The organism is Bradyrhizobium sp. WSM1253, from assembly GCF_000244935.1.
Taxonomy (GTDB): domain Bacteria; phylum Pseudomonadota; class Alphaproteobacteria; order Rhizobiales; family Xanthobacteraceae; genus Bradyrhizobium; species Bradyrhizobium canariense.
In genome coordinates this window covers 8198522-8255126 of sequence record NZ_JH600073.1, presented here as the reverse complement: position 1 = coordinate 8255126, position 56605 = coordinate 8198522, and the positions used below count along the sequence as shown (strand labels likewise).

Genomic DNA, 56605 nt, shown 5'->3' with positions numbered 1-56605 from the left:
GGCGCGGGACGGCCGGACGAGGTCCGCCTCCGCCTTGGCCAATATGATGCGGCGGCCCCCTTTGTCGGCCGAGACGTGGTGGTCGGGATCAGGCCGGAATGCATCGCCGAGGGCAGCCGCGTATTTTCCGCCGATCCGCCCGTCGTCGTCAACGCGCCGGTGGAGATGGTCGAGCCGACGGGAGCCGAAACGATCGTGCTGCTGCGGCTTGGCGGCGAGCCTGCGCTGGCGCGCATCACGCCGGATATCCGCCCCACACCGGGCGCCGCCGCCTCGTTCGCGCTCGACACCCGCCGCATCTGCCTGTTCGACCCCGAGACGGAGCGACTGATCGCATGACAAGAACGAGCTATGCCGGTCTTAGGGATCGCGTGGTGTTGATCACCGGTGGCGCCAGCGGCATCGGTGCCGCCTTCGTGCGGTCGTTCGCGGCGCAAGGGGCTCGTGTCGCGTTCCTGGATCTCGATGAGGCAGCCGGCCGGGCGCTGGTCGCGGATGTAAAGGCCGCGGCTGGGACCGTGCCCTTGTTCGTGCCGTGCGATCTGCTCGACATCGACGCCTTGCGCGACGCTATGGCGCAGGTTCAGGGATCGCTTGGCGATGCCGCGGTTCTCGTCAACAACGCCGCTAACGATCAACGCCAGGTACTGGCCGAGGTAACCTCGGCCGAGTTCGACTGGATGATCGGCGTCAACCTCAAGCACGTCTTCTTTGCAGCGCAAGCGGTGGTGCCGCAGATGCAGGCGCGCGGCGGCGGTTCGATCATCAACATGTCGTCGATTGCCTGGATGCGCGGCGCGCCGGGGCTGCCGGTCTACGCCGCGGCGAAGGCCGCGATTGTCGGCTTCACCAACTCCCTGGCCCGGTCGCTCGGGCCCGACCGCATCCGCGTTAATGCGATAGCGCCGGGGATGGTGATCACGGAGCGTCAGCGCCGGCTGTGGTACCCGGACGACCAGGCGATCGCCGAGCTGCGCACGCGTCAGGCCATTCCCGACGCGGTGACGCCTGAGGACATCGCCAACATGGCGCTGTTCCTCGCCTCCGACGACAGTCAGCGCATCACGCGCCAATGTTTTCAGGTCGACGCTGGTCTCGGCTAGAGCGTGTACTGACACACCCGAGCTCCCTCATAGAGGTCCGCTCCGTATCCGATAGCAGTCGGGTTGGCGTATCTCACCTTGGGTCCGAGTTGGGCCACAGGAAGACTAATGCAAGACAACATGATGGCTTGAGCGGAAATCTGGCCTATACTCGCTAGAGCCGCCGAGTTGGCGACGTCGCGGCGGCCCCGGAAGGCTTTGCGCGTCAGGGATATGGGCCCAGACGAGTGGTGGAAGGCATTGGGGATTACCGCAAAACAGATGGTGGCTCGCCGCCCGCTCGCAAGCGGCGCAGACGTTCTTTTGACATTCGCAGTGGCACTCGCCTATTTTCTCACCGCGCGGCTGAGCCTTGCGTTGCTGGACCCGGCCGATGGTGTTGCCCTATTCTGGCCAGCGGGGGGGGTGGCTTCGGGGATTTTGATCGCGCTTGGTCCTGCGGCACAGCTGCCTGTCGTGCTCGGAGTGGTCGCTGCAACGATTGCGGCTAACCTGCTAGGCGATCGCAACATCTGGAGTTCGTTGTTCTTTGCTGTCACGAACTCCGGTGAAGTCGTCATCATCGCGGGCCTGATCCACCGCTTTTGTGGATCTCCATTCGAGTTGAATGAACTGCGCAGCGTACTTGCGCTATTTGCCGCGACCGGTATTGCAGCGAGCCTTTCCGGCCTTGGTGGTACGGCAGTATTTGCGCTGTTTCACGGGTCGGCTGCGTCCCCGGCGGTGATCTGGCTTCACTGGGTTTCATCTGCCGCAACAGGGACGATTGCGGTGACGCCGCTCGCAATTGGCCTGGCGTCGCTAGCGCGCGCTCCCCCGCCGCGGGGGGAAGTTGCGGAGGGCGTTCTTGCGCTCGGCGTGGTGTCTCTCATATGCGCGCTGCTGGCTTTCTTGCGCAATGAGCCCTGGACTGCGGTGCTGGCGGTCAGCGCACTTTGTCCACTTCTGCTCTGGATCGCGGCTCGCCTTCGTTCAGCGTTCACGGCGATTGCCACGTTCTTATGCTCGACTACGGTCGTCTGGACGACAATCTTCACCATCGGCATTTTCGGGGACGCACGTCTGTCGATCGAAGATCGTGTGCTGACTGCTCAAGCTACCATTCTGGCGATCACATTAGGTGCTCTTGTTCTTGCTGCCCTGTTTAGCGAGCGGAGGCTTCACCATCACGCCATTCTGGAAAGGGAGTCCCGATTGCAGGGCGCTTTAGAAGCGGCAGAATTAGCCGATCGCGCCAAATCGAGCTTTCTTGCTGCGGCAAGCCATGACATGCGCCAGCCATTGCAGACCCTGAAGCTTCTGCAGGCAGCGCTTGAATCGCTCCATTCAAGCGGTGAAGCGCACAATCTTGTCGCTGACATTCGGAAATCGCTGGATACCATGACCAGCATCCTCTCCAGCCTGCTCGATGTGAACAAGCTGGAATCCGGAAAACTGCGTCCATCCGTGAGTGAGTTTTCTCTAGTTGAAATTTTCGAGCCGCTCGCTAGAGACTTCGCCGCGTCTGTGCAGGAAAGAGGACTCCGACTGCGCGTTGCACGTTCCGGGCTCATCGTCCGCAGCGACAGCCGAATGCTTGCGGAGATGATCCGCAACCTCTTATCAAATGCAGTCCGATACACTGACCGGGGACAAATTTTGCTTGGATGCCGACGAGTCGGTGACAAGGTTCGCATCGAAGTGTGGGACAGCGGAATCGGTATCACCGAAGATCAACTTCCGCACATATTCGATGAGTACTACCAGGGGACTGATGGCGCGGAACGGGGCGGATTTGGGCTGGGCCTCGCGATCGTAAGGCGGCTTGGAGAAATGCTGGATCACAAGGTCGAGGTGCGTTCTATCGCAGGGAGGGGCACACGGTTTTTCATCGAGGTTCCGCGCGCTCGATCCGGCGCCAATGCGCCAGAAGCGGCGTCGCTGGTGCCCCCTTGCAGTGGTGCCTTCCTGGGCAGCGTTCTCGCGATAGAGGACGAGGCGTCCCTGCGATCGGCGCTGCAGAGATCGTTGAAGGCAAGAGGGATTGACGCCACCGTTATCGCAACGGCGAGCGAAGCCTTGACCCTGATCAAAGAGCAGGGTCTGCGCCCGGATGTACTGCTGTGTGACTACAACCTTCGTGGCTCATCGGATGGCATCGAGACCATTAAGAGCCTGCGTGTCGCCCTTGGCTTGAACCTACCGGCCGTCGTGATGACGGGCGACATCAGGTCGCAAACGATGAAATTGATCTCCGCGCAAGGTCTCACTGTCCTGATCAAGCCCTTCTCGGCCGACGAACTGCTGGACGCTCTGAGAGGCCAGGAGAAGCTATTAACCACTGCGAGGACATCATCCCATTCAGTTGCTGGGCTACCGCAGCGCCATTGATATTAAGAATTTGGATATCCGCGATGTCCGTTCAGGGGCACGAGTCCTCGACCGGCTGCGCGAGGCAGGTCAGCCCTGGCGCCACAAGGAGACACCGACCTCAATTCTAATGTGGCTTCAAGCTCGGATTAACGCCTCTTTGCCAAATCGGATAGCGAGGGTTTGAATGCTGGAATGGCTGGATCCAAGCGGACTAGGGCCGCTTGTGAGTACACGTCCTAGCTAGCCCGCCTGCCCTTTCGCATCGTCGCCAGCACGATGTCGGCGGCGAGCACGCTCGGCGATTTGTTGCCGGTCGACATGATCGTATCGAGCTGGGCGAACGCTTCCACCTGCTGCCGGCGCAGTGGTGAATCGGTCAGAAGCTCCGAGAGCGCGGGCGCCAGCTTCTCCGGCGTGCAGTCTTCCTGCAGGAACTCCGGGATGACATCCTTGCCGATCACGAGATTGGCGAGGATCACCGAAGAGACGCGGATCGCGCGGCGCAGGATGAAGGCTTCGATCGCACCGACGCGATAGGCCGTCACCATCGGGATGCCCGATAGCGCGAGCTCCAGCGTCACCGTGCCGGATTTTGCCAGGGCCGCGCGCGCGATGCGGAAGGCGGCGCGCTTCTCGTTCTCGCCGACCACGATCTGAGGCTTGACCGGCCAGTTCGCGATGCCTTCGCGAATACTGGCTTCGAGATGCGGCATGGTCGGCAGCATCAGTTCGAACGCGCGGCCGTCCGTCTGCAATCGGCCGAGCGTCGCGCCGAACACGTCGAGATGGTGCCTGATCTCGCTGCGGCGGCTGCCGGGCAATACCAGCAACACCGGCGGCTCGCCGCCGCGACGCGCCTGCTCGTCGGCGTTCGGCCGCAACGAGGGCAATTGCTCGATCAGGGGATGGCCGACATAGCTGCATGGCGGACCGCCGAGCTTGCGATATTCCTCCGGCTCGAACGGCAACAGGCCGAGCACATGGTCGACATAGCCGAGCATGGTCCGCGCCCGCCCCGGCCGCCAGGCCCAGAGCTGCGGCGAGACGTAGTCGACGATCGGGATCGCCGGATTGCGCGCCCGCACGCGGCGGGCGACACGGTGGGTGAAGTCGGGGCTGTCGATGATGACGAGCGCGTCCGGCGCGGCTTCGGTCACGGCCTCCGCGGTCTCGCGGATCAGCCGCAGGATCTTCGGCAGTTGCTGCACGACCGCGGCGAAGCCCACGATCGAGAGCTGCTCGATCGGAAACAGCGTCTCCAGCCCCTGGCGCGCCATGGTGTGGCCGCCGACGCCCACGAACTGCACGCCGTCGCCGAGGCGCTGGCGCAGCACCTTCATCAAGGCGCTGCCGAGCCGGTCGCCGGATTCCTCCGTGGCGATCAGGAAGATCTTGCGCTTGGGATCGCGGCCTTGCATCACGCCGGCAGGCCGATGACGAAGAGATATTTGGCGTCGGCGAGCGCGATCATTGCCTGCGGCTCGGCGGCGATGGTGTTGCCCGCGACGACGGCAATGCCTGCGAGCCCTGCGGCGGCGACACCCTCGAGAGTGCGCGGGCCGATCGTCGGCAGGTCGAAGCGCAGATCCTGCCCGCTCTTTGGGACCTTCACCAGCACGCCCCGCCCGGTGGCGGCGCGGATGCGGCCCTCTTCGCGCAGCCGTGCCACCCGCGCGAGCAGCGCATCGGTGCCCTCGATGTCCTCGACCGCCACCACATGGCCGTCGATCACGACCGCAGCCTGGCCGATGTCGAACGGACCGAGCGCGGTCAGCACCGCGCGTCCGCGCTCGATGTCGGTCTTGCCGGTGTCGCTCGGCCAGGCGCGGCTGATGCAGCCCTCGGGCATCAAGAGCTCGGGCGCGACATCCTTGATGCCGACCATGCGAAAGCCGCCCTGCTCGAGAATGCGTCCGACGCCGGACAACAAATGATCGTCGCCGCCGCGGAAGGCGCGGATGACATTGCCGAGCAGCCGGAGCGTCGTGAAGTCGACCCGGACCTCGGAGAGCGAAGGCCGTACCAGCGTGCCGATGAAGATCAGGTCGCGGCAGCCCTCCTCGCGAAACAGCCGCATGGCACGGCCGAGCTGGCCGACCGAGATCCAGCGATGGCGGAAGTTTTCCACCCGTGCCGGATCACAGGCGCCCCGAAGGGGAAACAACACCGGCGTGATGCCGCGGGCGGCGAGCGATTCGGCAACCGCGAACGGCATCGCGCCGCCGCCAGCGACCACGCCGACCGGCGATGAAATCTCCGAAGCCGCCGATGTCATGCCCGGGGCCATCCCATCATCACTTCGCGATGGCGGGAAGACAGAGCGGGCGCTTGCCCTTGCCGATGAAGTCGAGGATTTCGGCGATCGCCGGATCTTCACCGGCGAGCGGCCGCGCCGCCTCCAGGCGTTCGGCAAAGGTCGCGGGACCATGGAAAAGTTTCTGGTAGAACGCGCGTACGGTCGCAAGCCGCTGCTTGGTGAACTTGCGCCGCTTCATGCCGATCAGGTTGAGGCTCTCAAGCACCGCATATTGGCCGTTGACCAGCCCGTACGGGATGACGTCGTCGCGCACGCCGCAGACACCGCCAACCATCACATAGGGGCCGATGCGGGTGAACTGATGCACTGCGGACAGGCCGCCGATATAGACGGCGTCACCGATCTCGCAATGGCCGCCGAGCGTCGCCGAGGTTGCGAAGATCACGTTGTTGCCGACCATGCAGTCATGCCCGACATGACTGTTGTTCATGAAATAGCAGTCGTTGCCGACGCGCGTCAGGCCACCGCCCTTGATGGTGCCGACATTCATGGTCGCGCCTTCGCGGATGGTGCAGCCCGAGCCGACCTCAAGCTTCGTAGGCTCGCCCTTGTAGCTGAGATCCTGGGGCGCCCCGCCCAGCACCGCGAACGGCGAGATCACGCAGCCATCTCCGATCGAGGTGTGGCCGATGACGGTGACCTGTCCGATCAGCTTGCAGTTACTGCCGATCACGACATGCGCACCGATGATGCAATAGGGTCCGATCTCGGTGCCCTCGCCGATCACGGCGCCGTCCGCGATCCGTGCGGTGGGATCAATCTTACTCATCAAGCAATCTGACTCATCAAGAAGGTCTGATTAGGTGTTGAAGTCGCTCGGTTTTCCGCTGGTTAGCGCGACTATGCCCGATCTGTCCAGTGACGTATGATCTCTCCGTGTTTCAGGTGCCGGATGAGGCAGCCTTCCCGGTTCGTCAACAAGTTCACGCGGAGCTTCAGGTATCGTGGTCAGGGCCCTGGCACTTCTATTCGCACAGCTCGCGGCCGCGCCGATCGTATCCGAGACGATCGAGACCGCCGAACACCGCCTCGTCGATCTCAAGACATACGAATGCCGCGACATTACCCGCAGCACAGTGCTTCAGCGGGTCTGTTACGACCGTGCGCAGCAGGCCCTCATCGTGGCTGTGGATGGCGTTTATGACGGCTATTGCGGCGTGCCGGTCGACACGGTCGAGCGCCTGCTGGGCGCACCGTCCATGGGAAAGTTCTTCAACCAGAACATCAAGCGCGAGGTCAGCGGCGGCCGGTACGCTTGTCCTGCACGCGAGCGTATCCAGAGAAGTTGATCCCGCTCAGTCGGTCAGCATGGCGCCGACGTCGGCCTCCGCAACCACCTGGCCATTGACCTTGGCGTCGCCGTGAAACCACCACATGGCTTTGCGGCGGCCGATCGAGCGCATGTGATATTCGATGGTATCGCCGGGCAGCACCGGCTTGCGGAACTTGCACTTGTCGATGGTCAGGAAATAGACCGCGCGCGGCTTGTCGGTGCCCTCGACCGATTTGATGCCGATCACACCGGCAGTCTGCGCCATCGCTTCGATCATCATGACGCCGGGGTAGACCGGGCGATCGGGAAAATGGCCCTGGAACGGCGGTTCGTTGAAGGTGACGTTCTTGATGCCGATGCCGCTGTAATCGGTGCGGATGTTGATCACGCGATCGATCAGCAGCATCGGAAAACGGTGCGGGAGCGTTTGCAGGATCATGTTGATGTCCACAAGCTCGAACCTGACCGGTGCTTCGTCCGTCACTCCCGTTCCTCCTGCTTCGGATCGGCCTTGCTGTCGCGCGCCAGGCGCTCGACCGCCAAAATTTCCTTGAACCACTGCCGGGTCGGCTTGGCAAAAAACCCGCCCCAGCGTCCGTTGGGAGGAACGTCGTCCTTGACGCCGCTCATGGCAGTCACCTGAGCTCCATCCCCGATCTTGACGTGATTGTTGATGCCCACCTTCGCTCCCAGCGCCACGTTGTCGCCGAGGGTGAGGCTGCCGGCAAGGCCGATCTGGGCTGCCAGCAGGCAGTGCCGGCCAATGGTCACATTGTGGCCGATCTGGACCTGATTGTCGATTTTGGTCCCCTCGCCGATCACGGTGTCGCGCAAGGACCCGCGATCAATGGTGGTGCCGGCGCCGACCTCCACGTTGTTCTGAATCAGCACGCGGCCGGTCTGGGGCACTTTCAGGTGGCCCTCGGGGCCGAAGAAGATGAAGCCGTAGCCGTCCTGGCCGATGGAGCAGCCGGGATGGATCAGCACATCGTTGCCGATCAGCGCGCACTGGATGGCGGTGCGTGCGCCGACATTGCAGTCCCGGCCGATCTTGACGCCCGGGCCGATCACGGCCCCCACACCGATCACCGTGCCACTGCCGATCTCCACGTCAGGACCGATCACGGCCAGGGGATCGACGATCACGCCGTCCTCAAGCCTGGCGGTGGGGTCGATGATGGCCGACGTCGCGATGCCGTCGTTGCCGGTCCAGGATTGCGGCCGGAGCGCGTCGCCGTGCCACTCCCGCGCGATCCTGACGAAGGCGCGGAACGGCTGTGGCGCCCGCAGCACGGCGACGTGCGCGGGCACCCGGGCCTCGAAGCGTGGGCTCACCAGGCAAGCACCGGCCTTGGTCGCCTTGAGCTCATCGGCATATTTGAGATTGTCGAAGAACGTCAGGTGCATCGGGCCGGCTTCGTCGAGCGAAGCAAGACCCCTGATGATTTGGCCGCCCCTGGCGGGATCGACCAGCTCCGCCTTGGTCAGCGTGGCTATGTCGGCCAGCGCTGAGGCGGGCGGCTGTGTGAAGAAGGTCGGCTGCGCCATTCCACCCCGTCGCGGTCCGGCTTCGGCATGAAGCGGCCAAGCCGCATCATGCCTCATCTCCTGGATTGGCACGATCCCTTTCGGAAACGGGATCCCGTGGTCCGGATCGTGCCGTGCTGTTCGAATTAGAAAGAGGTGCCGCCGCCGAACCGGAACTCCTGCGTACGGTCGTACTTGCCCTTGGTCAGCGGCACGGCGTAGTCGAAGCGCAGCGGACCGAACGGCGAGGCCCAGATCAAGCCGACGCCGACCGACGACCGGACCGCATTGCCGTTGTCATACACCAGGCCGGTGCAGGTTCCAGCCGAAGCTGGATTGACGGTCGACGGCGTGCAGCTCGAGTTCTTGGTCGTGGTCATTTCGTTGGTCACCGACCATGTCGTCGGGCCCTGATAGTCGAACAGCCCGCCAGCGTCGGCGTAGACGGCGCCCTTCAGACCCACTTCCTTGGGCAGGAACCAGAACGGCATCTGCAATTCGAGCGAAGCACCCCAATATTTGGTGCCGCCAAGCGCGTCCTGCGTACCGAAGGGGTTCAAATCGCGCGGTCCGATGCCGTTCGGGGCAAAGCCGCGGACGAGGTTCGGGCCCATCTGGAAGTGATCGAGCATGCGCAGATCGCTGCCCATCTTGTTCAGCATGCCGCCCTGGATGCGAGCGAGGCCGACGATATCGGACACCAGCGGAGTGTAGTACTTCGCGTCCACCACAGTCTTCAGGTAGGAGACGTCGCCGCCGACACCGGCGAAGTCCTGCCGGAAATCGACCAGCAGACCGTCGGTGGGGTTCTTGTTGTTGTCGAGCGTGTTGTAGGACAGCGAATAGCCGAGCGCCGAGGTCAGGGTCTTGCCGTTGGCAAGTTCCTTGCGCACCGGCAGCGAGGCTTCACCGTCGCTGTAGCAGCCGAGGCCGTTGGTGGAGCTCAGGTCGATGCCATTTGCATTGGCGAAGGCCGGGCTCGGATTGAAAGCCGCCGAACCCACATTGTTGTTACAGTTCGCCAGGTAGGACGGCAGCGTGATTTCCTGCCGGTAGATCGAGTAGCGCACCTGCAGCGACAGATCTTCACGCAGCGAGAAACCGAGGCGCGGCGAGAAGCCGAGCGTCTTGGTGCCGTACGAGATGTAGCTGTTGGACTTCTGCTCGCGCTGATAGAGGTCGAGACCCAGCGCGACCCGGTAGTCGAGCAAATAGGGCTCGACGAACGACAGCGAGTAGCCGCGGGCATACTGGCCGTAGGTCACCGCCGCCTTGGCGAACAGGCCGCGGCCGAGTAAATTGCGTTCGGACACCGAGACTTCGGCCAGCGCGCCGTCGGTGGTGGAGTAACCACCCGAGACCGAGAAGTCGCCGGTCGATTTCTCTTCCATGTCCACGAGCAGGATCACGCGGTCGCTCGACGAGCCGGGCTCCGTCGTGATCTTCACGCTCTTGAAATAGTCGAGGTTCTTCAAGCGGCGCTCGGCACGGTCGACCAGCGCGCGGTTGTAGGCATCGCCCTCGGAGACGTCGAACTCGCGACGAATCACGTAGTCGCGCGTGCGGGTGTTGCCGCGCAAGTTGATGCGCTCGATATAGGTGCGCGGGCCCTCGTCGATGTTGAACACGACCGACACGGTGTGCGCCTCGAAGTTGCGGTCGCCGCCGGGACGGACCACGGCGAAGGCATAACCGCGCCGCGAGGCTTCGATCTGCATCTCCTCGACCGATTTCTCGACCGATTCGACGTTGTAGAGGGAGCCGACATTGACGCGCGAATAGTTGCGCATCGAGGTGGGATCGAAGTTCGGAATGCTGGAGCGGAAGTCGATCGAGCCGACCCGGTATTGGGAGCCTTCCTCGATCTTGAAGGTAACGTTGAAGCCCTTCTTCTCCGGATCGTATTCGGTGAGCGCGGCCACGACCTGGACGTCGGCGAAACCGTTCTTGAGATAGAAGCGGCGGATCAGGTCGCGGTCGGCCTCGACCCGATCGGGATCGTAGATGTCGCTGCTGGCGAGGAAGCTCAGCAGGTTCGATTCGTGCGTCTTGATGACGTCGCGCAGGCGGTACGACGAGTACGCGTTGTTGCCGACGAACTCGATCGACTTGACGCCGGTCTTGGCGCCCTCCTCGACCGTGAAGACGAGATCGACGCGGTTGTTCGGCTGCTCGATGACTTCAGGCGTGACGCGGACGTCGTAGCGGCCGGAACGGCGATAGATTTCGGCGATTCGCAGCGTGTCGGACTGCACCATGGCGCGGGAGAAGGTGCCGCGCGCCTTGGACTGGACTTCACCAGTGAGCTGCTCGTCCTTGATCTTCTTGTTGCCCTCGAAGGCAATGCGGCCGATCACCGGGTTTTCCACCACGGAGACGACGATCTGGCCACCGGCACCGCGGTTGATCCTGACGTCCTGGAACAGGCCGGTCTCGATCAACGCCTTGAGGCCGTCGTCGATAGCGCCTTGATCGAGGCGACCGCCGGGACCCGGCTTGAAATAGGAGCGGATCGTCTCCACCTCGACCCTGCGATTTCCTTCAACGGAAATCGACTGCACGGTCTGAGCAAGCGCAGACGAAGACACAAAGGCAGCCCCAACCGGGGCAAGCACCGGCGCGCCGAACATGATCAGGGTTGCGAGCAAGCCCCCCCGGAGTCGCAGTCCAAACTTCATTGCGCAACGCGCCCTTATCATTCCGTACCAGACCCAACCCCGGTCTGGAGATTCCCCAAGTTCAAGCCGCTTGTAGACAATTTCACCGACGCCGCAAACGGTCGAGCGCGCCGTAATTTCATTTTCATTCCAAGACGTTGCCCAAGAGCAACGCCCGACAACGCCACAAAAAAGCCCCTATCAGGATGAGGCCATCCGGAGGATGTCGTTATAGGTCGCAAACACCATCAACATCAGCACCAAGCCGAGCCCGATTCGGAACCCCATCTCCTGAGTCCGCTCGGACAGGGGCCGACCACGGGCGACCTCCGCCGCATAGAACATAAGGTGACCGCCATCGAGCAGCGGGATCGGGAACAGATTCAACAGACCGATCGACACCGACAGCACCGCGCAGAGGTTGATCACGAACTGGAACCCGGCGCTGGCCGCCTGCCCCGACATCTTGGCAATGCCGAGCACGCCGCTGACCTCGTTCGGATTGCCGTTCCCCACGAACAACGAGCCCAGGAACTTGAAGGTGCTGGTGATGATGAACCAGACCTGTTCAACCCCGATCTTGAGCGCTTCGCCGACGCCGACCGGCGAAGTCGAGACCTCTCCGGCCTGAGACTTGTGCTCGATGCCGAGCACGCCGAGACGGTGGCTGTTGCCGAAGGGATCCTTGCGCTCGAGCAGCGCCGGCGTCGCGGTCAGCGACACGATGGTGCCGTCCCTCTTGACCTGGAAGGCAAGCGGCGAACCGGCATTCATCGCAACCATGCGCTGCATATCGGCAAAGCTTTCGATCGGCTTGCCATCGATCTGGACGACGACGTCGCCGATCTTGAAGCCGGCTGCCGCCGCAGCACCGTCGGCGACGACACCGTCGACGCGCGCGATCGTGCTCGGCTTGCCGTAATACAGCGCCATGCCGGCGAAGATCAGCGCGCCCAGGATGAAATTGGCGATCGGCCCGGCGGCAACGATGGCGGCGCGCGGGCCGACCTTCTTATGATGGAAGCTGCCGGCGCGCTCCTCGGCCGTCATGGCCGCAAGCTTCTCGGACGACGGCGTCGAAGCCTCGCTCTCGTCGCCGAAGAACTTGACGTAGCCGCCGAGCGGGATCGCCGAGATCTTCCACCGGGTGCCATGACGGTCGTTGAAGCCGACCAGCTCAGGTCCGAAACCGAGCGAAAAAGTTAACACGCGAACGCCTGCCCAGCGCGCGACCAGGAAATGGCCGAGCTCATGGAAGAACACGACGATAGTCAGGACGAACAGGAAGGGAACCGTGTAGCCGAGGAGCCCATGGCTCAACGTATTGAAACTATGGACGAAAAAGTCAATCATCGAATTCCCTCATCCAGCGCCGCAAGGCCCTGGCCCCGAACCATCTAGGATGCCTTTAAGGCAATTTGAGGCAATAGGGCGGCAGCCCTATTTCGCGCAACATGGTCAACAGCGATTGCATCGTCCGCTGACGTCAGCGGGGCCTGGTTCCCGCCACGAACCCAGTCGTCCAGCGTCGCCTCAACCAGCCGGGCAATCGCGCCGAACCGGATCTTGCCCGCGATGAAGGCCGCGACCGCGACCTCGTTGGCGGCGTTGTAGACGGTGGTCGCCCCCTTCCCGGTCCGGAGCGAATCGAAGGCCAGGCGCAGGCCGGGGAAGCGCTCGAAATCCGGCGCCTCGAAGGTCAATTGGCCGATCTTGGCCAGATCGAGCTTGGCGGCGGGACCCTTGATGCGGTCGGGCCAGCCGAGGCAATGCGCGATCGGCGTGCGCATGTCGGGTGCGCCGAGCTGGGCCACGACCGAGCGATCGGAGAACTCGACCATGCCGTGAATGATCGACTGCGGGTGCACGAGGACGTCGATCTCGTCGGGCGAGAGCGCGAACAGATAGGAAGCCTCGATCACCTCGAGCCCCTTGTTCATCATCGAGGCGGAATCGATCGTGATCTTCTGGCCCATGCTCCAGTTCGGATGCTTCAGGGCTTGCTCGAGTGTCGCCTGCTCGATGTCGGCAGGCTTCCAGGTCCGGAACGGGCCGCCGGAGGCCGTGATGATGACACGGACGAGCTCGTCGCGATTGCCCGAGGCGAGCGCCTGGAACAGCGCATTGTGCTCGGAATCCGCAGGCAGGATGCAGGCGCCCGCTTTCGCCGCGCGCTGCATGAAGAAATCGCCGGCGCAGACGAGACATTCCTTGTTCGCAAGCGCGACATGCGCGCCGCGGTCGACCGCCGCCAGTGCCGGCTTCAGCCCGGCCGCGCCACTCACGGCGGCCATCACCCAATCGGCCGGACGCGCGCCGGCCTCGATCACTGCGCTTTCACCGGCGCCGCATTCGGTGCCGGTGCCCGCGAGCGCGGCCTTGAGCTCGGCAAATTTTGAGGTGTCGGCGATCGCGACGAAGCGCGCCGAAAACTCCTTGGCGAGCTTTGCCAGCGCTTCGACATTGCTGTTCGCCGTCAGCGCCTCGACACGGTAGCGCTCGGGAGAGGCGCGCAGCAGATTCATCGTGCTGTCGCCGATCGAGCCGGTGGCGCCGAGAACCGTGACGCTGCGGACGGTCGATGCCGCAGCCTTGTTGTTACGCAATGGAACCGCGCTCATATGTTCACCAAACCATAAGACCGCTTCCGGCGCTATGCACACCATGGCGAAGGAAGCCGATAATCCATGCCACCAGGATGGCAGCGACAAAACCGTCCAGACGGTCCAATAGGCCGCCGTGGCCGGGAATTAAGTGACTGGAATCCTTGACATCGAAGCGCCGCTTGACCGCGGATTCGAACAGATCGCCGCAGGCCGACACGACCGACAGAGCCGCGGCGACGAGCAGCAATGGAGCCATCTTTCCGATCCCGCAAGCGGCAAAGCCGGCCGCGACCAAAAGGCTTGCGGCAAAGCCGCCGAGCGCCCCTGCCCAGGTCTTCTTCGGGCTGACGCGCGGCCACAGCTTCGGTCCGCCAATGCCGCGGCCGGCGAAATAGCCGCCGATATCGGTCGCCCACACCACGAGCAGCACGAACATCAGCGCGGCGAAGCCGTTCACGAGATCCTTCCGCAGCAGGATCGAGGCCAGTAGCGCCGCCGACGCATAGGCGAATCCGGAGGCCGCCCAGACGAACTTGCCCCGCGCGATCACCGTCACGATCGCCCCGCCAATCAAGCCGGTGATGATTGCGGTCTTCAGCGCGCCGAAGGCAACGCACAAGCCCATCGTGGCGATGACGATCGTTCCCGCCCCGGTCAGCGCGGTCGAGCCTGCGCCCACCACCATCAGCCATTCCGCGAACAGTCCGATCGACACCAGGGTGACGAGAAGCGCCCACAGCCAGCCGCCGGCATAAGCGAGCGCAATGGCGAGCGGCGCCAGCACCAGCGCTGCGAGGATTCGCATCACGAGATTGCTCGGGGCAGGCTGAGAGCCGGCCGGTGCGGAGTCGGGTTCGCTCACGAGGCGGTTTTCGCGACCAGGCCGCCGAAACGGCGCTCGCGCCTGGCGAATTCGGCGATTGCGCCTTCCAGCGCCGCCTTGTCGAAATCGGGCCAGTGAATCGGCACGAAGACGAGCTCGCTATAGGCGGCCTGCCACATCAGGAAATTCGACAGCCGCTGCTCGCCACTGGTGCGGATGATGAGATCGGGGTCGGGAATGTCGGGCGCGTCGAGATGCGCCCCCAATGTCTCGGCATCGATCGTGTCGGGATTGCGCCGGCCCTCGGCGACTTCGCGCGCGAGCTTCTGCGCCGCCTTCGCGATCTCGTGCCGCGAGCCGTAATTGAAGGCGACGACGAGCGTGAGGCGCGTGTTATCGCGCGTCAGCTCCTCCGCCTCGTTGAGAAGCGCGCAGATGTCGCCCTCCAGCCCGTCCCGCTCGCCGATGATACGTACCCTGACGCCGTCGCGATGCAGGCTCGCCAGATCATTGCGGATGAAGCGGCGCAACAGGCCGAACAGATCGCCGATCTCGCTCGCCGGGCGCGACCAGTTTTCCGAGCTGAAGGAGAAGATGGTGAGATAGCGGATGCCAAGCTCATGCGACGCGCGAACCACGCGGCGCAGGGCCTCCACGCCGCGGCGATGGCCTTCCGCCCGTGGCAAGCCGCGCGCGGCCGCCCAACGTCCGTTGCCATCCATGATGATGGCGACATGCGCAGGCGCATCGGACCGATCGGGTCCTTCCGTTGCGGGCGCGGCGGCGTTGGACATGAGGCTGCCTTAAAGCATGATCCGGAAGAGTGCGACGCGGTTTTCCGAAAAGATCATGCGCGAACAATAACCTAAAGCGCGATCCATCGCGTTTAGACGGTGAGGATTTCTTTTTCCTTGGCGGCCAGCAACTGGTCGATCTCGGAGATCGTGCCGTCGGTCGCCTTCTGCACCTCGTCGGCGTGACGCTTCTGATCGTCCTCGGACATCTCGTGATTCTTCTCGAGCTTCTTGAGAACGTCGAGACCGTCGCGGCGGACATGGCGCGCGGCGACTTTGGCGGCTTCCGCATATTTGTGCGCGACCTTGACGAGCTCCTTGCGACGCTCCTCGTTGAGCTCGGGGATGCGCAGGCGCAGCACCTGGCCTTCGGTCGCCGGCGACAGGCCGAGATTGGAATCGACGATCGCCTTTTCCACCGCCTTGACCATCGACTTGTCCCAGACCTGCACTGAGATCAGGCGCGGCTCCGGCACGCTGACGGTGGCGAGCTGGTTCAGCGGCATGTGGCTGCCATAGGCGTCGACCTGCACCGGATCGAGCATCGAGGCGGAGGCGCGACCGGTGCGCAGGCCGCCAAGTTCGTGCTTGAGCGACTGGATCGCCCCCTGCATGCGGCGCTTCACTTCGTTGAGATCGAAATTATCCGTGGCCATCACGTTTCTCCTTCAAAATCCCGGCGACCTCTCCGCACCCCTTCTCTTAGGGTGCAACGACAAGCCGTCAGCCGGCGACAATGGTTCCGTGGCCGCCGCCACGCAGTACAGCGCCGATCGAACCCGGCTCCGCAATCGAGAACACGATGATAGGCAGCGACGTCTCGCGGGCAAGTGCGAAGGCGGTCGCATCCATCACCTTGTAGCCACCCTCGATCGCCTGCGAATGCGTCAGACGGTCGAATCGCGTCGCCGTCGGGTCCTTCTTCGGGTCGGCCGAGTAGACGCCGTCGACATTGGTCGCCTTCAGCACCGCCTGGGCGCCGATCTCGGCCGCACGCAGCACCGCGGTCGTGTCGGTGGTGAAGAACGGATTACCGGTTCCGCCACCCAGCAACACGATCCGGCCCTCGGCGAGGTATTTGTGTGCCGCGGTGCGGGTGAACAGTTCGGAAATCTCGGGCATGACGAAGGCCGACAGCGTGCGCGCAGGCGTGCCCTTGCGCTCGATCGTGGCCTCCAGCGCGAGGCAGTTCATCATCGTCGCGAGCATGCCCATGGTGTCGCCGGTCGGGCGCGACACGCCGCGCGAGGAGACCTCGACGCCGCGAAAGAGATTGCCGCCGCCGATCACGACGGCGACTTCGGTACCGAGATGGCGGGCTGCGATCAGATCGTCGGCGACCCGGTCAATGGTCGGCTGATCGATGCCAAAACCCTGCGATCCGGCGAGATATTCGCCGGACAGCTTGATCACGACGCGACGATAGACCGGATCAGTCATGAGCACTTTCCTTGTCCGGCCGCCGCTTCCGGCGGCACGCCGGGAGGAACGTTCCGGCGCTTACTTCTTGCCGCTGGCCGCCGCGACCTCGGCCGCGAAGTCGCTTTCCTGCTTCTCGATTCCCTCACCGAGAGCATAGCGCACAAAGCCCGCGATCTTCACCGCGCCGCCGACCTTGCCTTCGGCTTCCTTCACCGCCTGCGCCACCGACTTGCCGGTGTCGTGGATGAAGGCCTGCTCGAGCAGGCAGACTTCCTTGTAGTAGGTCTTCAGGCCGGACTCGACGATCTTCTCGATCACGTTCTCGGGCTTGCCCTGCTGGCGATATTTGTCGGCGAGCACGTCCTTCTCGCGCTTGACGACCGCCGGATCAAGACCGGACGGATCGAGCGCCAGCGGGTTGGCGGCCGCGACATGCATCGCGATCTGGCGGCCAAGCGTTGCGAGCTCGTCGGCCTTGCCCGGCGATTCCAGCGCCACGATCACGCCCATCTTGCCGGCGCCCTCGACGACCGCGCCGTGGACGTAGCTCGACACCACGCCCTGGCTGACTTCGAGCGAAGCGGCACGCCGCAGCGTCATGTTCTCGCCGATGGTGGCGATCGCGTCATTGATCGCGGTTTCGATCGTGACGTCGCCGACCTTGGCGGCCTTGATCTTGTCGACATCGGCGCCGACGTTGAACGCGACCTGGGCGATCATCTTGACGAGGCCCTGAAACTGGCCGTTGCGCGCGACGAAATCGGTCTCGGAATTGACCTCGACCACGACGCCCTTGTTGCCCTTGGTGAGCGCGCCGATCAGACCCTCGGCGGCGACGCGGCCCGACTTCTTGGCGGCCTTCGACAGGCCTTTCTTGCGCAGCCAATCCTGCGCCGCTTCCATGTTGCCGTCGTTTTCGGTCAGCGCGGCCTTGCAGTCCATCATGCCTGCGCCGGTCGACTCGCGCAGGTCCTTGACCATCGCAGCTGTGATCGTTGCCATCGTTCAAAATCCTTTTTGCCTGCCGGTTTGCCGCGGCGCGGCCAGATCGCCTCGCCGCGGTCCATCTCAGGAATTCGCGTCAACTGAAATGGTGGCCGGAACTTGTCCGGCCAACCCATCGCTCTTTTTGACTATTCCGCTTCCGCGGTCAGGGCCTTGGCCTTGGCCACCCAGGCGTCCGCGCGGCTCGGCAAGCCGACTTCTTCGCCGATCTTGTGCGCGGTGTCGTGATCGAGCTCGGCCAGCTGCCAGAAGTGGAAGATGCCGAGGTCGTTGAACTTCTTCTCGATCGCGCCCGACACGCCCGGGAGCTTCTTGAGATCGTCGGAGGTGCCACGCGGGCCGGCGAGGCCCTGGAAGCCGCTCGTGGCGGGCAGCTCTTCTGCGACCGGCCGAACCGAAGCACCGACGTCGATGCCGGAATCGCCCTGGGCGCGCGAAATACCGTCAATCGCAGCGCGTGCGATCAGATCGCAATAGAGCGCGATCGCGCGGCCGGCGTCGTCATTTCCCGGCACCACATAGGTGATGCCCTTCGGATCCGAATTGGTGTCGACGATCGCCGCGACCGGGATGTTGAGCCGCTGGGCTTCCTGGATCGCGATGTCTTCCTTGTTGGTGTCGATCACGAAGATCAGGTCGGGCAGACCGCCCATGTCCTTGATGCCGCCGAGCGAGCGATCGAGCTTGTCGCGCTCGCGCTGAAGCGTCAGGCGCTCCTTCTTGGTGTAGGAGGAGGCATCGCCGCCGGCGAGGACGTCGTCGAGATGACGCAGGCGCTTGATCGAGCCCGAGATCGTCTTCCAGTTGGTCAGCGTGCCGCCGAGCCAGCGCGAATTGACGAAATACTGAGCGCAGCGCTTGGCCGCGTCGGCAACGCCGTCCTGCGCCTGGCGCTTGGTGCCGACGAACAGAATGCGGCCGCCCTTGGCGACGGTGTCGCTGACCGCCTGCAAGGCGTTATGCAGCAACGGCACGGTCTGCGCGAGGTCGACGATGTGGATGTTGTTGCGAGCGCCGAAAATGAACGGCGCCATTTTCGGATTCCAGCGGTGAGACTGGTGACCAAAGTGCACGCCGGCTTCGAGGAGCTGACGCATAGTGAAATCGGGTAGTGCCATCGTTCTAATTCTCCGGTTGGTTCCTCCGGAAGCGTGTGAGCAGAACGGAGCGTTGTCGCCCCGGCTGCCACCGGACGGCCTTGTGAGCCATGCTTCCGTGTGAGATGGCGCGGTGTATAGCGCGATTTCGACCAGAAGCAAGGAAATAAGGGCCTTTCGGGGCGGCTTTCGCCCGCGAAAGGCCCTCTTCCGTAAAGATCACGCTGCGCCCGCGGACCCCACTAGCATTTGGGCTGGTTCGGCGGGCACTTCTTTGCCGCCGGCGGCGGAGCCGGAGGACGCGGTGGGGGCGCTGCTGGGCGCGGCGGCGGCGGTGGCGCGACGGCCATCCGAGGCGGCGGAGGTGGCGCCGGCCGGGCGACCGGCGGCGGCGGCGCGGGACGCGCCATTGGCGGCGGCGCCGGCCGAGCGACCGCGGCGGGCGGAGCCACCCGTGGCGGTGGCGGCGGTGCAATACGCGGTGGAGGCGGAGGCGTCGGGCGCGCCACGGCCTGAGGCCGCGGTGGTGGTGGTGCCGGCGGCCGGGCAGCCTGGGCGGGAGCAGCGGTCGGCTGATGCTGCGGCCGGATCGGCTCCCGCACCGCCGAGGGCGGCGGCGTGACCGGTCGTCCAACTGGGCCAGGAGGCGGAGGCGTGCGGGCAGCCGGCGGCGAGCCAGCCGGCTCCCGGGTCGCGGACTTGCCATGGTCCCCAGGCCCGGTCCCGGGCGGGGCCCGGGTAACCGGCGGCTTCGGCAGTTGGCCGGGCACAGCGGCCGGGCTTGTCGCCGTGGGCGCAGTCGCCGGCGCGCCCGTCGGTGCACCGGGATGGGCTGGCGGCGTGGTGCCGGGAGCAGCAGTCGTCGGCGCTCCCGCAGGCACTCCCGCAGGCACTCCCGAATGGGTCGGCAGCGGCGCGCCGGGAGCAGTGGCTGTCGACTGCCCGGGTCTGCCGCCCGGCAGTGGCCCGGCTTCCGCTGACGGTACAGGTGGACCGCCATGGGTGCCGGGAACCGGCAGCGTGTTGGCTTGGGGCAGCTTGGCCGGTGGCGTGGCAGATGGACTGGCAGGCGGAGCGGCAGGTGGCGTACCGGTCGGCGCGGCATTGGCGGGCGTCGCCGGACGCGTTCCTGGCCTCGCCGTCGGCCGCATCGTCGCGCTCGGCGGCATCGGCGCCTTGCCCTGCTGAATCAGGGCGGCACGCTGCAGGACCGCCTGCGGCATGGCTGGACCAGCCGGATTGGTGCGCCCGGCAATGGCCGGTGTGAGATTGCCCGGTCCCGCTCCGGTACCCGCACCCGCACCCGCACCCGCACCCACCGCCGGTGCCGGCGGCTGGTTGATCACTGTGTTGATGACCGTCGTATTATGGATGTTCTGATAGATGATGTTGTTCGGCGGCGGTGCGACATAGACCGGCGGCCTGACGAACACGGGAATCGGCACGAACATCGGCTGCGGCAGCACGAACAGGCCGATCACCGGCATCGGCGGCGACAGCACGACGAAATCCGGCGGCGGCGGCGGCAGATAGTAGACCGGCGGCGGCGGTGGCGGCGCGAAGCCAAAATCCGGATCGCTGAAATACAGTACGGGACGGTCGACATAGACCACCTCCTCCGGCGGCGGTGGCGGCACGTCGTAGTCGATCATCGCGAAGCTCGGCGGCGGCTCGGGCGGCGCGGTGAGAATCGCCAGGCGCCGGCGCGCATCCGCCGCATGCGGACCGCGCGGATAGCGACGCAGATACGACCAATAGGCTTCCGGCGTGTCGGTACGATAGGTCCGCCGCCAGGTGATGGCCTCGCGGCGCGCCGCGACGATCACCAACACGCGCTTCGACAGCGGGTCGCCGGGATAGGCGGAGAGAAACTCTTCGTAAGCTGGAAGCGTGTCGCGCGTGAGCGCGGCGGCATAGGCATCCTGCACGCCGAGATCGCGGATCGGCTTGTTGCGGATCGCAGCGACTTGGTCGGGCGCGGCCTCCGGCGGCGGCGCGTCGGGCCCGCGCTCGAAGAACGAGAATTGCGCCGATATCTTCTGCTCGTTCCAGGGCACCTGCGCGCCCTTGCTGGCCTCATTGACGCGCAGGCGAACGCGGTCGAACACTTCGGGCAGCGGCAGGCCGCCGGTGCGGATCATCTCCGCCAGCGACTGCGCATAGATGCCGTACGGTCCGGGCTCCTCGGGCGCCACCGTGCCGGGCGCGGCGTTGAACGCGATCAGCATGTTGGCGTCGGGCTCGACCAGCGCAAGTCCGCTCGCGATCTGCTGGCCGCCCTCCACGAAGGGCTGCGCCCGCGCGGCGTCGAGCACGACGATGTTGGCCTTGAGCGGAACGGAGGCGAGCTGGCGGAGATAGTCGCCGATGCGCAAGCCTTCGGTCGGAATGTCGGTGTCGCGGGTGATGTTGGAGTCGACCGGGATGAAATAATTCTCACCCGCAAGCTGCACGCCATAGCCGGCGAGATACACCATCGCGACGGTGCCCGGTCCGGAGGCCTGCGCCTTCTGGATGAAATCGCGAAAGCTCTTGCGCAGCGTGTCGCCGTCGAGATCGCGGGCGCCGACGACGTCGAAGCCCGCCGCCTGCAGCGTCTGCGCGATCAGGCCGGCATCGTTTGCCGTCGTCGCCAGCGGCGACTTGGCATAAGCGCCGTTGCCGACCACGAGCGCGATACGCTTTTCCTGCTGCTGCGCACGCGCCGGCTCCGGCGCGCCTGCGGCAAGGACCGCGATCGGCAGGAGAAGGCAAATGAAGGCTCTGAGCGTCCCACGCATGGCTTGCTTGCCCGTTTTGTTGTTGAGGTGCCGCCCCGCATCAGACGCGTGGCCAGCTGAATGGCACTTGAACGAAAGGCTTCCAAATAGCGAAGACTTGGATTGAGGCGGAGGGATGGCCACCCGCGCCGGCGTCAGCTCCGCGTAAGTGACGCGGCGACGCACCGGCGCGAGGCGAAGTCAGCCGGTTCAGCCCTGCGCGATCAGGTCGACCGTTCCCGTCGTGAGCCGATAGATGCCGCCGACGACCTTCAGCTTGCCCTGCTCCACGGCCGCGTTGAGGATCGGCGCTGCCGATTTCAGCTTCGCGATGTTGTCGATGACGTTCTGCCGGATCGCCTTGTCGAGAACGTCCCCGCCCTGCTGCATCGCAGCCTTGGCGGCGGGCGTGATCGCATCGACCAGCGAGGGAATATGGCCCGGCGGCGGCTTGTTGTCCTTGATCGCCTTCAGCGTCGCATCGACCGCGCCGCAAGCGTCATGGCCGAGCACGAGGATCAGCGGCGTATTCAGTACGGCCACCGCGTATTCCATGCTGGCGATGGTTTCGGTGCCGGCAAAATTTCCGGCGACGCGGCAAACGAACAGATCGCCACGGCCGGTGTCGAAGGCATATTCCGGCGCGATGCGCGAATCGGCACAGCTCAGCACGGCGGCAAACGGGTTCTGTCCGCCGACCAACGCCTCGCGCTCGTGCTTGAAATCGTGCCGCCGCGACACCCCGTCGACATAGCGCGCATTGCCTTCCGTCAGGCGCTTCAACGACGCATCGGGTGACAGCACGTTCTGCGGCTTGGGCGGCGCCTTGGTCTCCTTGGCGAAAGCATTGCCGGCGAGGGCAAGGCCGAACGCGGCGGCGCCAAACAGCATTGCGGACCGCCGCGACGGCCCAGCGTTTCCCTGCAGAGCTTCAGAGCATTTGTCGCACATGTCGCGTTTCCTCCCGGCGAGGTGGACGATGGCATCGCCGCGATCATAGCCGCAATGACGTGACGAAACCACAACATCCGCAGGGAGCACGCACGACCTTCAGCGCTGGCCACTCGATCAGAGCTGCTGCACGTCCACCACGCCCGCGACCGCCTTGATGGCGCCGGCGATCTGCGGCGAGACCTTGAAGCGGCCGGGCAGCTTCATCTCGACCTCGGTCTCGAGGTCGAGCATCATGACCAGCGAGACCTCGCCGTCGCCGTTGGAGCGGGGCGCGGTGCCCGGACTGCCGACCTTCGGCGCGGCGCCGTTGGAAGCGGCCATGTCGGGGCCGGCGAGACGCTTGGCGATCGATTCCAGGGGCTTGGTATCGCGCACGAAGATGCGCAGGCCCTTCTGCGTCTTGGCCGCCGCCTCGTCCAGCGGTTCGGCGTGGAGCACGCGCGCGCGGACGTCCTCGCCCTGAAGCTCGGCGCCGAGCTGGAGCAGCACCGCGGCGCCCGGCTCCAGCACGTCGCGATATTGCGCAAGGCCTTCGGAGAACAGCACCGCCTCAAAGTGACCCGTGGGATCAGAGAGCCCCATAATGCCCATCTTGTTGCCGGTCTTGGTGCGCCGCTCCATGCGCGACACCACCGTGGCGGCGACCTTGCCTGCGGTGGCGCCGGTCTTCACCGCGCGCGAGAACTCGGCCCAGGACTGCACACGCAGCCGCTTCAGCACGGTGGCGTAATCGTCGAGCGGATGCCCCGACAGGAAGAAGCCGATCGCATCATATTCGCGGCGCAGCCGCTCGGCCGGCAACCAAGGCTCGATCTGCGGCAGCATGATGGTCGGCGCGTCGGCCGAGCTGCCGAACATGTCGTTCTGGCCGATGGTTGCAGCTTCGTTCGCCCGCTGGCATGCGGCGAGAATCGAGTCGGCGCCGGCGAAGACCCGCGCCCGGTTCGGCTCCAGGGTGTCGAAGGCGCCCGCAGCAGCGAGGCTTTCGATGATGCGCTTGTTGATCGCGCGCGGCGACACTCGCGCGGCGAAGTCGGCGAGCGAGGTGAACAAGCCGTTTTTGGTCCGCTCCGCGATGATCTGCTCGACGGCCGCAATGCCGACGCCCTTCAGCGCCGCGAGCGCGTAGTAGATGGTCTTGTCGCCGACCTCGAAAGTCGCGCCGGAGCGATTGACGTTGGGCGGCTCGACCTTGATGCCGAGGCGCTGCGCCTCGGCGCGGAATTCGGACAGCTTGTCGGTATTGTTGAGATCGAGCGTCATCGACGCCGCGATGAACTCCACCGGGTAATGCGCCTTCATGTAGGCGGTGTGGTAGGACACCAGCGCATAGGCCGCCGCGTGGCTCTTGTTGAAGCCGTAGTCGGCGAATTTCGCCAGCAGCTCGAAGATGGTATCGGCCTGCCCCTTCGGCACGCCGTTCTTCACTGCGCCTGCGACGAAGATCTCGCGCTGCTTCTCCATCTCGGCGCGGATCTTCTTGCCCATGGCGCGGCGCAGCAGGTCGGCGTCGCCGAGCGAATAGCCCGACATCACCTGCGCGATCTGCATCACCTGTTCCTGGTAGATGATGACGCCGAAGGTCTCTTTGAGAATCGGCTCCAGCACGGGGTGGAGATATTCCGGCTCCTCGTCGCCGTGCTTGCGCGCGCAATAGGTCGGGATGTTCGCCATCGGACCCGGTCGATAGAGCGCGACCAGCGCGATGATGTCCTCGAAACGGTCGGGGCGCATGTCGACCAGCGCGCGCCGCATGCCCTGGCTTTCAACCTGGAACACGCCGACCACCTCGCCGCGCGCCAGCATCTGGTAGCTTTCGGCATCGTCGATCGGCAGCGTCGCGAGATCGACATGGATGTCGCGCGGCTTGAGCAGTTTGCACGCCACGTCGAGCACGGTCAGCGTCTTCAGACCGAGAAAGTCGAACTTCACGAGGCCCGCGGGCTCGACCCATTTCATGTTGAACTGGGTTACCGGCATGTCGGATTTGGGATCGCGATACATCGGCACGAGTTCGCTCAAGGGGCGATCGCCGATCACGATGCCGGCCGCATGCGTCGAGGCGTGACGGGTCAGGCCTTCGAGGCGCTGCGCGATGTCGAAGGCGCGCGCCACCACCGGGTCCTCGTCGCGGAACGCCTGGAGCTTCGGCTCGCTCTCGATCGCGGCGGCCAGCGTCACCGGCGCCGCCGGATTCTGCGGCACGAGCTTGGTGAGCTTGTCGACCTGGCCATAGGGCATCTGCAGCACGCGGCCGACGTCGCGCAGCACGCCGCGCGCCTGCAGCGTACCGAAGGTGATGATCTGCGCGACCTGGTCGCGACCGTAGCGCTCCTGGACGTATCTGATCACCTCGCCGCGGCGGTCCTGGCAGAAGTCGATGTCGAAATCCGGCATCGAGACGCGTTCCGGATTGAGGAAGCGCTCGAACAGCAGACCAAACTTGATCGGGTCGAGGTCGGTGATGGTCAGCGCCCACGCAACCAGCGAGCCCGCGCCGGAGCCACGGCCTGGCCCGACCGGAATGCCCTGGCCCTTTGCCCATTTGATGAAGTCGGAGACGATCAGGAAGTAGCCCGCGTACTTCATGCGCATGATGACGTCGAGCTCGAACGCAAGCCGCGCGTCGTAGTCTTCTTCCGTCGTGCCCTGCGACAGCCCGTGCACGCGCAGGCGGTTGGCGAGCCCCTCCTCCGCCTGCCGCTTCAATTCGGCCGCCTCGACCGCGGCGGCATCGGAGCTTGCGGCAGCGCCGACCGTGAAGAACGGCAGGATCGGCTTGCGCGTCATCGGCCGGAACGAGCACCGCTCGGCGATTTCGACCGTCGAGGCCAGCGCCTCCGGAATATCGGCGAACAGCACCGCCATCTCGGCGCGGGTCTTGAAGCGGTGATCGGGCGTAAGCTGCTCGCGCTCGGTCTCCGCGATCAGCCGCCCGCCGGCGATGCAGAGCAGCGCGTCATGGGCTTCGTAATCGTCGGTCGCGGCGAAATACGGCTCGTTGGTCGCGACCAGCGGCAGGCCCTTGGTATAGGCGATGTCGATCAGGCTGCTTTCGACCCGCCGCTCCTTCTCGATGTTGTGGCGCTGCAATTCGACGTAGAGGCGGTCCCCGAACAGGCTGGCCAGACGCTCGCAGCGCGCCGCCGCGAGCTCGCTATAACCGCCGGCAAGCGCCAGCGAGATCGGCCCGTCCGGACCGCCCGTCAGCGCGATCAGGCCTTCGGTCTCGCCTTCGAGCCAGTCGAACTTGATGTGGGGCGCATGAGTGTCGGGCGTCTCCATGAAGGCGCGCGAGTTCAGCCGCATCAGGCTGCGATAGCCGCGCTCCTGCGCGGCCAGCAGCACCACGCGCGAGGGCAGCAGCACGTTACGCGCAGTGGGATCCTGGTCGCCGAACTCGATCGCGATCTCGCAGCCCACGATCGGCTGGATACCGGAGCCCGCCATCTTGTCGGAGAACTCCAGCGCACCGAACATGTTGTCGGTGTCGGTCAACGCCAGCGCCGGCTGATGGTCTTTCTTGGCAAGCTCGGCGAGCTTGGCGATCTTGATCGAGCCCTTGAGCAGCGAATAGGCCGAGTGAACGTGAAGGTGGACAAATCCGGCGCTCGGCATGGTCGCGTGACGGCCTCTTGCAGATGAGATGGAGCGGTCACCGGCACGGGAGGCATCCTGCACTCGCCCGGCCGACTCGCCTCATAATGGTGGGGCGTCACGCTGCCAGAGTCCACGCCAGAGCGGCCAATCGGCCGCGTCGTCCTGCTTTTCCCCAACCTAGCCAGCGCCTAGAGCTGCGGGAGCACCTGGGCCCAGATCGCGATCATCCCGACAAACAGCGCGATCGAGGCTAGCGCGGCGGCTTCTTCGACGAAAATCCTGAACATGGCTTACTCCATGGTGAGAACGTATGAAGAACATTGTTCTCATTTCGTTCTCAGGAGTCAAGCCATCTCGACCGTCTCGAAACGGAATGGTTAACCCGCTGAAGTCCAACAACAAAAAAGCCCCGGCCGATGGCCGGGGCTTTCGCCGACCGCTCGAAGTCGAGCGATCGATATCAGGCATCTACTCAGTAACGGCCGAGGCTCGGGCCGCCGAACTTGTAGTTCAGGCGGACGAGGCCCATGTCGACGTCCTGACGGATGCGATCGGTCGAGGGCACCAGCGCGAAGGTGACGTTCTTGTCCTGCAGGAAGATATGGTTGTACTCGACGCCAACCGACCAGTTCGGGGCGAAACCGTACTCGAGGCCGGCACCGATCGTGCCACCCCAACGGGTCTGATCGTTCGAGGACAGCAGCGCGCCGCCAAGGGTCGAGACTTCATACTTGCTGCCGGCGACAGCCGCGCCGCCCTTGGCGTAAACGAGGACGTTGTTCCAGGCGTAGCCGATCTGACCGGTGATCAGACCGAACGAGTCGATCTTGGAGCGGTTGCGCGTCGCGAACAGCGCGCTGACGTTGTCGCCCGAGAAGTCAGCCCAGTTGCCCTGACCTTCGATGCCGAACACCCACTGGCCCGACTGCATGCGGTAGCCGATCTGGCCGCCGACCGTGCCGCCGGTCGCATCGTGCGAACCCTCGCGGCCACCGCCGACGAGATCCCAGGTCGAATGGGCGGAACCGCCGCCGCCGTTGATACCGATGTAGAAGCCGCTCCAGTCGTAGATCGCGGCAACCATCGCCGGCGCCTTGGTGTAAGGCCGCGCAGCGAGGTCAGCAGCCAGCGCCGGTGCGGTCGCGCCGAGCGCGACAAGGCTCACAGCAGCAAGCAACAGATTCTTGTTCATTTGATTCCCGTTCCAGTTTCGTCGTTAGGCCCCCGGGCCGTGGCGTCGTCATACCAGCGCGCGACGGAATTGCTGTAACCTCGACGCCACAGTCCGCGCCAAAGGATCGCGCTTCATTAATGAAGATTTACCAACGCGCGCTGGAAACCCTTTGAAACAAGTGTTTTCATGAGTTCCATTGTCGATTACACGACATCTGCGGCACGCGCGCGTGACAACGTCGCGCGCACGTTCGCGTGATTGGAGAATTGAATGCGCAGACGAATTGCCCTCCCCATTATCGCCATATTTTCGCTCGCCCTCGCCACATTTGGGCTCACGCTCAGCGCAAGCGTGCCTGCGCGCGCGTTCGGGACCCACCATGCCTTCTGCCTGACCGGCGATGAATGGCCGGGGCTGAGCAATTGCACGTTCGACAGTTACGCGCAGTGCCAGGCGAGTTCGTCGGGCCGCGCCCTCACCTGCATCGCGAACCCTTATTTCGCAGGTCAGAGCGATGACCCCTATGCGTATCAGAACAGGCCGCGCGCGCAGGTGCCGGGTTATTCACCCGGTTACTACGTGCCGCGCTGAGATGCGTCGCACTCGCCTCGCGCTCCTCGCGATCGGCCTGCTCCTCGCGGGCGCGCCTGCGCGCGCGCAGACCTATGATCCGAGCTATCCGGTCTGCATGCAGATCTACGGCCCCGTCGGCTATTTCGATTGCCGCTACACCTCGCTCGAGCAGTGCAGATTTTTAGCAGTCGGTCGGTCGGCGACGTGCGTAGCGAACCCGTATTTTGCGCAGAAGAAGCCCCCTCGCCACTCGCGGCGCGTCAATTAAATCGGGACTCTGATATGCGGCCCGCCTTTTGGATGCGGCCCGAGATCCGGTAGCTTGAGGACACCTCCTTAACCAGCCATCGTCACGATCAACGGTCCGCTTCGCGTGGCGATGACCGTGTGCTCGTATTGAACGGTCGGCGCCTCGGGGCTGCTATAGAGCGTCCACGGATCGTCGCCATCCTCTGCCCATTCCGCGCCAAGGGACAAAAACGGCTCGACGGTGAACACGAGGCCTTCGCTCATCACGCGGCGTTCAGAGCGGTCGGGCCATGTTGCGATCTCCGTCGGCTCTTCGTGGAGCGACAGGCCGACACCGTGACTGGCAAGGTTCCTGACCAGGCTGTAACCGTTCTTCCGCGCAAAGGTCCCGATGGCCTGACCGATTCCGGCGATCGGCTTGCCGGCTCCAACCTGCTGCAGGCCCGTCCACATTGCGCGCCGGCCATCCCTGCAAAGACGTTCGACCACTCGCGTTGCGGGTGGAACGGCGAACGATGCTCCCGTATCCGCAAAGAAGCCGTTCTTCTCGGCTGACACGTCGATGTTCACGAGGTCCCCACGCGCGATCCGCCGATCGCCCGGGATGCCATGAGCGATCTCCTCGTTCACGCTGATGCAGGTTGCGCCCGGAAAGTCGTAGGCCAGCTCCGGAGCCGAACGTGCGCCGGCAGCCTCCAGCAGTACACGCCCGATCCGATCGAGCTCGGAGGTGGTCATGCCCGGCTCGAGCGCCTTCCCCATTGCCTCCAGGATATTGGCGACGATGCGCCCGATTTCTTTCAGGCGCGCGAGGTCGTTGTCATCCGAGATTGTCATGTCATGCTCTTCCGAAAGCCGGGACATAGCCCTTGTGACGGCGGCTTGCAAACGGGAGAGATCGCTTCCAAAGCGCGTTCAGATATCGTCAAGCAAGCTGCGGACTTTGGCAGCCAGGTCTTCGATAGCGAAGGGCTTCGGAAGCAGATGCTTGCCGGCATCGAGCACGCCATTGTGAACGATTGCATCGCGCGTGTAGCCGGTGGTGAACAGCACTTTCAGCGCCGGGAATCGTCTCGACAGCTCGGCCGCCAGCTCGGCGCCGGTCATGTCGGGCATGACGACATCCGTGAACAGCAGATCCGGAACGAAACCATTTTCGATCGTCCTGATCGCCTCTTTGGCGCTGGCTGCCTCGATGACGGTATAGCCAAGTTCGCGCAGGCTTTCCGACGACATGCTGCGGACGCGCTCGTCGTCTTCCACGACGAGAATGGTTTCGTTCTGATGGCTCGCACCGGCGGGTGTCTCTTCCTGCGACAGATCTGAGCTCGCCTCCTCGCCGGCGAAGCGTGGAAGGTAGATCTTCACGGTCGTGCCAACATCGACTTCCGAGTCAATTTTGACATGGCCGCCCGACTGCCGCACGAAACCGTAAACCTGACTGAGGCCGAGGCCGGTGCCCTTGCCCACGACCTTGGTCGTGAAAAACGGATCGAACACCTTGCCGAGCACATCGGCCGGAATTCCCGTGCCGTTGTCCGTCACGGCGACGAGAACGTACTGCCCGGGTGCGAGTGCATACTCGCGAGCATATTTTCGGTCTATCGAGGCGTTGCTGGTTTCTATCGTCAGCCTGCCGCCCTTCGGCATGGCATCGCGCGCATTGACCGCGAGATTGATCACGGCGCTTTCGAGCTGGGCCGGGTCTGCCTTGACCCGCCAGAGGGCATCCGCCAGCACCGTATCGAGGCGGATTAGCTCGCCAAGCGACCGCTCGAGCAGCTCGCTCATCCCGCCGACCATCTTGTTGATGTCAACGACCTCAGGCGCGAGCGGCTGTTGGCGCGAGAACGCGAGCAGCCTCTGCGTCAACGTGGCTGCGCGATTTGCGCCGTCGATGGCGCCCTCGATGAAGCGGTCTATGCTGACCTCTCCCCTGCTGAGCCGCCGCTTGGCAAGGTTCAAGCTGCCGAGAATCACGGCCAGCATATTGTTGAAGTCGTGAGCAATGCCTCCGGTCAATTGCCCGACGGCTTCCATCTTCTGGGATTGCCGCAATTGCTCTTCAGCTTTCATGCGCTCGGCGATTTCGTCGGCAACACGTTGCTCCAATCCCGCATTGAGCGCCTCGAGCCGGGTCAAGAGCTGGGCGTTGTCGATAGCGGTGGCGGCATGGCCCGCAATGCCAAGCAATGCGGATTCATGCTCGGCCTGGAATTTACCCGTCTCTGCGTGACCGAAGAAAAGTCCGCCGAAGACTTCGCCGGTGCGCGAGATCACAGGGACCGCCAGATAGGATCGGACCGGAAGATGGCCCTCGGGCATGCCTTTCCGCGGCGCGTTCTTGCCATAGCGGGGGTCCTGCAGAATGTCGTCGGACCTCACCACGCCGGAGCCCTCGAAAGTCGGGCCAAAGAGGGCGGTGTTGCGCGGCATCGGAAAGTTTTCAAACGCGGATGGCGAGGCACCGGACAGCGAATACAGCATATAGCTGCCGCCATCCGGCGCCAGAACGTTGTAGAAAAAGGCGCCGAATTGAGCACCCGTGAGTCCGACGCCGGCATCCGTGACGATCTGGACGATCTTGTCGAGGTCGCGTTCGCGAGAGACCGAGGCCCCGGTATCATTCAGTATTCTGAGATGACGCTCGGTTTTCTTTTGCGCGGTGATATCCAGAACCGTTCCAATGAACCGAACAGCCTGGCCGTCGGCAAAGATGGCTTGACCGGTCGCGGCGATCCAGCGTTCGACCCCATCCTCGATGCCAATGGTCCGGTATTCCATGTTGTAGTTTGGCGGAGAGTGCGGCGTCAGCGCTGCGGAGACGGCCTCGTGGGCGCGCTGCCGGTCCTCGGGATGAAGGCCCTTCAGGAACGAGCCTTCATAGCTGACTTCGGCGTCGGGCGATAAGCCGAATACCTCCTTGCAGCGGCTATCCCATCGAAGAACGTTGTTGACCGGGTCGTAGTCCCAGGTGCCGATACCAGCCGCCTTGTTTGCAAGCGTCAGTCGTTCGGCAGCCTCCCGCGCCGCCTGTTCCGATCGGACGCGCTCGATGTGGGCCCACGATCGCTCGGTCACTTCGGTGAGCAAGGCGAGTTCGCGCGGCGTCCACTGGTGCGGGCCGCGGTGATGAATCGCCATCAGGGCGGTCAGTCGCCCTTCTTTCACCAAGGGCATGCAAATCGTCGAACCGATCCCGATGTTCTGGAAAGTGGCGGCTTCGTCCGGCGCAATCTCCCTTAGATTGTCATTGATGATGAGCGGCCTGCCCGCACTCAACTCTCGCACCGCCTGCTTGCCAAAATCGGCCAGACTGTAGTGACCGATGATATGCATTGCGCCGGGCGCGGCCCAATCGCCGCGTATGGTGAAGCCGTCCTGGTCCGGATCCATGTCGGCGTAGGCGCAGTTCGAGACGCCGAGATGCTCGCCGACCATTTTGGTCGTGACCGCCATCACGCCGTCGGCATCGCGAGTCCTGGCCGTCTCCTTGTTGAGTGCGTCCAGGAAAAGCAGGCGGGCTTCGTTCTCCCGCACAGCCGTTTCCGCACGGCGGCGCTCCACGGCCGTGCGCGTGCGCTCGGCAACATCGCGAATAAGCTCCAGCTCTTCGGGGCTCCATTCGCGCGGCTTGGCATCGTTCAGATAGAGCAGCGCCACGACCCCGTCGGGCTCCGAGATCGGCATGTTGACGAGCGCGCGCGCAGAGATCGCCTCGAGAGCATTGGCACGATCGCCGACGCGAGGGTCTTTCTCCGCATCGGCACAGACGACGGTCTCGCCCCGCTTGAGGTCTTCGATGTAGCTGCCATAGTCGCGAAACCGCAGCACGCCTGCGAGGCTCAGGATGCCCGGTGCGTTCCAGTCGCGGACAATGGTGATGGTCTCGGCTGAGGTGTCGACCGTGCCGTAACCTGCCCTGCTGACGTTCAGGCTGCGGCCGAGCAGCTCCGCCGCGGCGTAGGCGAGATCGTCGGGATTGCTGATCTCTCGGATGTAGTCGCCGAGTGTGGCTAAGACGGAATTGCGATCGGCCGAGCGGACCCCGGTCGCTGTCGTCATTGGTGTTCCCCTGCCACTTCCCTAGCTCCACGAGGAGCCAGCCGTTTGATCGTCCCGCTGCTGTTCGCTTCGACCACAGGTAGCCCGCCTGACTTTCTGAGTGATGCAGCCGGGTCGCGCAAATTGTCTGCGCGATAACCGCATGATGGCATTTAGGTTCCCGTCGTCACCGTCCCCTGGGAGGCTGCCGTTCTGCCTGCTCCCACCTGGTCGCCAGATTACCAATCCAGACGTGGCGGACGGACCCTGGAAACTGGAAAACGAAGCGCGCCCCTTCGTCCGCAAGTTCGCGATGCTGAAGAAGGAGAACGGCGCTTCGTTCCGGCCTATGGAGAATGGCGTCTGTCTTGCGAAAGCGGAAAGCGCGTGCCGCTGACATTCGCGGGCGAGATCGACGAGACGGCCGTCGGCAAGAGCACCATCCTGGTAACGGCGGACGCCGCTCCGGACAAGACGGCCGGAGGGTCTGCATTGCGGGCCGGAAAATATGAGGTCTGGCGCGGCAGCATCGATCCCGAGATGGTCAAGGCGATACTGGCGTCCCGCTCCCTGCATGTCCGCGAAACCATGCTGCTACCCGACGACGAGGCGGACATCACGAAATTCGACATCGACCTGACGGGCCTGACGTCAGTGTGGCCGCAGCTTGCGACGTCATGCGCGGTGACGACGCCGGCTCCCAAGAGCCCGTGGCCGGCTATTCAGCAGCCGAACGCCAGCGTAACGCCCCCGGCCGCACCGTCGCCATGAGTCAACGTAGCGAAACTCGAACATCGCGCCGAAGGTCAGCTCTGCCAGGGAGTGTTGCGGATGCGAGTGCATGCGTTCGGCTTGTGAAATGTGGGGTCGTGATCTTCGATGTAATCGAAATTAACAGTCCCGAACGTGGTCTGCGGCTTCTTCAAGGCTGAGCAGGTTTGTATCTGAAGGAACTCGTTCTTGAAGTCACCGCGCGGAAATGCGGTGGTCACCTGGTCGCGCTGCTCCGGCGTGTACTCATCATAGCCAATCCCCACGACGTCGACCAAAACGCCCGCATTCGTGAGAGCGATTTCCGGCCGCATGTATTGTGGAATTCCAGGCGTCGTATGTAGCGCGATCGCCTCCCAAACCAGATCGGCCTTTGGCTCGTCAATGCCGTGTCCCCTCAGAAATTCGCGGGCGGCATCGGCGCCATCAACTTCAAATCGCTTGGTCTGTGTATGGTAATGGTCGACAAGCCCGAGATCGTGGAACAGCGCCGCGATGTAGAGCAGCTCGGAATCGAATTTTAGATTTTTCCGATGTCCCTTGATCGCGCCGAACACAAAGACGCGGACCGAGTGGTTGAACAACATGTCGTTTTCGTACTGGCGCACCAGCTCGGCGGCCTCCCGTGCGATCTTACTGTCGGGAATCTTCACGCCGGAAATTGCGATGGTCATATCAAGCTCCTGCCTTGAATCGCCGATTTCTCAGGACATGCCGTCGCAGTCGAAGGCATGTCTGTACCCTCTTGCCGTCTGGCACCGCGGTCAGGCTGCCATCTCCTCCTTCGCGGCCTGTGGCGTATTTCGGAAGCTGATTGCCATGCGATTGTACGCGTTCATCAGGCCGATCGCGATGGTGAGATCGACGAGCTCGCGCTCCTGGAAGACGGCGCGGGCAGCCTCGTAAGCTTGATCCGGGATGCCGGTTTCAGCCACAAGGGTCACCGTTTCAGCCCATGCGAGGGCGGCACGCTCCCGCTCGTCGAAGAGATGACCGCCTTCCGCCCAGGTCTGCACCAGCGCGATCTTTTCGATCTTCTGTCCGCTCTTCAGCAGATCGCGCGTGTGCATGTCGAGGCAGTAGGCGCAGCCGTTGATCTGCGAAATGCGCAGATAGACCAGAGTGACGAGCGTGGCAGGAAGATTGCTCTGCATGACATAGCCGTAGACGCCGCCGAGCGCTTTCATCCCTGCGGGTGCGATGCGGTCGTAATCGAGACGCTTGGCCATTTTCATACTCCATGATCGGTTCTGTTCGGCGGCGGTCGCCGGATACGTTCCTTGTCTGATAAATGTCCTCGCACTGGTCTACAAAAAAGCACCAAGAATGGACAAAAATCGTGTACCACGAAGGCATGGTCAAACCGCTGCGGCTGGAGCTCGATCGATCTGCGAAGACGCCATTGGCGGAACAAATCCGCAGAGGTATCGGAGCTGCCATCGAGAGCGGCGTGCTGGCGCCGGGAGCTCGTCTGCCGTCCTGGCAGGATTTGGCGGCTCAGCTGGGTGTCGCGCGCGGCACCGTGCGTTCGGCTTACGAAAAGCTCTCCTCCGCGCAATTGATCGTCGCGTCGCGCGCGACCGGAACGCATGTTGCGGATCGGCCCGCCTTTACCCCTCGGCAGGAAGCAGCTCCCCACCCCGGCTCGTTCATGGAGATGTACCAGGAGCTCACTGCGGGACCGGCCGTTTTCCAGATGGGTGTGCCCGCTCACGAGACCTTTCCCGCCAAGCTGTTCGCGAGGATGCGCACGCGGGCGGTGCGCGCGGAGACGAGCGCACCGGCCATCTACCGGGATCCCCGCGGCGAGCTGGAATTGAGGCGCGACATCGCTGCGTATCTGGCGCTGGCGAGGGGGATCGAATGTGCACCGTCGCAGATCATCATCACCGGCGGCTTCAGCAGCGGGCTCGGACTGGCACTCCGGGTTCTCTGCCTCGAGCAGAAAAAGGTCTGGATGGAGGACCCGGGCTTCCCCTTCACTAGGCACGGGCTTGAGCTTGCAAGCTTGTCGATCACGCCGATCCCGGTTGACGCGGACGGCATCGACGTCGGTTACGGCCTGAAACACGCTCCCGATGCTGCATTGGTCGTCGTGACCCCGGGACAGCAGGCACCGCTTGGCTCGACATTGTCACTGGCAAGACGTTCGCGTCTTCTCGACTGGGCCGCCCATGAACGGGTCTGGGTGATCGAGGACGACTATCTCAGCGAGCTTCAGCTGAGAGGTCGGGCCACACCGGCGCTCGCTTCTCTCGATCGTTTCGGGCGCGTCATTCACATCGGGTCTTTCAGCAAGACCCTGACTCCTGCCTTGCGGCTGGGCTTCGTCGTTGCACCCGCCTCTCTGGCTTCCCGTTTTGCCGAGGTTGCGGCATGCCTCGCTCCGGCGCCCGGGCCCTCCGTACAACTCGCAACCGCCGAATTCATCCGCGACGGCCACTATCTACGGCATCTTCGACGCACGAAGCGGGCCTATGCCGCGCAAGGCGATGCGCTGCTGAAATATTTGAAGGCAGGCGCCAAGGACGTTGCCAAGGACGTTGCGATCGCCGGATTGGCCGCGGTCCTGAGACTGCCGGACGGAACCTCCGACGTCGCGATCGCGCGGGAAGCGGCATCGTTTGGATTGGCGCCCACGCCGCTGTCGCTATGGCATGCGTCTGCGGTCTCGGCGCGATCCGGCCTGTTGCTGGGCGTCGCCACATCGCCCCACAAGAGGATCGAGGCATCCTGCGATCGGCTGCTTCAGATCATCGACCGTCATACTTGACGAACTCGGGCCCTGTGCTTCCGCAATCTAAACCGGCGTGTAGATCACGAGCTTTAGCGCCGGATCGTCATTGGCCTGAAAGCTGGTGTGCTCGAACCGGAGCACGCCCTTGGTCGGATGGTTCATGGTCTTGAGGCCCGCGGCAGTGCTGCGGATCTCGTGCGCTTCCCACCATTTGACGAATTCCGGACTGCCCTGGCGCAGCCGCGTCAACAAGTCCGTAAAGGCGGGATCGCCGGCCCAGACGTCGTGAGTGGCGCGAAACATCGCGACCATGCTCTTGGCGACGTCGGCCCAGCCGGCACCGTAGAATTTTCGCGTCTGCTTGTTCGTCAGCACCAGCAGCAGCGTGTTGCGATCCTGCTCGGGCAATTGTCCGAACCCGAAGATCTCCTCGGCCGCCGCGTTCCAGGCCAGCACGTCCCAGCGCCGCCCCGTGATGTAGGCCGGCTGCGCCAGGCTCTCGATCATCCGCCGAACGGGCGGCGGCACGATCTCGCGCGTGAACGCGCGCCTATCGCCGTCGCGCGCAAGTGCCTTGAGATGGGCATGCTCGGTCTTGCTGAGGCGTAACGCGCGCGCCAGCGCGTCGACGGTGGTGACCGACGGGCTGACGGTGCGGCCCTGTTCGAGCCGGATGTACCAGTCGACGCCGATGCCGGCGAGCTGCGCGACCTCCTCGCGGCGCAGGCCCGCGGTGCGGCGTCGCCAGCCCGCGGGAAGTCCGACCATCTTCGGCGACAGCTTTTCGCGGCGGGACCTGAGGAAGTCGCCGAATTCGACGCGGCGTGGGTCGGCCATGGTGACGTGCCTCGATGGAGGGCCTGGGGAATACTAGGATAATACCAGGCCTTCCCGACCCTGGAAAGCCGGCGCATATGGGCTTCACCCCACGTTGAGGTGAGATCATGAAGGCTGCCGTATTGAAATCATTTGGATCGCCGCTTGCGATTGAGGAAGCCGCGGACCCTGTGCTCGGCACGGGCGAGATCATCGTGGACGTCATCGCAACGCGGGTGCTGTCCTACATGAACGAGGTCTTCAGCGGGGCGCGCAACTATGCGCTCGACCTTCCAATCATCCCGGGACCAGGCGGCATCGGCCGGGTCCGCGCCATCGGCCCGGACGCGACGAAGCTCAGCGTTGGCGACTGGGTGTTCTGCGACCCGACGGTGCGCTCACGCGACGACGCCGCAGCGCCCGACATTGCCCTGCAAGGACTCACCGCCCCCGGTGCCGGCGCCATGCGCCTGCAACAGCATTTCCGCCACGGCTCGTTCGCCGAGCAGATGCGGGTGCCGACGGAGAACGTGAAACGGCTCGGCACGATCACGCCGGAGGACGCCACGCGATGGTGCGCGCTGGGGACGCTGCTGGTGCCCTATGGCGGTTTCCTTGCCGCCAATCTTCAGGCGGGCGAGACCGTGCTGGTGAGCGGGGCCACCGGCAATTTCGGCAGCGCGGCCGTCTCGGTCGCGCTTGCGATGGGCGCGGCCTGCGTGGTCGCGCCCGGCCGCAACGACAAGATCTTGGCCGACCTCGTCCGCCGCTTCGGCGACCGCGTCAAGCCGGTCAGGCTCTCCGGCAATGAGGACGACGACCGCGAGCGCATGAAGCGCGCGGCACGAGGGCCGATCGACTGCGTGCTCGACATCATGCCGCCCTCGGTGAGCACGAATGTGGTGCGCGCGGCGATCATGACGGTGCGTCCTTACGGCCGTGTCGTGCTGATGGGCGGTGTCGGCATGGCCGGCGGCGCCGGCCTCGAGCTGCCCTACCCCTGGATCATGCGCAATTGCATCAGCATCCACGGCGTCTGGATGTACCCGCCGGATGCGTCAGGCCGCCTGATCGCGCTGGTGCGCGCGGGACTGCTGAGGCTGGAGGAGTACGAGGCCACCGCCTTCGACCTCGACCACGCCAATGAGGCGGTAGCCCATGCCGCCGCCAATGGCGGACCGTTCAAACTGACGGTGATCCGGCCTTGAACGCCCCGGGGAGCGCCATTTTTTTAGTCAGTCCGGCCAAGCACTTGGCTACTGTGCATGGGGTTGTTTTCGCGGTTTTTACTCGAGCTCGACCACCTGGCCGTTCGACAGCGACACGCGGCGGTCCATGCGGCCGGCGAGCTCCATGTTGTGGGTCGCGATCAGCATGGAGACCTTGGTCGCCTTGACGAGCTGCATCAGGGCCTGGAAGACGTGGTCCGCGGTGTGCGGATCGAGATTGCCGGTCGGCTCGTCCGCGAACAGCACCCGCGGAGCATTGGCCACGGCGCGCGCGATCGCAACGCGCTGCTGCTCGCCGCCCGACAGCTCGGACGGACGGTGCGTGATGCGCTCGCCGAGGCCGAGATAGCCCAGGATTTCCTTGGCGCGCTTGACGCTCTCGGACTTCTTGAGGCCGCGGATCATCTGCGGCATCATCACATTTTCGAGCGCCGAGAACTCCGGCAGCAGCCGGTGCGACTGGTAGACGAAGCCGATATCGGTGCGGCGAAGCTGGGTGCGCTCGATGTCGGGCAGTTGCGAGGTCGGCGCGCCATTGACGTAGACCTCGCCGGAATCGGGCGCTTCCAACAGTCCCGCAATGTGCAGCAGCGTCGACTTGCCCGAGCCGGACGGCGCCACCAGCGCGACGGACTGGCCCGCCCACAGCGCGAGCTTGGCGCCGTCGAGGATCGTCAGCGGCACCTCGCCCTGCAAGTACTGTCGCTTTATCTCGTGGAGATAAATGACCGGTACATCTTCCGCCCCCTGGCTCTCCATCAGCCCCTCACTCGTACCGCAGCGCTTCGACGGGATCGAGGCGCGCGGCGCGCCAGGACGGATACAGCGTCGCCAGGAACGATAGCGTCAGCGCCATGATGACGACGGCCGAGGTCTCGCCGATGTCGATCTCGGCGGGCAGCTTCGACAGGAAATACAGCTCTGGCGAAAATAGCTCGGTGCTGGTCAGCCAGGACAGGAATTGCCTGATCGATTCGATGTTCAGGCAGATCACCAGCCCGACGATGAAGCCGACCATCGTACCGACCACGCCGATCGAGGCGCCCGTGATCAGGAAGATGCGCATGATCGAGCCTTGCGAAGCCCCCATCGTGCGCAGGATCGCGATGTCGCTGCCCTTGTCCTTCACCAGCATGATCAGGCCGGAGACGATGTTGAGCGCCGCGACTAGCACGATCATGGTGAGGATCAGGAACATCACGTTGCGCTCGACCTGGAGCGCGTTGAAGAAGGTCGAGTTGCGCTGGCGCCAGTCCACCAGGAACACCGGCCGGCCCGCCGCCTCCGTCACGGCCTGGCGGAACGCGACGATCTGATCCGGATTGGTGGTGAAGACCTCGATCGAGGTGACGTCGTTGCTGCGGTTGAAATAGGCCTGCGCCTCCGCGAGCGGCATGAACACGAAGCCGAGATCATACTCGGACATTCCGATCTCGAACACCGCCGCGATCTTGTACGGTTTTATGCGCGGTGTCGTGCCCATCGGGGTGACCGCGCCCTTCGGCGCCACCAGCGTGATGCTGTCGCCGGCGTGCAGCGACAGCTGGTCGGCGAGGCGCCGGCCGATCGCGACCCCCTGCCCGTCGTCAAAGCCCTCGAGCGAACCCTGCTTGATGTTCTTGGCAATCGAGGTGAGGTTGTTGAGGTCGTCGGAGCGGATGCCGCGCACCAGCACGCCGGAGGCGTTCCACGGCGATGACGCCAGCGCCTGGCCATCCACCACGGGCGCTGCGAGCCGGATGCCCTGGACCTGGCTGAGCCGGTCGGCGACGTCCTTCCAGTCGGTCAGCGGCGACTCCAGCGGCTGGACCAGGATGTGGCCGTTGAGCCCGAGGATCTTGTCGAGCAGCTCCTTGCGGAAGCCGTTCATGACGGCCATGACGATGATCAGCGTCGCCACGCCCAGCATGATGCCGAGGAAGGAGAACCCGGCGATGACCGAGATGAATCCCTCCTTGCGGCGCGCCCGTAAGTAGCGCGCCGACAGCATCCACTCGAATGGCGCAAAAGGCGCGGTTTGAACGGTTTCGGTCATGGTCTCATCCATCGCTCGATAGTCCCATGATTCGGGGTCAAATGTGGCCGGATTGGCGGCCGCAATCTGGGGCGATGAACAATATTCAGCCGACCAGCCTTATCAGCCCACAAGTCTTGCGACCACGTCCGCAGGCGACATGGTCTCGCGGGCGCCGTCACTTCGCCGCTTGAGCTCGACCTTGCCGTCGGCGAGCCCTTTCGGCCCGATCATGATCTGCCAGGGAATGCCGATCAGGTCGGCGGCGGCGAATTTGGCTCCGGCGCGCTGGTCGGTGTCGTCGTAGAGCACGTCGACGCCCTTGGCGGACAGCTCCGCATAGAGCTTCTCGCAGGCCGCATCGACCGCCGCATCGCCCTGCTTGAGGTTGAGAATCGACACGCGGAACGGGGCAACGGCCTCCGGCCATTTGATGCCGGCATCGTCATGGCAGGCCTCGATGATGGCGCCGAGCAGGCGCGAGACGCCGACGCCGTAGGAGCCGCCATGGATCGGCACGTCGACCCCGTCGGGGCCCGCCACCAGCGCCTTCATCGCGTCGGAATATTTCGTGCCGAAATAGAAGATCTGCCCAACCTCGATCCCGCGGGTGTTCACCCGCTTGTCCGCGGGCACTTCCTGCTCGAAGCGCGCCGCGTCGTGAACGTCTTCCGTCGCCGCATAGACCGAGGTCCATTGCTTGATGATCGGCGTCAAATCGCTCTCGTAGTCGACGTCCTCGCCCGGCACCGGCAGGTCCAGCACGTCGCGATTGATGAACACGCCGGATTCGCCGGTCTCGGCGAGCACGATGAACTCGTGGCTGAGATCGCCGCCGATCGGGCCGGTCTCGGCGCGCATCGGGATCGCCTTCAGCCCCATCCGCGCGAAGGTGCGCAAATACGCCACGAACATCTTGTTGTAGGCGACGCGCGCCGCGGCCTCGTTGAGGTCGAACGAATAGGCATCCTTCATCAGGAACTCGCGGCCGCGCATCACGCCAAAGCGGGGACGCTGCTCGTCGCGGAATTTCCACTGAATATGATAGAGATTCAGCGGCAGGCTCTTGTAGGACTTCACATAGGCGCGGAAGATCTCGGTGATCATTTCCTCGTTGGTCGGCCCGTATAGCAGCTCACGCTTGTGCCGGTCGGCGATGCGCAGCATCTCGGGGCCATAGGCATCGTAGCGGCCGCTCTCGCGCCAGAGATCGGCAAGCTGAAGCGTCGGCATCAACAGTTCCAGCGCGCCGGAGCGGTCCTGCTCCTCGCGCACGATCTGCTCGATCTTCTTGAGCACGCGGAAGCCGAGCGGCAGCCAAGCGTAGATGCCGGCGGCCTCCTGCCGGATCATGCCGGCACGCAGCATCAGCCGATGCGAGACGATCTCCGCCTCTTTCGGATTTTCCTTCAGGATGGGCAGAAAGAACCGCGACAACCGCATGGCAATACTCGAGGAATCAGTGATGGCTTGCAGTGAAACCGGATTGGGAGCCAAAACACAAGACCGGGAATGAGGAAAACCCGCTAACACAGCGGAATTCCTGTCATTTTTCCGTCGACTTCAGGTTCGACGTGATGCGCCGAAGAGCCCGATTCAGGGCGCCGCCACCTCGAGCTCGTCCTCCAGCGTGATCTTCTCGAAATCGCTCAAGAGCGCGTCGATCCGCACATGCCAGCGGCCGGCAAAGGGCAGCTCGACCTTGCGCACGTGCCAGTAGCGGTCCGGCCCGCGCGAGGCGTCCCGCTCCATCGGCTCGATGCCGCGTTCGGGCAGGCTCAGCGTCAGCGTCACCTCCTTGGCCTCAAGCACCGCCCCCTCGCCGGTCATGAGCTGCAGCACGAAATCGTCGATACCCGCCTTACCCGGCGAGACCAGGACCTGGAACATCGCCCTGTCGGTGTGGATGTGGATCGCCAGCGGCGTCTCTGGAATGATCGTCCGCGGCGGCGGCGTGAAGCGCCAGCCGGCCACGACGGCGAAGATGCCGAGCGCGATGGCGCATTCGAGCACGATCGAGCGCTTCAGGCTCTGCGCGGCCTTGTGATCCCCCGCCAGAGCCGGAGTCAGGCGAAAGCGGTTGAGCGCGGCAAGCGCCAGCAGCACGAGCACCAGCGCCAGCTTGATCGAGAGGATGAGTCCATACCGAGTCTCGACCAATGCGGACGGCTTCTCAAGCTGGACGATGGCGAGCGCGAGGCCGGTCAATGCCAGAACGCCAACGGCCAGCGCGGCGATGCGGGAGAAGCGGTTCACGACAGGCAATGCCGCGGCCGATGTCTTTGACAACAGGGCGACCAGCGGCGCGAGGGCCCCAATCCAAAAGGCCACACCGAGACCATGGAGAAAGATTGTCGGGCGGGTCAACAGTTCGGGCGGTGCCGTAGCGGCGTGCCCGGTCATGGCCAGCGACAAGCCGACGCCGACGAAGGCAATGATCGCCAGAGCGCGCGCGCACCACGCGTGGCCTAGCGCCAGCAGCGCGAACAGCATTGCAGCGATGGCCACGAGCAAGGCTGGGCCCGCGCTGGTCCCGGATGCGACTTTCCAGGGAGCCATCGTCGCGAGAGCGGACAGCGGTAGGCCGAGGAGATCCAGCCCCAACACGCCAATGGACACCACCGCGCTCGTGAGGCCGATGGCGAGCGCCACGCGCGGAACGGTCATGCCGGTCATCGACCACGCAACCCAGCGAGCAAAGAACACGCCGCCGACGCCGACGAACAGGCCAAGATTGAGACCGACCCGCGCCAGCCAGATCAGCACGTTCAATCCGCCATCGGCGTTTGCGGGAGGTTGCGTCCCCGTCGGCGTGCCGATCGAGAAGATCGCCGATCCCGCGACGGGATGGCCGTCCTGCGAAATGACGCGATAGCTGACGACGGCCGTGCCCTGCGGCAGGTCCGCCGGCATCACGACCGAGATAGTCTCGCCCGATGCGTTGACGCGCACATCATCCCGCGCCCTGCCCGCGCCGTCGATCAGCCGGATCGCGCCCGGCGTCACTGTCTCATTGAAGCGCAACTCCACCGCCTTTGGCGCGCTCGCGAGCATGCTGCCGCTCGCCGGCTCGACCGCGACCAGCGCCGCGTGCGCCGAGACGCCGGTTGCGAAGCCGACGACGAGGAGCAGCGTCGCGAGCGCGGCGAGCAGGCGCATCAGGGTTTTGGCAGGAGTTTTACGCCCGGCGCCGGTGACTTGCCCTCGTGCGAATGCCCGGCCCCCTCCGCGGGGATCTCGATCCAGCGGCTGACGCCGGTCTCGCATTCCTGGATTACGGGAAAGTACAGGATTGTGTTCGGTTTGAGCGTGTCGGTCAGGGCCGTGTGCATGACGAACTCGTCATAGTTCTTGTCCGGCAGCTTGCCGCCGGACCAAGTCACCTCCTTGACGCCGGAGGAGAGCCTGTTGCCGTGATAATCGTATTCGCCGGCGTATTTGCCCTCGACCACGTCAACACTCCAGCCCGCCTTCGGCATCGGTTTCACCGCGATCACGCCTTCCGGGATCTGCACCCGGATTTTCACCGTGGGCGAGCCCGCGCAGCCGTGCGGGACGGCGAAGACGGCCTTGTAGGAAGCACCGACCGTGGCCTGCTTGCCTTCGAGGAAGACGTGCGCGGTCGCTGGCGTTGCCGCAAAGACGCTCAGAAAGATCAGCCAGGTTCGCTTCGACATATTGGGTCTCCCGAAGGTCCAGATCATGCTCGTCACATCTTCATTCCCGAATGATCCGGCATTTTCTTCATCATGTGCCCGCCCTCGCCCGGCGCCTGGGCGCCGACGCCCTGTACGTCGAGGGAGACGGCGACCTTGCCGGCCTTCTCGAACTGAAGCGTCACCGGCACCTTGTCGCCCTGCTTGAAGGGGCCCTTCAGCTCCTGCAGCATCAGGTGGTAGCCGCCGGGGGCGAACTTCACCGTCTTGCCGGGATCGATCACGAGACCCTTGTCGAGCAGACGCATCTTCATCACGCCATTGTCCATCGCCATCTCGTGGACCTCAGCCTTCCCCGCGATCTCGGCGGAGACGCCGACCAGCTTGTCGGCCACTGTGCCCTTGTTCTCGATGGTGAGATAGCCGCCGGCGACCTTAGCGCCGCCCGGTGTCGCCCGGCTCCACGCCTGCGAGATGACGAGATCGCCCGCCTTGACGTCGTCGGCCCGCGCGACGGCACAGCCGGTCAGCAACAGTGAAATTGCAAGGAGAGTTCGTCCGATAGTCTTCATGTTGATTGCCTCTTTCACGATTGATCGGGCCGAGAATGGCCCTGCATTCTTCCGCGACACCCTTCCGCTGCCGTCAGCATCGGCATTCGGAACGCCGGCCTGCCGCGGAGCCGAACATAGACCCAAGTGCCATTTGCCCGTCACCATCGATACCTCATTCCAGCGTACACTGCTCTTCCCGTACCCGGCTCAAACAATGCTGACGTCGCCGTCGCTCGATCGATGATGCTCGCGCTGGCTATGTAGGTCTTGTTGGTGAGATTGCGCCCCTCGATGTAGGCAGACATCGGGCCGCCATTGTCGAACCCGGCTTTCAATCCCAACAAGGCGTAAGGCTCTGTCGTCAGCGTGTTCATGCTGTCCACAAAGTAGGCCTGTGGCACCCATTCGACGTTGGGTCCAACATAGAAACCGGTAGGGTGCTTGTAGAGAAGCTCCGCGCGCAAATAGTGACTTGGGGCTCCCGGCAATCGATTGTTTCCGAAAGTGGGATCTTTGTCGAAGCGGAAGTCGTTGAAGGAATAAGCGACATTCAGCCAGATTTTGTCCGGCGCCGGGCCGTTGACGAAGATGTCACGAAAGATTGCTGCGCCCGCGCCGGCCTCGATGCCTTGATGGATGGTGTGGTCGGCATTGGTCACATTGCAGTTGCCAAAAGCACTATAGAGGCATTGCAGTTCGTCGCGAATGTTGGCCCGGTACGCCGTCAGTTCCCAGGCGTAATCAGGCCGCTTCATGCGAGACCCGATTTCGTACGTGGTCGCAATCTGCGGGCGGATGCTGGTGAACGGAATCGTCGGAATGCCAGGACCAATCGCGCTTTCGCCGAAGCTCGGCACCTCGGCGCTCCGCGAGACATTGGCGAAGGCCTGCCAGGCCGGATCGATTTGCCACAACAGACCGCCTTTCGGCGACCAGACATTAAAGCGCGTTGCCCCCGATTGATCCCCGTCGCTGAGGAAACGATCCTGCCGATTGCGGGTCGCGTACAGAAATTGCGTGCCGCCGATCACCGCAAGATTTGGAATGACGTAGAAGCTGTCTTCGACATAGGCGGAGGTATTCTCCGACCGATCGATCGAGGAAGAAAGCAGTGCACCCTTCTGCCCGCCAATGTTGGCGAACTGCTGGTTGTCGATGCTGCCGTTCAGCACATAGACGCCCGCGACCAACCTGTTGCGGAAGCCGCCAATGGTGCGGTCATCCGTGATCTTCGCGAATCCTCCATAGTCCTTGTAACGGTAGTCCAGCCACTGGAAAATCGGATGCATCAAATGGCGATCGACACCAAAGGCGCCGAATTCGACTTTGGTGTCATCGAAACGAACGGTGGTTTTGTTGGCGAGCCTGACAGTATCGATATTGCGCTGCTGATCCATCGCAACATTCGCGGGTGCAGCAGCTTCCGGATCGGTCAAAGCGGATGTCTTGGTCACGGTACCCGGGATTCGCTGCCGGACTTCGTTGGCATTGAGGTAGAACCGGGTCTCGACATCCGGTGAGAACTGATACCCAATATTGCCGCTCAAACGGTTGCTCGAGCCAAAACTGTGATCGCGAAAACCGTCCGCGGCCTGCGCGGAAGCGGTCACGAAACCGTCCCACCGCCCGTTGACGCCTCCTGCGTTCGCCTGAAGGCGTTTGTAGCCGAATCCTCCGACATCGAAGGACACACCATTCGGAAACGAGTCGCGGCCGGTCGGAGTCACGAAGTTGATCGCGCCTCCGAGCGAATTGGCGCCAAACTGAAGCGCGTTGCCGCCCTTGAAGACTTCGACATATTTGTAGGCGCTCGGATCGATCTCCTGGAAATCGCCATAACCATCCGCGGTGTTGATCGGAATGCCGTCCATATAGAGCTGCACGCCGCGCAGATGAAAATTGCGCGACAGGCCGGACCCGCGAATCGAAAGGCGGGTGTCGTCGCCCCATTTGGGCTGGGCGTACACGCCGGGCACGTAATCAAGAACATCCTTGATCGTGTTGGACGGCGTCGAGTTCCTGTACGCATCGGCCGAGACGAGCGCCACGCCGCCCGGAGTCTGGTTAATCTCCGCCAGCGCTTGTTGCGCAGTCAGAACCGTCAGGGCACCCGGAGCCCCTGCACTCTGTTCGCTCGCGGTTTGCTGCGGCGATGGGGTCGTTCGCAGGCTTCGCGTGACGCGGGCCGATCGCGCAGAATTGCGTGGCGATCGGACGGCCGACGCACGCTTCTGCTGAGGCGCCTCAACTGTGATAGGCGGCAGCACTGCGCTGCTGCTTTGGGCAAAGGCTCCGTTCGATGATGCAAGCAGCGCGGCCTGAATGGCAACGACGCTCACACCACGGCGGGCATGACAACGTAACATGGGGCATTCCTGACGCCGGGCTTTCTCTCCGGCCTTTCGACAGCATTAATCGCCTACGGCGGACCGCGGCGATCACGAGAGTCGTCAGGAAAATTGAGGCGGTGCGCGCGCCTGCGCGTTTGTGCCTTTATGGGCCGCCCCGGCGGATGCCTCCGCCGCGTGCCACACCACGCGTTCGGCATGGCGGAAGGGAACGGAGAGCGCGGCATGCGGCGGCGAATCGAGCGACGCGCCCACCTGCGCCAGGCAACAGAGGGCACACGCACCGGCATGTGCGACCGGCGTACCCGCTGGGTCGTTCAGGCCGCCCTGCTCGCTCGCGCTGTGGCAGATGACGGCGGCGGACAACGGATCGGCCACGGCTTGGCCGGCCGCCAGACAGGCGGCAATCGGCGCCAGCACCTGCATCACCAGGGCGAGCAGGACCAGAGGTAGGAATTTTTGCAGCCGTGCGCGCATCCGCCGAACCATTCGTTCGTCTACTAACTAAACACCGCGCTATGGCCGAGTCGAGCCCGGTTCCGCCGCCTTCTTAATCCAGCGCAAACTTCCCGGAAAACCGTGGTCCGACCGCCCACAGGAGGGAACCTCCGGCATTTGAGGCAGTCGAGCCGATGGCCCATCCACAGATTTCTTATGTTTGTCATATGCTTACCCGGCCGGCAGCCCGATCATTTCGTCAATTGCTCGAATTTTGAACATTCGTTGCCGAAAATGATGACAAGTGAGAAAAGTTGATCTAGCATCCCCTTGCTCAGGCTGGCCGCGAGGTCGAAGTCTGGTGGTCCAAGTCTCGGGAGGAGCCCCTGACGCGCAAAATGCAGCGTCGCCCCGCCAATCAAGATCAAATCTTAGAATCGGGGATAATAGGGTCGACACAATTTTCGAGCGGGGCTAGGGCCCCGCTCTTTTTTTGTCTGAATGGCCACAGCGCCGATGAACCTGTCTCCCAATCCGATCGAACAGAGCTTTGAACTTGCAGCCTCGCGCTGCATCGACCTCACGCCACTCGTCTATCGACGGCTGTTCGAACAGCATCCCGAAACGCGGGCGATGTTCCGCAAACAAGGCAGCGAACTCGTGATGGGCTCGATGCTGGCACTCACGATCGAGGCGATTCTCGACTTCGCCGGTGATCGCCGTGGGCAATTCCGGCTGATCGCATGCGAGGTCGTGTCGCACGATGGCTACGGCACGCCGCGCGAGCTGTTCACTGCCTTCTTCGCCGTCGTCAGGGACACGCTGCGCGATCTTCTCGGCGATGAATGGTCGTCGGACATCGCGCAGGCCTGGGACCGACTGCTCATCGAGATCGACGCGTTCGCCGGCGCCCCGGCCTGACGATTTGCGCTGCACCAACGCGTCTCGCGGCGATCCCGCCGTTGATTGCGGATTGAGTGGCGCCAACTCTTGTGAGACACTTTCGGACATCGGTCGCGCAATCAATGACGCGTCGAAAATAGAATTGTATGGGAGCGAGCGATGTCCGGGACGAAAGATTTCTCGACGACGAGGCGCGATCTTCTTCAGGCGGCAGCAATCGCCGGCGCCGCGACTGCCATCCTCGGCAGCATGGGCATAAACCCCGCCCTTGCAGCCGAAGTCGGACGCAGCGAGAAGCCGCTGAAAGCGGCGTTCTCCAACGCAGGCCTCCAGGCGACCTGGTGCGCGCAGGGCAAGCAGGCGGCGGAATTCTGGGGCAAGCTGTTCAATGTCGAAGTCACCTGGTTCGACGGCCAGCTCGATGCCGTGAAGCAGCGCGCGGCGATCGACAACATGGCGTCGCAGAAATGGGACTTCGTCGCGATCCAGGCTTTTGGCATCGGCACCCTCACCCAGCCGGTGCAGAAGATGATCGACGCCGGCACGCCCGTGATCGACATGGACACGCTGATTGCGCCGCTGGACCAGATCAATGTCCACTCCTTCCTCGCCCCTGACAACGAGTTCATGGGCGCCTCGGTGACGCAGGCGCTCTGCAACGCCATGGGCGGCAAGGGCAAGATCATCATGACGCAAGGAGCCCTCGGCCACACCGGCGCGCAGGGCCGCGCCAAGGGCTTCAACAACGTCGTGAAGCAATTCCCCGGCATTGAGGTGCTGGACACGCAGCCGGCCGACTGGGATGTGTCGAAGACCGCACGTCTTTGGGAAACCTACCTGACGAAGTACCCGCAGATCGACGCGGCGTTCTTCCACAATGACGACATGGCGCTCGCCGCCGCCAACATCATGAAGGCGCGGGGCCGCACCAACATCCTGATTGGCGGCGTCGATGCGATGCCACCGGCGATCCAGGCGGTCAGCGAAGGCCGCATGTTTGCCACCGTCCGCAATCCGTCCTGCCGAATCCATGGCGGCGCGATCATCGCGGGCGTTTCCGCCGTAGTCGGCGGCGAAAAGAGCGGACAGGGCATTCCGAAGAACGTCGTTACCGACGGACCGGTCGTCACCAAGGCCAACGCCGCCGGGATGCAGTGGATGCAGGATCATTTCCTGATCTGAGTCTCCATGCGAGAGGATCGTTCGCCCATCCTGGAACTGCAGGGCATCACGAAGAGCTTCGGCGGCGTCGAGGCGCTTCGTGGTGTTGACTTCGCGCTCTCACCCGGCGAGATCCACGGTCTCGTCGGCGAGAACGGCGCGGGAAAAAGCACGCTGATGAAGATCATCGCCGGCGTGCACACAGAATTCTCCGGCCGCTTCCTGATCGACGGACAGGAGACGCATTTCCGCTCGGCCCGCGACGCGCACAGCGCCGGCATCGCCATGGTGCACCAGGAGCTGTCGGTCGCGCCCGACCTCACGGTCGCGGAGAACGTGTTTCTGGGCAACCAGCCGACCAACCGGCTCGGCCTGGTGCAATGGCGGCGGATGGCGCGCGAGGCCGGCGAGCAGCTCGCCCGCTTCGGCATCGATGTCGATCCGATGAGCAGGCTGGGTGACTTACCGATCGGGCTCCAGCAGCTGATCGAGATCGCCCGCGTGCTGTTCTCCGGCGCACGCATCGTCATCCTGGACGAGCCGACGTCCGCCCTCTCCCCGCCCGAGGTCGAGCGACTGTTCGCGACGCTGCGGCGCCTGCGCGAGGAAGGCACGGCGATCGTCTTCATCTCGCATTTCATCGAGGACATCTTGCGCGTGTCCGACACGGTGACTGTGTTCCGCAACGGGCGGAAGGTCGCGGAGACCGCAAGTGCGGCGACCAGCAAGGGCGCGCTGATCGAGGCCATGATCGGTCGCGGCGGCGAAGCGCTCGAGCACAGCTACAGCGACGATCTGATGCTGCCGCAGCCGAGCGACAGCTCGGTGGTCCTGAAGGTCAACCAATTGTCGCTGGCCCGCAGCCTGAAGGACATCTCCTTCGAGGCGCGCGCCGGCGAAGTGCTCGGCATCTACGGCTTCATGGGCTGTGGCCAGCAGGAATTATCCCGCATCCTGTTCGGCAAGCTGAAGCCGGACGGCGGCACGCTCGCGGTCGAGGGCAAGCCCAAGACTTTCGCGAGCACGGCAGCGGCGCGGCGCGCCGGCGTGGCGCTGGTGCCCGAGAGCCGGCGGGCGATGCTGTTTCACCAGGAGCCGGTCTACAAGAACATCTCGATCAGCATCCTCGATCGCATCTCGGCGTTGCTGCTGAAGCCGGCGCAGGAGCGCGACATCGCAAAGCGCCAGGTCGAGCAGCTCCAGATCAGACCGCCGGTGGTCGGCCTCGATCTCGGCATGCTCTCCGGCGGCAATCAGCAGAAAGTCGCGCTGGCGAAATGGCTGACCTATCCGCCCAAACTCCTGGTGCTGTGCGAGCCCACCCGCGGCATGGATGTCGGCGCCAAGAACGACGTCATCAACATCGTCCGCGATCTCCGCGCCAAAGGGCTTGCGATCATCGTGCTGTCGACCGAGCCGGAAACGGTGCTGTCACTGGCTGACCGCATCCTCGTGCTCAAGCGCGGCGCATTGGTGCGGGAGTTCACGAACGAGCCGGTCAGCAAGGACCGCCTGCTGGAAGCGGCGTGACGGAGAAGCACGATGGCGAGCAGTGACACGGCTTTGGCGGCGGGGCAGCGGGCGCGGGGGCTTGCGCCCTTCCTGCGCTCGCAGATGCGCAACATCGCCCCGTTCCTGACGCTGATTTTTCTGTCCGGCTTCTTTGCACTGGCCAGCCCCTCCTTCGCGACGCTGGACAATCTCGGCAACATCCTGACGCAGGTGTCGGTCACGGGAATCATCGCCGTCGGCCTCACCTTCGTGATCCTCTGCGCGGAGATCGACCTCTCGATCGCCAGCATCGCCAACGTCACGGGCATCGCGGTCGCCTACTTCACGCTCCAGGAATCCTACGTCAACATTCCCAACATTCCCCTGCCCGGAGCAGCGGCGATCCTGCTGGCTATTTTGCTCTGCGCGTTGCTCGGCCTCGTCAATGCGCTCGGGCTGACCGTGATCGGCATCCCCTCCTTCATCATGACGTTGGCGATGATGCAGATCGCGGCCGGCATCTCGGCGCTGCTGGTGCGCGGCCAGATCGCCTACAAGGTGCCCGGCGTGATTACCACGCTCGGCTCCGGCTCGATCGGCGGCATCCCATGGATCGTCATCGTCGCCGCGATCATGCTGCTTGGCGGCCATCTGGTGCTGACCTACACGCGCTTCGGCCGCTACGTCTACATGGTCGGCGGCAACCGCGAGGCGGCCGAATATTCCGGCCTCAACGTCAAGCTCATCCTCGGCGCGGTGATGGTCATTTCGGCAGTGTGCTCCGGGATCGGCGGCATGCTCGGTGTCGCCCATTTCGGCAGCGCGCAGCAGAACGAGTTCGATACCTATCTGCTCGACTCCATCGCCGCCGTCGTGGTCGGCGGCACCAGCCTGTTCGGCGGCCGCGGCGGCATCGGCAACACCATCGTCGGGCTGTTCGTGCTCGGCGTTCTCAACAACGGCCTCGACCACGTCAACATCGACAGCTTCCTGAAGATCCTGATCCGCGGCCTGATCCTGCTGGCGGCGCTTGTCATCAATGTCTATGCGCAGCGGCTGAGGGAAAAGGCGGTGGAATAGCCGCCCCTCAAAACCAAAAGCGCGAAAACAACCCCATGCACAGTAGAGACTGTGAGGGACTTCAACGACTTACAAAAACCCGAAATTGTGTAGCAGCGACCGTGGCGGCGTTTGACTCGTCGGGCAAAACAGGAGCATGATTTCATCGTGGCGGTGTGCGCAGGTCGGCTCCGGACAGCGCCCCAACCTCCGTCATTGCGAGCGCAGCGAAGCAATCCAGACTGCCGCCGCGGAAAGATTCTGGATTGCTTCGCTGCGCTTGCAATGACGACGTGACCGCAGGGGCAATCCAGCCTCACCTTCGATCGCGGAGCATGAGACCGCGGCCTAGCTCTCGGCCTAGTCATCCGACCCAAGCCGCGAGAACCGGAAATTGCAGTGGCTCGCACCGCCCGCTAGCGTCTGTGTCCTCTCCAGGCGGATGCCTCGCGCTGCGTAGGCGACGAAATCGAGCCCGCAAATATTCGGCAGGGCGTCCTTGTCTCCATGGCGCGCCGCGAGCTTGCAGAAGCCGCAAGCCTTGTAGTTGATGCCGAATTCAAAACTGTCACCCGTATCAGGCTCGACGAAATCATAGACGAAATCTTCCGGAAATTCGGTCTGATGGCTTTCGGTCGTGCTTCTCGCCGCCTGCTCGCGTAGCAGGGCCTGGTTCTCCGGCGACATGAATTGACGCCCCGAGGCGAGACGTTGCGCTTCCGATACGGTGAGCAATTGCGCCTTGTAGGTTTCCCGCTCGATCTCGCCGATCACAGCCACCGGCACGCCGTGGCGCCGCAGCACCCGGCTGATGGCCATGAAGCCCATCAACCGCATGAAGAAATCGCTCATGCGGCTCGCAGCGCCGCCGACATAGGGCATTTGGGTGAGCACGATTTCGAATTCGTCCATCACCTCCCGCCTGATGCCGTCGATGTCCGAAAGCTGCGCGCGCTCGCGCAACATCGCTTCGGCCAGGTCGAGCCGATCGCGCATGGCGGCCTCCATGGCACCGCGATGCGCTTCGTAAAACGGATGGATGATCTCAGCCATGGGACACCTGATATGATTGGCTCATTGCAAAGTCGGCCGGTTTCACTCGGCGGCGATCGCCTCGATCTCCAGCAGCCATTTGCTGTCGACGGTCTCGACAATCACGACCGTCAGCGCGGGCTGGTGTTCGCCCAGCATCGCGCGACGAATGGAGCGGTTGGTCACGAGTTGAGCGCGGTCGGTCAGGAACGTGGTGACCTTGACCAGATGCGCGACGCCAAGGCCCGCGGCGGCGAGCACCTCGATCAAATTGCGCCAGGCCTGCTCGCACTGCGCCTCAAAACCGTCAGGGACGGTGCCGTCGGATCTCTGGGGCACCTGGCCGCTGATGAACAACAGGCGGCGATGCTGCGTCAGTTCAACCCATGCAGTAGCCGCCGGCGGGAGCATGGACCGTTGCGGGATTGTGGCTGACGATGTGAGCTGGGGACATAGGATTTCTCCGGATTGCAGGTCGATCGTATCCGGCGCCGTCACCGCTTCGCAAAGCATCATCGCTGCGGCTCAGCGCAAGAAAATCTATTGCAAGGCCACAGCTCATCGGTGTCAAAATGGAGACCGATGACCTACATCCTTCCCCCACTCAACGCGCTCCGCGCGTTCGAAGCCGCCGCCCGGCATCTCAGCTTCAAGCTGGCCGCGCACGAGCTACACGTGACGCCCGCCGCCGTGGGGCAGCAGGTGAAGGCGCTGGAGGCGCGCCTCGGCGTGCAGCTGTTCGAGCGGCTGCACAAGCAGCTCATCCTCACCGTCGCCGGTCAGGCCTATCTGCCCGGGGTCTCCGAAGGCTTTCGCCACATTGCGGATGCGACCTCACAATTGAGGCCGGCAGGTGCGGTGCTGCTGCAATTGGGCATCCATGGCAGCTTCGACCTCCGCCGCCTCGATCTCGCGGCGTTTCGCAGCACGCATGCGGAGATCGGCTTACGGGTGCTGCATCCGGCCGGCCTGCACGAATTGGTCGAAGGCAAGGTCGACCTGCTGATCGCTCGCGGCCTCGGCCACCATCCGGGCTATCGCTGCGACCGGGTCGATGAGGGATCGGGTCTGGGTGATTGGCTCGTTGCGCCTGAAGGCACCGCGGATTGTCCCGAGATCGTCAGCTTCCGCGCGTGGCTGCGGGCGCTGCCGGCCCGGAACGCGCTCGGAAATCGTCGCCCTCGACTGGTCGGCGGCGTCGGGAGCTGAAAATGACCCAAAGGCGACATAATCGCTTGATTCAAGTTGTCTTCTTGTGAGGTGAAGCTACCGGGGCAAATGATGGGTCGCGCCAAGCTCGTTCTCGCTATTTGTTTCTTCTTCTTTGGGCTGACCGCGGCAAACGCTGCGGGGGTCAGAAATTTCGACATTCCCGCTGCCGCGGCCGGGCCGGCGATCAGGCTGCTGGTCTGGACACCATGCGCCGAGCCTCCAAAAGAGATGGACGCACGTGGTGCCATTTTCTTCTCCGTACCCGGGTGCTCGGTGACTGGCGAAAAGCTTCCTCTTATCGTGATATCGCATGGCAGGAGAGGATGGTTCGGTGGTCACCACGACACGGCCGCGGCGCTGGCCGATGCTGGTTTTGTCGTCGCTGCGCTCAATCATCCCGGTGACACCTGGCGCGATGCCAGCCGTACCGACAGCCTTTCCGTGCTCGTCGAACGCCCCGCGGATATCAAGCGACTGATCGACTACATGCTCGAAAGCTGGCCCGATGCATCGCGCATTGACGCCCGGCACATTGGCCTCTACGGCTTCTCGTTTGGCGGCTATACGGGTCTCGCCGTCATCGGCGGCAATCCAGAATTACGAAAGGGCTTGTCCAATTGCGCGACATCGAGCCTGTTGGCTTGCAAGCAGCTTGAAAGCGGCGAGGTGCCGGGCCAACCGATCACACCTGACCCCCGCGTCATAGCCGCAGTAATTGCCGATCCTTATCCGGCTTTTGTTTTCTCCGAGGAGAACCTGAAGAAAATAGCGATACCGGTGCAACTATGGAGTTCCGATCCGGCGCAAAATGCTGACGGACTCTCCGGATGCTGTGCTTCAACGATCAAACAACGGCTCCCGGCGCCGGATTATCACTTCGTGGCCAACGCCAAACACTTCTCTTTTCTTGCCACTTGCATCCCGAAGGAGACGCAGGCCAACCCTACCGCTTGCACCGATGCGCCGAATTTCGACCGTGTCGATTTTCATCGGAGTTTCCACACCGACGTCGTGGCGTTTTACCGCAAGCACTTCGCTGACGGTGCTGGCCAATAGCGATACCGCTCTAACTGTTCCATTTATGGCCTGCACCGACAGCACTGAGCCTCGGGGAAACGATGTCTCAAGGCGGGGAGCGCGCGGAAATTACGCCGACGAGAGGCATTCGGCTAGTCCGCGACGTGGTGTTGGCTCGACTGAGGTGACGGCGCTCGAAACTTTGCGGTGCTGCCGCTTGATGGCGAAGCTAACTGCTACCGTGCGGTCCGGGAATTGGCTCGAAGTCGGGATCAGGCCGCCTGGATGACGGCCCAAACCAGACAACTTAAGCGTGCGCGACTAGCCAAGCGCGTCGCAATGGGACAGAATGACGGTCATTACCGGGCATAAGCTGAGATCATGACAGAGCCGCCGACCGCACCGTTTGCGCCCTTCGAATGGATGCTCTCAGCTCGCTATTTGGGGGCGCGCCGCAAGGACGGCTTTATCTCGGTCATCGCCGGATTTTCGTTTCTCGGCATTATGCTTGGCGTTGCCACGCTAATCATTGTCATGGCCGTCATGAACGGCTTCCGCAAAGAGCTTCTAGACAAGATCCTCGGTCTCAACGGTCACATTCTAGTCCAGCCGCTGGAAACACCTCTAACCGACTGGAAGGATATGGCCGAGCGTCTCAGCCTGGTGCCAGGTATCCGCTTGGCCGCGCCTGTCGTCGACGGCACCGCGCTAGCGTCGTCTTCCGGCGCATCTGGAGTTCTGGTGCGTGGCATTCGCGCCGACGATCTTAAGAAGCTCACCTCTATCGCCGACAACATCAAGCAAGGATCGATCGAAGGCTTTGACGAGAACCAGGGGGTTGCCATCGGGCAGCGCCTCGCCGATCAGCTCTCGCTCCATGCCGGTGACGCCATCACGCTCGTTGCGCAACACGGCGCGGTCACCCCGATGGGGGTTATGCCGCGGATCAAGAAGTGTGAAGTCAGAGCCATATTCGAGATTGGTATGTCTGAATATGATGCGAGCATGGTCTTCATGCCAATCGCAGAGGCTCAGTCGTACTTCAACCGCGACAAGGACGTGACTGCGGTCGAGATCTTTACAGCCGATCCCGCTCGCATCGATCAGTTTCGCAAGGCTGTGACGGAAGCAGCCGGGCGGCCAGTCTTCCTAGTGGACTGGCGGCAGCGGAACTCGACCTTCTTCAATGCGCTTCAGGTCGAGCGCAATGTGATGTTTCTGATTCTGACCATGATTGTGCTGGTAGCTGCGTTGAATATCGTATCTGGGCTCATCATGTTGGTGAAGGATAAGGGCAGCGATATAGCGATCCTCAGGACCATGGGTGCTTCACGAGGCTCGATCATGCGGATATTCCTGATTACGGGTGCTTCGATCGGCGTCGTGGGAACGTCGGTCGGGTTGGTCGTTGGGCTTCTCGTCTGTCTTAATATCGATTCGATCCGACAGTTTCTATCCTGGCTGACCAGCGCCGACTTGTTCCCGAGAGAACTCTATTTTCTCTCGAAGCTGCCAGCGGAGATTGATTTCGGGGAGACCAGCGCGGTCTTGATCATGGCGCTAACCCTGTCGCTTCTCGCAACGCTCTACCCATCGTGGCACGCCGCCCGGCTCGATCCCGTGGAAGCGCTTAGGCGGTGAGATCGACAATTGTTGTGGTCCCATGATGCCGAACCTAATTCGTCGTCCGTGAAGAGCGGCTAAGCGATTGAGCTAGGATCGCATTTGACTTTGTGGACTGTTTTTGGAATGCAGGATTTTGATGCTTGGGGCATCGGAACCTTGCAATTTCATTTTCAGGATTCCGTCGAATCGCCAGTCATGATTCGGTGGTCGCA

At 63.6% G+C, this 56605-nt stretch carries 48 protein-coding genes and 1 pseudogene (1 of these 49 only partly in view); 16 read left to right on the top strand and 33 right to left on the bottom strand.

Translation table 11 applies throughout. The annotated features are described in order from the left end of the window. The 3 genes from BRA1253DRAFT_RS40030 to BRA1253DRAFT_RS40675 all read left to right on the top strand — a co-directional run. Positions 1-339 carry the final stretch of an ABC transporter ATP-binding protein gene (locus BRA1253DRAFT_RS40030; protein WP_007603647.1) on the top strand. The gene continues 771 nt to the left of window position 1, outside the view, so the window shows 339 of its 1110 coding nt (coding positions 772-1110); its start codon lies off the left edge, out of view; its stop codon occupies positions 337-339. Beyond that, entirely contained in the window at positions 336-1103 is a 768-nt protein-coding gene (locus tag BRA1253DRAFT_RS40025; protein ID WP_007603645.1) for an SDR family NAD(P)-dependent oxidoreductase, read from the top strand. Before BRA1253DRAFT_RS40030 ends, BRA1253DRAFT_RS40025 begins: the two co-directional genes overlap by 4 nt. Before the next feature lie 240 nt (positions 1104-1343). After that, positions 1344-3473, top strand: coding sequence for an ATP-binding protein (locus BRA1253DRAFT_RS40675; protein WP_198288288.1), 2130 nt, complete (start codon positions 1344-1346; stop codon positions 3471-3473). Between the two features lie 218 nt (positions 3474-3691). On the opposite strand, the gene lpxB is transcribed toward BRA1253DRAFT_RS40675, so the two are convergent. The 3 genes from lpxB to lpxA are packed head-to-tail and all read right to left on the bottom strand — an operon-like array spanning position 3692 to position 6541. Next, complete coding sequence (gene lpxB / locus BRA1253DRAFT_RS40015) at positions 3692-4876, bottom strand: lipid-A-disaccharide synthase (RefSeq protein WP_088941263.1); 1185 nt, start codon at positions 4874-4876, stop codon at positions 3692-3694. After that, complete coding sequence (locus tag BRA1253DRAFT_RS40010; RefSeq protein ID WP_007603641.1) at positions 4873-5730, bottom strand: LpxI family protein; 858 nt, start codon at positions 5728-5730, stop codon at positions 4873-4875. The genes lpxB and BRA1253DRAFT_RS40010 overlap by 4 nt, the downstream gene beginning before the upstream one ends. Positions 5731-5749: 19 nt before the next feature. Next, positions 5750-6541, bottom strand: coding sequence for an acyl-ACP--UDP-N-acetylglucosamine O-acyltransferase (gene lpxA / locus BRA1253DRAFT_RS40005; protein WP_007603640.1), 792 nt, complete (start codon positions 6539-6541; stop codon positions 5750-5752). Between the two features lie 175 nt (positions 6542-6716). On the opposite strand from lpxA, the gene BRA1253DRAFT_RS40000 reads away from it, so the two are divergent. Continuing rightward, positions 6717-7061: a KTSC domain-containing protein gene (locus BRA1253DRAFT_RS40000; protein ID WP_007603639.1), complete on the top strand. Its 345-nt coding sequence runs from the start codon at positions 6717-6719 to the stop codon at positions 7059-7061. 6 nt (positions 7062-7067) lie between these two features. Here the strand turns inward: BRA1253DRAFT_RS40000 and fabZ are convergent, their stop codons facing one another. From fabZ to BRA1253DRAFT_RS39925, 15 genes are all read right to left on the bottom strand, one after another. Beyond that, complete coding sequence (gene fabZ, locus BRA1253DRAFT_RS39995; protein WP_051058562.1) at positions 7068-7484, bottom strand: 3-hydroxyacyl-ACP dehydratase FabZ; 417 nt, start codon at positions 7482-7484, stop codon at positions 7068-7070. Positions 7485-7525: 41 nt separating this feature from the next. Further along, entirely contained in the window at positions 7526-8593 is a 1068-nt protein-coding gene (gene lpxD, locus BRA1253DRAFT_RS39990; RefSeq protein WP_007603634.1) for a UDP-3-O-(3-hydroxymyristoyl)glucosamine N-acyltransferase, read from the bottom strand. A 125-nt stretch (positions 8594-8718) separates the two neighbouring features. Further along, positions 8719-11250 carry an outer membrane protein assembly factor BamA gene (bamA, locus tag BRA1253DRAFT_RS39985; protein WP_007603633.1) on the bottom strand — a complete coding sequence of 844 codons (2532 nt, stop codon included), beginning with the start codon at positions 11248-11250 and terminating at the stop codon, positions 8719-8721. 180 nt (positions 11251-11430) lie between these two features. Next, a complete protein-coding gene (rseP, locus tag BRA1253DRAFT_RS39980) occupies positions 11431-12582 on the bottom strand; it encodes an RIP metalloprotease RseP (protein ID WP_007603632.1) in 1152 nt (383 codons plus the stop codon). A gap of 44 nt (positions 12583-12626) precedes the next feature. Next, positions 12627-13850: a 1-deoxy-D-xylulose-5-phosphate reductoisomerase gene (gene dxr / locus BRA1253DRAFT_RS39975; protein ID WP_007603631.1), complete on the bottom strand. Its 1224-nt coding sequence runs from the start codon at positions 13848-13850 to the stop codon at positions 12627-12629. 4 nt (positions 13851-13854) lie between these two features. Then, complete coding sequence (locus tag BRA1253DRAFT_RS39970) at positions 13855-14697, bottom strand: phosphatidate cytidylyltransferase (RefSeq protein WP_035994818.1); 843 nt, start codon at positions 14695-14697, stop codon at positions 13855-13857. Then, on the bottom strand, positions 14694-15452 hold the full coding sequence (locus tag BRA1253DRAFT_RS39965; protein ID WP_007603629.1) for an isoprenyl transferase: 759 nt from the start codon (positions 15450-15452) through the stop codon (positions 14694-14696). Before BRA1253DRAFT_RS39965 ends, BRA1253DRAFT_RS39970 begins: the two co-directional genes overlap by 4 nt. Before the next feature lie 92 nt (positions 15453-15544). Beyond that, the gene (gene frr, locus BRA1253DRAFT_RS39960) at positions 15545-16108 is read right to left on the bottom strand and encodes a ribosome recycling factor (protein ID WP_007603628.1); all 564 of its coding nucleotides are present in this window, start codon (positions 16106-16108) and stop codon (positions 15545-15547) included. A 67-nt stretch (positions 16109-16175) separates the two neighbouring features. Beyond that, the gene (gene pyrH / locus BRA1253DRAFT_RS39955) at positions 16176-16892 is read right to left on the bottom strand and encodes a UMP kinase (RefSeq protein WP_007603627.1); all 717 of its coding nucleotides are present in this window, start codon (positions 16890-16892) and stop codon (positions 16176-16178) included. A gap of 60 nt (positions 16893-16952) precedes the next feature. Next, positions 16953-17876: a translation elongation factor Ts gene (tsf, locus tag BRA1253DRAFT_RS39950; RefSeq protein ID WP_007603626.1), complete on the bottom strand. Its 924-nt coding sequence runs from the start codon at positions 17874-17876 to the stop codon at positions 16953-16955. 131 nt (positions 17877-18007) lie between these two features. Then, the gene (locus tag BRA1253DRAFT_RS39945) at positions 18008-18997 is read right to left on the bottom strand and encodes a 30S ribosomal protein S2 (protein ID WP_007603625.1); all 990 of its coding nucleotides are present in this window, start codon (positions 18995-18997) and stop codon (positions 18008-18010) included. Positions 18998-19218: 221 nt separating this feature from the next. After that, positions 19219-21756: a caspase domain-containing protein gene (locus tag BRA1253DRAFT_RS39940; RefSeq protein ID WP_007603624.1), complete on the bottom strand. Its 2538-nt coding sequence runs from the start codon at positions 21754-21756 to the stop codon at positions 19219-19221. A 189-nt stretch (positions 21757-21945) separates the two neighbouring features. Next, positions 21946-22686: a carbonic anhydrase gene (locus BRA1253DRAFT_RS39935; protein ID WP_007603623.1), complete on the bottom strand. Its 741-nt coding sequence runs from the start codon at positions 22684-22686 to the stop codon at positions 21946-21948. A gap of 117 nt (positions 22687-22803) precedes the next feature. Then, positions 22804-26307 carry a DNA polymerase III subunit alpha gene (gene dnaE, locus BRA1253DRAFT_RS39930; RefSeq protein WP_007603622.1) on the bottom strand — a complete coding sequence of 1168 codons (3504 nt, stop codon included), beginning with the start codon at positions 26305-26307 and terminating at the stop codon, positions 22804-22806. A gap of 454 nt (positions 26308-26761) precedes the next feature. Beyond that, the gene (locus BRA1253DRAFT_RS39925; RefSeq protein WP_007603620.1) at positions 26762-27481 is read right to left on the bottom strand and encodes an outer membrane protein; all 720 of its coding nucleotides are present in this window, start codon (positions 27479-27481) and stop codon (positions 26762-26764) included. 252 nt (positions 27482-27733) lie between these two features. Here BRA1253DRAFT_RS39925 and BRA1253DRAFT_RS39920 point away from each other — a divergent pair, with 252 nt between their 5' ends. Continuing rightward, positions 27734-28054, top strand: a complete 321-nt coding sequence (locus tag BRA1253DRAFT_RS39920) for a DUF3551 domain-containing protein (protein WP_007603619.1) — start codon at positions 27734-27736, stop codon at positions 28052-28054. A 1-nt stretch (position 28055) separates the two neighbouring features. After that, the gene (locus BRA1253DRAFT_RS39915; RefSeq protein WP_007603618.1) at positions 28056-28304 is read left to right on the top strand and encodes a DUF3551 domain-containing protein; all 249 of its coding nucleotides are present in this window, start codon (positions 28056-28058) and stop codon (positions 28302-28304) included. Positions 28305-28372: 68 nt separating this feature from the next. Here BRA1253DRAFT_RS39915 and map read toward each other — a convergent pair whose 3' ends face one another. Beyond that, positions 28373-29122: a type I methionyl aminopeptidase gene (gene map / locus BRA1253DRAFT_RS39910; protein ID WP_007603617.1), complete on the bottom strand. Its 750-nt coding sequence runs from the start codon at positions 29120-29122 to the stop codon at positions 28373-28375. Between the two features lie 78 nt (positions 29123-29200). Further along, positions 29201-32350, bottom strand: coding sequence for a GAF domain-containing protein (locus tag BRA1253DRAFT_RS39905; protein WP_007603616.1), 3150 nt, complete (start codon positions 32348-32350; stop codon positions 29201-29203). Positions 32351-32716: 366 nt separating this feature from the next. On the opposite strand from BRA1253DRAFT_RS39905, the gene BRA1253DRAFT_RS39900 reads away from it, so the two are divergent. Next, complete coding sequence (locus BRA1253DRAFT_RS39900; protein ID WP_007603615.1) at positions 32717-33100, top strand: hypothetical protein; 384 nt, start codon at positions 32717-32719, stop codon at positions 33098-33100. A 35-nt stretch (positions 33101-33135) separates the two neighbouring features. Here BRA1253DRAFT_RS39900 and BRA1253DRAFT_RS39895 read toward each other — a convergent pair whose 3' ends face one another. After that, positions 33136-33774 carry an HD domain-containing protein gene (locus BRA1253DRAFT_RS39895; protein WP_007603614.1) on the bottom strand — a complete coding sequence of 213 codons (639 nt, stop codon included), beginning with the start codon at positions 33772-33774 and terminating at the stop codon, positions 33136-33138. A gap of 90 nt (positions 33775-33864) precedes the next feature. Further along, complete coding sequence (locus BRA1253DRAFT_RS39890) at positions 33865-34329, bottom strand: carboxymuconolactone decarboxylase family protein (protein WP_007603613.1); 465 nt, start codon at positions 34327-34329, stop codon at positions 33865-33867. 125 nt (positions 34330-34454) lie between these two features. On the opposite strand from BRA1253DRAFT_RS39890, the gene BRA1253DRAFT_RS39885 reads away from it, so the two are divergent. Then, on the top strand, positions 34455-35873 hold the full coding sequence (locus tag BRA1253DRAFT_RS39885) for a PLP-dependent aminotransferase family protein (protein WP_007603611.1): 1419 nt from the start codon (positions 34455-34457) through the stop codon (positions 35871-35873). A gap of 27 nt (positions 35874-35900) precedes the next feature. On the opposite strand, the gene BRA1253DRAFT_RS39880 is transcribed toward BRA1253DRAFT_RS39885, so the two are convergent. Next, positions 35901-36674: a helix-turn-helix transcriptional regulator gene (locus BRA1253DRAFT_RS39880; protein ID WP_007603610.1), complete on the bottom strand. Its 774-nt coding sequence runs from the start codon at positions 36672-36674 to the stop codon at positions 35901-35903. Between the two features lie 107 nt (positions 36675-36781). Here BRA1253DRAFT_RS39880 and BRA1253DRAFT_RS39875 point away from each other — a divergent pair, with 107 nt between their 5' ends. Next, positions 36782-37861, top strand: coding sequence for a zinc-binding alcohol dehydrogenase family protein (locus tag BRA1253DRAFT_RS39875; protein WP_007603609.1), 1080 nt, complete (start codon positions 36782-36784; stop codon positions 37859-37861). Between the two features lie 78 nt (positions 37862-37939). Here the strand turns inward: BRA1253DRAFT_RS39875 and BRA1253DRAFT_RS39870 are convergent, their stop codons facing one another. The 8 genes from BRA1253DRAFT_RS39870 to BRA1253DRAFT_RS39835 form a co-directional block, all read right to left on the bottom strand. Continuing rightward, the gene (locus BRA1253DRAFT_RS39870) at positions 37940-38641 is read right to left on the bottom strand and encodes an ABC transporter ATP-binding protein (RefSeq protein WP_007603608.1); all 702 of its coding nucleotides are present in this window, start codon (positions 38639-38641) and stop codon (positions 37940-37942) included. 7 nt (positions 38642-38648) lie between these two features. Beyond that, on the bottom strand, positions 38649-39929 hold the full coding sequence (locus BRA1253DRAFT_RS39865; RefSeq protein WP_007603606.1) for a lipoprotein-releasing ABC transporter permease subunit: 1281 nt from the start codon (positions 39927-39929) through the stop codon (positions 38649-38651). A 90-nt stretch (positions 39930-40019) separates the two neighbouring features. Next, positions 40020-41339, bottom strand: a complete 1320-nt coding sequence (gene proS / locus BRA1253DRAFT_RS39860) for a proline--tRNA ligase (protein ID WP_007603605.1) — start codon at positions 41337-41339, stop codon at positions 40020-40022. 153 nt (positions 41340-41492) lie between these two features. Continuing rightward, positions 41493-43055 (bottom strand): CopD family protein, encoded by a 1563-nt coding sequence (locus tag BRA1253DRAFT_RS39855; RefSeq protein ID WP_007603604.1) that lies wholly within the window; start codon positions 43053-43055, stop codon positions 41493-41495. Continuing rightward, on the bottom strand, positions 43055-43573 hold the full coding sequence (locus BRA1253DRAFT_RS39850; protein WP_007603602.1) for a YcnI family protein: 519 nt from the start codon (positions 43571-43573) through the stop codon (positions 43055-43057). Before BRA1253DRAFT_RS39850 ends, BRA1253DRAFT_RS39855 begins: the two co-directional genes overlap by 1 nt. 32 nt (positions 43574-43605) lie before the next feature. Continuing rightward, a complete protein-coding gene (locus BRA1253DRAFT_RS39845; protein WP_035995788.1) occupies positions 43606-44124 on the bottom strand; it encodes a copper chaperone PCu(A)C in 519 nt (172 codons plus the stop codon). 140 nt (positions 44125-44264) lie between these two features. After that, positions 44265-46472, bottom strand: a complete 2208-nt coding sequence (locus tag BRA1253DRAFT_RS39840) for a TonB-dependent receptor domain-containing protein (protein ID WP_007603599.1) — start codon at positions 46470-46472, stop codon at positions 44265-44267. Between the two features lie 84 nt (positions 46473-46556). Further along, a complete protein-coding gene (locus BRA1253DRAFT_RS39835; protein WP_245286061.1) occupies positions 46557-46931 on the bottom strand; it encodes a DUF2946 family protein in 375 nt (124 codons plus the stop codon). Between the two features lie 477 nt (positions 46932-47408). Here BRA1253DRAFT_RS39835 and BRA1253DRAFT_RS39830 point away from each other — a divergent pair, with 477 nt between their 5' ends. The 4 genes from BRA1253DRAFT_RS39830 (at position 47409) to BRA1253DRAFT_RS39815 (ending at position 51527) form a co-directional block, all read left to right on the top strand. Beyond that, complete coding sequence (locus tag BRA1253DRAFT_RS39830) at positions 47409-47813, top strand: globin (protein ID WP_007603597.1); 405 nt, start codon at positions 47409-47411, stop codon at positions 47811-47813. 141 nt (positions 47814-47954) lie between these two features. Next, positions 47955-48977: a sugar ABC transporter substrate-binding protein gene (locus BRA1253DRAFT_RS39825; protein WP_007603596.1), complete on the top strand. Its 1023-nt coding sequence runs from the start codon at positions 47955-47957 to the stop codon at positions 48975-48977. 6 nt (positions 48978-48983) lie between these two features. Then, positions 48984-50486, top strand: coding sequence for a sugar ABC transporter ATP-binding protein (locus tag BRA1253DRAFT_RS39820; protein WP_007603595.1), 1503 nt, complete (start codon positions 48984-48986; stop codon positions 50484-50486). A 12-nt stretch (positions 50487-50498) separates the two neighbouring features. Further along, the gene (locus BRA1253DRAFT_RS39815; protein ID WP_007603594.1) at positions 50499-51527 is read left to right on the top strand and encodes an ABC transporter permease; all 1029 of its coding nucleotides are present in this window, start codon (positions 50499-50501) and stop codon (positions 51525-51527) included. A gap of 339 nt (positions 51528-51866) precedes the next feature. On the opposite strand, the gene BRA1253DRAFT_RS39810 is transcribed toward BRA1253DRAFT_RS39815, so the two are convergent. Both BRA1253DRAFT_RS39810 and BRA1253DRAFT_RS39805 read right to left on the bottom strand, forming a co-directional pair. Further along, complete coding sequence (locus BRA1253DRAFT_RS39810) at positions 51867-52559, bottom strand: L-2-amino-thiazoline-4-carboxylic acid hydrolase (RefSeq protein WP_007603592.1); 693 nt, start codon at positions 52557-52559, stop codon at positions 51867-51869. Between the two features lie 42 nt (positions 52560-52601). Further along, positions 52602-52992: pseudogene (locus BRA1253DRAFT_RS39805) on the bottom strand (RidA family protein). Between the two features lie 128 nt (positions 52993-53120). Between BRA1253DRAFT_RS39805 and BRA1253DRAFT_RS39800 the strand changes: the two are divergent. The 3 genes from BRA1253DRAFT_RS39800 (at position 53121) to BRA1253DRAFT_RS39790 (ending at position 56408) form a co-directional block, all read left to right on the top strand. Continuing rightward, positions 53121-53747: a LysR family transcriptional regulator gene (locus BRA1253DRAFT_RS39800; RefSeq protein ID WP_007603589.1), complete on the top strand. Its 627-nt coding sequence runs from the start codon at positions 53121-53123 to the stop codon at positions 53745-53747. A 69-nt stretch (positions 53748-53816) separates the two neighbouring features. Next, a complete protein-coding gene (locus BRA1253DRAFT_RS39795) occupies positions 53817-54806 on the top strand; it encodes a hypothetical protein (RefSeq protein WP_007603588.1) in 990 nt (329 codons plus the stop codon). 342 nt (positions 54807-55148) lie between these two features. After that, positions 55149-56408 (top strand): lipoprotein-releasing ABC transporter permease subunit, encoded by a 1260-nt coding sequence (locus BRA1253DRAFT_RS39790; RefSeq protein WP_007603587.1) that lies wholly within the window; start codon positions 55149-55151, stop codon positions 56406-56408. The last annotated feature ends 197 nt before the right edge of the window (positions 56409-56605 follow it).

What these genes read in the sequence shown, in the direction of transcription:
- BRA1253DRAFT_RS40025 (WP_007603645.1), top strand. Translation starts at nt 336, where the DNA reads ATGACAAGAACGAGCTATGCCGGTCTTAGGGATCGCGTGGTGTTGATC.
- BRA1253DRAFT_RS40010 (WP_007603641.1), bottom strand. Translation starts at nt 5,730, where the DNA reads ATGACATCGGCGGCTTCGGAGATTTCATCGCCGGTCGGCGTGGTCGCT.
- lpxA (WP_007603640.1), bottom strand. Translation starts at nt 6,541, where the DNA reads ATGAGTAAGATTGATCCCACCGCACGGATCGCGGACGGCGCCGTGATC.
- fabZ (WP_051058562.1), bottom strand. Translation starts at nt 7,484, where the DNA reads ATGATCCTGCAAACGCTCCCGCACCGTTTTCCGATGCTGCTGATCGAT.
- lpxD (WP_007603634.1), bottom strand. Translation starts at nt 8,593, where the DNA reads ATGGCGCAGCCGACCTTCTTCACACAGCCGCCCGCCTCAGCGCTGGCC.
- bamA (WP_007603633.1), bottom strand. Translation starts at nt 11,250, where the DNA reads ATGAAGTTTGGACTGCGACTCCGGGGGGGCTTGCTCGCAACCCTGATC.
- rseP (WP_007603632.1), bottom strand. Translation starts at nt 12,582, where the DNA reads ATGATTGACTTTTTCGTCCATAGTTTCAATACGTTGAGCCATGGGCTC.
- dxr (WP_007603631.1), bottom strand. Translation starts at nt 13,850, where the DNA reads ATGAGCGCGGTTCCATTGCGTAACAACAAGGCTGCGGCATCGACCGTC.
- BRA1253DRAFT_RS39965 (WP_007603629.1), bottom strand. Translation starts at nt 15,452, where the DNA reads ATGTCCAACGCCGCCGCGCCCGCAACGGAAGGACCCGATCGGTCCGAT.
- frr (WP_007603628.1), bottom strand. Translation starts at nt 16,108, where the DNA reads ATGGCCACGGATAATTTCGATCTCAACGAAGTGAAGCGCCGCATGCAG.
- pyrH (WP_007603627.1), bottom strand. Translation starts at nt 16,892, where the DNA reads ATGACTGATCCGGTCTATCGTCGCGTCGTGATCAAGCTGTCCGGCGAA.
- tsf (WP_007603626.1), bottom strand. Translation starts at nt 17,876, where the DNA reads ATGGCAACGATCACAGCTGCGATGGTCAAGGACCTGCGCGAGTCGACC.
- BRA1253DRAFT_RS39945 (WP_007603625.1), bottom strand. Translation starts at nt 18,997, where the DNA reads ATGGCACTACCCGATTTCACTATGCGTCAGCTCCTCGAAGCCGGCGTG.
- BRA1253DRAFT_RS39940 (WP_007603624.1), bottom strand. Translation starts at nt 21,756, where the DNA reads ATGCGTGGGACGCTCAGAGCCTTCATTTGCCTTCTCCTGCCGATCGCG.
- BRA1253DRAFT_RS39935 (WP_007603623.1), bottom strand. Translation starts at nt 22,686, where the DNA reads ATGTGCGACAAATGCTCTGAAGCTCTGCAGGGAAACGCTGGGCCGTCG.
- dnaE (WP_007603622.1), bottom strand. Translation starts at nt 26,307, where the DNA reads ATGCCGAGCGCCGGATTTGTCCACCTTCACGTTCACTCGGCCTATTCG.
- BRA1253DRAFT_RS39925 (WP_007603620.1), bottom strand. Translation starts at nt 27,481, where the DNA reads ATGAACAAGAATCTGTTGCTTGCTGCTGTGAGCCTTGTCGCGCTCGGC.
- BRA1253DRAFT_RS39920 (WP_007603619.1), top strand. Translation starts at nt 27,734, where the DNA reads ATGCGCAGACGAATTGCCCTCCCCATTATCGCCATATTTTCGCTCGCC.
- BRA1253DRAFT_RS39915 (WP_007603618.1), top strand. Translation starts at nt 28,056, where the DNA reads ATGCGTCGCACTCGCCTCGCGCTCCTCGCGATCGGCCTGCTCCTCGCG.
- map (WP_007603617.1), bottom strand. Translation starts at nt 29,122, where the DNA reads ATGACAATCTCGGATGACAACGACCTCGCGCGCCTGAAAGAAATCGGG.
- BRA1253DRAFT_RS39905 (WP_007603616.1), bottom strand. Translation starts at nt 32,350, where the DNA reads ATGACGACAGCGACCGGGGTCCGCTCGGCCGATCGCAATTCCGTCTTA.
- BRA1253DRAFT_RS39895 (WP_007603614.1), bottom strand. Translation starts at nt 33,774, where the DNA reads ATGACCATCGCAATTTCCGGCGTGAAGATTCCCGACAGTAAGATCGCA.
- BRA1253DRAFT_RS39890 (WP_007603613.1), bottom strand. Translation starts at nt 34,329, where the DNA reads ATGGCCAAGCGTCTCGATTACGACCGCATCGCACCCGCAGGGATGAAA.
- BRA1253DRAFT_RS39885 (WP_007603611.1), top strand. Translation starts at nt 34,455, where the DNA reads ATGGTCAAACCGCTGCGGCTGGAGCTCGATCGATCTGCGAAGACGCCA.
- BRA1253DRAFT_RS39880 (WP_007603610.1), bottom strand. Translation starts at nt 36,674, where the DNA reads ATGGCCGACCCACGCCGCGTCGAATTCGGCGACTTCCTCAGGTCCCGC.
- BRA1253DRAFT_RS39875 (WP_007603609.1), top strand. Translation starts at nt 36,782, where the DNA reads ATGAAGGCTGCCGTATTGAAATCATTTGGATCGCCGCTTGCGATTGAG.
- BRA1253DRAFT_RS39870 (WP_007603608.1), bottom strand. Translation starts at nt 38,641, where the DNA reads ATGGAGAGCCAGGGGGCGGAAGATGTACCGGTCATTTATCTCCACGAG.
- BRA1253DRAFT_RS39865 (WP_007603606.1), bottom strand. Translation starts at nt 39,929, where the DNA reads ATGGATGAGACCATGACCGAAACCGTTCAAACCGCGCCTTTTGCGCCA.
- proS (WP_007603605.1), bottom strand. Translation starts at nt 41,339, where the DNA reads ATGCGGTTGTCGCGGTTCTTTCTGCCCATCCTGAAGGAAAATCCGAAA.
- BRA1253DRAFT_RS39855 (WP_007603604.1), bottom strand. Translation starts at nt 43,055, where the DNA reads ATGCGCCTGCTCGCCGCGCTCGCGACGCTGCTCCTCGTCGTCGGCTTC.
- BRA1253DRAFT_RS39850 (WP_007603602.1), bottom strand. Translation starts at nt 43,573, where the DNA reads ATGTCGAAGCGAACCTGGCTGATCTTTCTGAGCGTCTTTGCGGCAACG.
- BRA1253DRAFT_RS39845 (WP_035995788.1), bottom strand. Translation starts at nt 44,124, where the DNA reads ATGAAGACTATCGGACGAACTCTCCTTGCAATTTCACTGTTGCTGACC.
- BRA1253DRAFT_RS39840 (WP_007603599.1), bottom strand. Translation starts at nt 46,472, where the DNA reads ATGTTACGTTGTCATGCCCGCCGTGGTGTGAGCGTCGTTGCCATTCAG.
- BRA1253DRAFT_RS39835 (WP_245286061.1), bottom strand. Translation starts at nt 46,931, where the DNA reads ATGCGCGCACGGCTGCAAAAATTCCTACCTCTGGTCCTGCTCGCCCTG.
- BRA1253DRAFT_RS39830 (WP_007603597.1), top strand. Translation starts at nt 47,409, where the DNA reads ATGAACCTGTCTCCCAATCCGATCGAACAGAGCTTTGAACTTGCAGCC.
- BRA1253DRAFT_RS39825 (WP_007603596.1), top strand. Translation starts at nt 47,955, where the DNA reads ATGTCCGGGACGAAAGATTTCTCGACGACGAGGCGCGATCTTCTTCAG.
- BRA1253DRAFT_RS39820 (WP_007603595.1), top strand. Translation starts at nt 48,984, where the DNA reads ATGCGAGAGGATCGTTCGCCCATCCTGGAACTGCAGGGCATCACGAAG.
- BRA1253DRAFT_RS39815 (WP_007603594.1), top strand. Translation starts at nt 50,499, where the DNA reads ATGGCGAGCAGTGACACGGCTTTGGCGGCGGGGCAGCGGGCGCGGGGG.
- BRA1253DRAFT_RS39810 (WP_007603592.1), bottom strand. Translation starts at nt 52,559, where the DNA reads ATGGCTGAGATCATCCATCCGTTTTACGAAGCGCATCGCGGTGCCATG.
- BRA1253DRAFT_RS39800 (WP_007603589.1), top strand. Translation starts at nt 53,121, where the DNA reads ATGACCTACATCCTTCCCCCACTCAACGCGCTCCGCGCGTTCGAAGCC.
- BRA1253DRAFT_RS39795 (WP_007603588.1), top strand. Translation starts at nt 53,817, where the DNA reads ATGATGGGTCGCGCCAAGCTCGTTCTCGCTATTTGTTTCTTCTTCTTT.
- BRA1253DRAFT_RS39790 (WP_007603587.1), top strand. Translation starts at nt 55,149, where the DNA reads ATGACAGAGCCGCCGACCGCACCGTTTGCGCCCTTCGAATGGATGCTC.